Source organism: Streptomyces sp. NPDC025273, from assembly GCF_040638585.1.
Lineage (GTDB): Bacteria > Actinomycetota > Actinomycetes > Streptomycetales > Streptomycetaceae > Streptomyces > Streptomyces cinereorectus.
In genome coordinates this window covers 228,287-285,743 of record NZ_JBEZYP010000009.1, presented here as the reverse complement: position 1 = coordinate 285,743, position 57,457 = coordinate 228,287, and the positions used below count along the sequence as shown (strand labels likewise).

At 70.7% G+C, this 57,457-nt stretch carries 53 protein-coding genes and 3 pseudogenes (2 of these 56 cut by a window edge); 37 read left to right on the top strand and 19 right to left on the bottom strand.

The features are described from left to right. The 3 genes from glpK to AB0F38_RS17850 all read right to left on the bottom strand — a co-directional run. Positions 1-415: the start of a glycerol kinase GlpK gene (gene glpK, locus AB0F38_RS17860; RefSeq protein ID WP_361893574.1), read on the bottom strand. Its footprint begins 1,121 nt before the window's first position; only the first 415 of its 1,536 coding nucleotides appear in the window; its start codon is at positions 413-415; its stop codon lies beyond the left edge, outside the window. Between the two features lie 41 nt (positions 416-456). Next, positions 457-1,248, bottom strand: a complete 792-nt coding sequence (locus AB0F38_RS17855; protein ID WP_361893571.1) for an MIP/aquaporin family protein — start codon at positions 1,246-1,248, stop codon at positions 457-459. Between the two features lie 275 nt (positions 1,249-1,523). Then, on the bottom strand, positions 1,524-2,288 hold the full coding sequence (locus AB0F38_RS17850) for an IclR family transcriptional regulator (protein WP_361893569.1): 765 nt from the start codon (positions 2,286-2,288) through the stop codon (positions 1,524-1,526). 241 nt (positions 2,289-2,529) lie between these two features. Between AB0F38_RS17850 and metH the strand changes: the two genes are divergently transcribed. The 3 genes from metH to AB0F38_RS17835 all read left to right on the top strand — a co-directional run bounded on the left by metH (position 2,530) and on the right by AB0F38_RS17835 (position 8,841). Then, the gene (metH, locus tag AB0F38_RS17845; protein ID WP_361893566.1) at positions 2,530-6,042 is read left to right on the top strand and encodes a methionine synthase; all 3,513 of its coding nucleotides are present in this window, start codon (positions 2,530-2,532) and stop codon (positions 6,040-6,042) included. A gap of 140 nt (positions 6,043-6,182) precedes the next feature. Further along, on the top strand, positions 6,183-6,881 hold the full coding sequence (locus tag AB0F38_RS17840; RefSeq protein WP_361893563.1) for an HAD family phosphatase: 699 nt from the start codon (positions 6,183-6,185) through the stop codon (positions 6,879-6,881). A gap of 367 nt (positions 6,882-7,248) precedes the next feature. Continuing rightward, positions 7,249-8,841: an ABC transporter substrate-binding protein gene (locus tag AB0F38_RS17835; protein WP_361893560.1), complete on the top strand. Its 1,593-nt coding sequence runs from the start codon at positions 7,249-7,251 to the stop codon at positions 8,839-8,841. 77 nt (positions 8,842-8,918) lie between these two features. On the opposite strand, the gene AB0F38_RS17830 is transcribed toward AB0F38_RS17835, so the two are convergent. Next, positions 8,919-9,590 carry a response regulator transcription factor gene (locus AB0F38_RS17830; protein WP_361893557.1) on the bottom strand — a complete coding sequence of 224 codons (672 nt, stop codon included), beginning with the start codon at positions 9,588-9,590 and terminating at the stop codon, positions 8,919-8,921. A gap of 9 nt (positions 9,591-9,599) precedes the next feature. Further along, positions 9,600-10,445 carry a PD-(D/E)XK nuclease family protein gene (locus AB0F38_RS17825; protein WP_361893649.1) on the bottom strand — a complete coding sequence of 282 codons (846 nt, stop codon included), beginning with the start codon at positions 10,443-10,445 and terminating at the stop codon, positions 9,600-9,602. A gap of 170 nt (positions 10,446-10,615) precedes the next feature. On the opposite strand from AB0F38_RS17825, the gene AB0F38_RS17820 reads away from it, so the two are divergent. The 3 genes from AB0F38_RS17820 (at position 10,616) to AB0F38_RS17810 (ending at position 13,669) form a co-directional block, all read left to right on the top strand. Further along, positions 10,616-11,866 carry a site-2 protease family protein gene (locus AB0F38_RS17820; protein WP_361893647.1) on the top strand — a complete coding sequence of 417 codons (1,251 nt, stop codon included), beginning with the start codon at positions 10,616-10,618 and terminating at the stop codon, positions 11,864-11,866. A gap of 68 nt (positions 11,867-11,934) precedes the next feature. Further along, positions 11,935-12,846, top strand: coding sequence for a tRNA (adenine-N1)-methyltransferase (locus tag AB0F38_RS17815; RefSeq protein ID WP_361893554.1), 912 nt, complete (start codon positions 11,935-11,937; stop codon positions 12,844-12,846). Positions 12,847-13,090: 244 nt separating this feature from the next. Further along, the gene (locus AB0F38_RS17810; protein WP_361893551.1) at positions 13,091-13,669 is read left to right on the top strand and encodes a hypothetical protein; all 579 of its coding nucleotides are present in this window, start codon (positions 13,091-13,093) and stop codon (positions 13,667-13,669) included. A 5-nt stretch (positions 13,670-13,674) separates the two neighbouring features. Here the strand turns inward: AB0F38_RS17810 and AB0F38_RS17805 are convergent, their stop codons facing one another. Then, positions 13,675-13,986, bottom strand: a complete 312-nt coding sequence (locus tag AB0F38_RS17805; RefSeq protein WP_361893548.1) for a ferredoxin — start codon at positions 13,984-13,986, stop codon at positions 13,675-13,677. A gap of 241 nt (positions 13,987-14,227) precedes the next feature. On the opposite strand from AB0F38_RS17805, the gene arc reads away from it, so the two are divergent. The 6 genes and pseudogenes from arc (at position 14,228) to prcA (ending at position 20,062) form a co-directional block, all read left to right on the top strand. Continuing rightward, a complete protein-coding gene (gene arc, locus AB0F38_RS17800; protein ID WP_361893546.1) occupies positions 14,228-15,994 on the top strand; it encodes a proteasome ATPase in 1,767 nt (588 codons plus the stop codon). A gap of 236 nt (positions 15,995-16,230) precedes the next feature. Beyond that, the gene (gene dop / locus AB0F38_RS17795) at positions 16,231-17,742 is read left to right on the top strand and encodes a depupylase/deamidase Dop (protein WP_361893543.1); all 1,512 of its coding nucleotides are present in this window, start codon (positions 16,231-16,233) and stop codon (positions 17,740-17,742) included. Between the two features lie 120 nt (positions 17,743-17,862). After that, entirely contained in the window at positions 17,863-18,081 is a 219-nt protein-coding gene (locus AB0F38_RS17790; protein ID WP_266776883.1) for a ubiquitin-like protein Pup, read from the top strand. A 116-nt stretch (positions 18,082-18,197) separates the two neighbouring features. Beyond that, positions 18,198-18,375, top strand: a pseudogene (locus tag AB0F38_RS17785) (endonuclease domain-containing protein); the annotation flags it as partial. Beyond that, positions 18,327-19,172 (top strand): proteasome subunit beta, encoded by an 846-nt coding sequence (prcB, locus tag AB0F38_RS17780; protein WP_361893540.1) that lies wholly within the window; start codon positions 18,327-18,329, stop codon positions 19,170-19,172. The pseudogene AB0F38_RS17785 and the gene prcB, both read left to right, overlap by 49 nt. Positions 19,173-19,228: 56 nt before the next feature. Then, positions 19,229-20,062: a proteasome subunit alpha gene (gene prcA / locus AB0F38_RS17775; protein ID WP_361893537.1), complete on the top strand. Its 834-nt coding sequence runs from the start codon at positions 19,229-19,231 to the stop codon at positions 20,060-20,062. A 58-nt stretch (positions 20,063-20,120) separates the two neighbouring features. Here prcA and AB0F38_RS17770 read toward each other — a convergent pair whose 3' ends face one another. Further along, the gene (locus tag AB0F38_RS17770) at positions 20,121-21,149 is read right to left on the bottom strand and encodes a LacI family DNA-binding transcriptional regulator (protein WP_361893534.1); all 1,029 of its coding nucleotides are present in this window, start codon (positions 21,147-21,149) and stop codon (positions 20,121-20,123) included. Positions 21,150-21,278: 129 nt separating this feature from the next. On the opposite strand from AB0F38_RS17770, the gene AB0F38_RS17765 reads away from it, so the two are divergent. The 12 genes from AB0F38_RS17765 to AB0F38_RS17710 all read left to right on the top strand — a co-directional run bounded on the left by AB0F38_RS17765 (position 21,279) and on the right by AB0F38_RS17710 (position 33,328). Further along, entirely contained in the window at positions 21,279-22,538 is a 1,260-nt protein-coding gene (locus AB0F38_RS17765; protein WP_361893532.1) for an MFS transporter, read from the top strand. 9 nt (positions 22,539-22,547) lie between these two features. Further along, positions 22,548-23,909 (top strand): Pup--protein ligase, encoded by a 1,362-nt coding sequence (gene pafA / locus AB0F38_RS17760; RefSeq protein ID WP_361893529.1) that lies wholly within the window; start codon positions 22,548-22,550, stop codon positions 23,907-23,909. A 121-nt stretch (positions 23,910-24,030) separates the two neighbouring features. Further along, positions 24,031-24,966 (top strand): FKBP-type peptidyl-prolyl cis-trans isomerase, encoded by a 936-nt coding sequence (locus tag AB0F38_RS17755; RefSeq protein ID WP_361893526.1) that lies wholly within the window; start codon positions 24,031-24,033, stop codon positions 24,964-24,966. A gap of 43 nt (positions 24,967-25,009) precedes the next feature. Beyond that, positions 25,010-25,384: an FKBP-type peptidyl-prolyl cis-trans isomerase gene (locus AB0F38_RS17750; RefSeq protein ID WP_361893523.1), complete on the top strand. Its 375-nt coding sequence runs from the start codon at positions 25,010-25,012 to the stop codon at positions 25,382-25,384. Positions 25,385-25,499: 115 nt separating this feature from the next. After that, complete coding sequence (locus AB0F38_RS17745) at positions 25,500-26,453, top strand: WYL domain-containing protein (protein ID WP_361893520.1); 954 nt, start codon at positions 25,500-25,502, stop codon at positions 26,451-26,453. Positions 26,454-26,468: 15 nt separating this feature from the next. Beyond that, complete coding sequence (locus tag AB0F38_RS17740; protein ID WP_361893517.1) at positions 26,469-27,425, top strand: WYL domain-containing protein; 957 nt, start codon at positions 26,469-26,471, stop codon at positions 27,423-27,425. A 37-nt stretch (positions 27,426-27,462) separates the two neighbouring features. Beyond that, positions 27,463-27,747 carry a hypothetical protein gene (locus AB0F38_RS17735; protein ID WP_361893514.1) on the top strand — a complete coding sequence of 95 codons (285 nt, stop codon included), beginning with the start codon at positions 27,463-27,465 and terminating at the stop codon, positions 27,745-27,747. A gap of 48 nt (positions 27,748-27,795) precedes the next feature. Continuing rightward, complete coding sequence (locus AB0F38_RS17730) at positions 27,796-27,993, top strand: hypothetical protein (RefSeq protein WP_056786540.1); 198 nt, start codon at positions 27,796-27,798, stop codon at positions 27,991-27,993. A 216-nt stretch (positions 27,994-28,209) separates the two neighbouring features. Then, a complete protein-coding gene (tatA, locus tag AB0F38_RS17725) occupies positions 28,210-28,503 on the top strand; it encodes a Sec-independent protein translocase subunit TatA (protein WP_361893511.1) in 294 nt (97 codons plus the stop codon). Between the two features lie 49 nt (positions 28,504-28,552). Beyond that, positions 28,553-29,518: a twin-arginine translocase subunit TatC gene (tatC, locus tag AB0F38_RS17720; RefSeq protein WP_361893509.1), complete on the top strand. Its 966-nt coding sequence runs from the start codon at positions 28,553-28,555 to the stop codon at positions 29,516-29,518. A 41-nt stretch (positions 29,519-29,559) separates the two neighbouring features. Continuing rightward, positions 29,560-30,450 (top strand): diacylglycerol kinase, encoded by an 891-nt coding sequence (locus AB0F38_RS17715; protein ID WP_361893506.1) that lies wholly within the window; start codon positions 29,560-29,562, stop codon positions 30,448-30,450. 49 nt (positions 30,451-30,499) lie between these two features. Further along, the gene (locus AB0F38_RS17710; protein ID WP_361893503.1) at positions 30,500-33,328 is read left to right on the top strand and encodes a DEAD/DEAH box helicase; all 2,829 of its coding nucleotides are present in this window, start codon (positions 30,500-30,502) and stop codon (positions 33,326-33,328) included. A gap of 70 nt (positions 33,329-33,398) precedes the next feature. On the opposite strand, the gene AB0F38_RS17705 is transcribed toward AB0F38_RS17710, so the two are convergent. From AB0F38_RS17705 to AB0F38_RS17690, 4 genes and pseudogenes are all read right to left on the bottom strand, one after another. Next, a complete protein-coding gene (locus AB0F38_RS17705; RefSeq protein ID WP_361893500.1) occupies positions 33,399-33,872 on the bottom strand; it encodes an SPW repeat protein in 474 nt (157 codons plus the stop codon). An 89-nt stretch (positions 33,873-33,961) separates the two neighbouring features. After that, positions 33,962-34,189 (bottom strand): annotated as a pseudogene (locus tag AB0F38_RS17700) (ADP-ribosylglycohydrolase family protein); the annotation flags it as partial. Positions 34,190-34,297: 108 nt separating this feature from the next. Continuing rightward, the gene (locus AB0F38_RS17695) at positions 34,298-34,942 is read right to left on the bottom strand and encodes a fasciclin domain-containing protein (protein WP_361893497.1); all 645 of its coding nucleotides are present in this window, start codon (positions 34,940-34,942) and stop codon (positions 34,298-34,300) included. 74 nt (positions 34,943-35,016) lie between these two features. Then, a complete protein-coding gene (locus tag AB0F38_RS17690; protein WP_361893644.1) occupies positions 35,017-36,552 on the bottom strand; it encodes a molybdopterin-dependent oxidoreductase in 1,536 nt (511 codons plus the stop codon). A 250-nt stretch (positions 36,553-36,802) separates the two neighbouring features. On the opposite strand from AB0F38_RS17690, the gene AB0F38_RS17685 reads away from it, so the two are divergent. The 5 genes and pseudogenes from AB0F38_RS17685 (at position 36,803) to AB0F38_RS17665 (ending at position 41,247) form a co-directional block, all read left to right on the top strand. Next, positions 36,803-38,074 (top strand): FAD-dependent oxidoreductase, encoded by a 1,272-nt coding sequence (locus AB0F38_RS17685; protein WP_361893495.1) that lies wholly within the window; start codon positions 36,803-36,805, stop codon positions 38,072-38,074. Next, positions 38,071-38,796, top strand: coding sequence for a DUF1365 domain-containing protein (locus tag AB0F38_RS17680; RefSeq protein WP_361893492.1), 726 nt, complete (start codon positions 38,071-38,073; stop codon positions 38,794-38,796). The genes AB0F38_RS17685 and AB0F38_RS17680 overlap by 4 nt, the downstream gene beginning before the upstream one ends. After that, on the top strand, positions 38,793-40,112 hold the full coding sequence (locus tag AB0F38_RS17675; protein WP_361893489.1) for a cyclopropane-fatty-acyl-phospholipid synthase family protein: 1,320 nt from the start codon (positions 38,793-38,795) through the stop codon (positions 40,110-40,112). Before AB0F38_RS17680 ends, AB0F38_RS17675 begins: the two co-directional genes overlap by 4 nt. Further along, positions 40,109-40,345 (top strand): annotated as a pseudogene (locus AB0F38_RS17670) (SAM-dependent methyltransferase); the annotation flags it as partial. The gene AB0F38_RS17675 and the pseudogene AB0F38_RS17670, both read left to right, overlap by 4 nt. Before the next feature lie 89 nt (positions 40,346-40,434). Continuing rightward, a complete protein-coding gene (locus AB0F38_RS17665; protein WP_361893486.1) occupies positions 40,435-41,247 on the top strand; it encodes a DUF1295 domain-containing protein in 813 nt (270 codons plus the stop codon). 76 nt (positions 41,248-41,323) lie between these two features. Here the strand turns inward: AB0F38_RS17665 and AB0F38_RS17660 are convergent, their stop codons facing one another. From AB0F38_RS17660 to AB0F38_RS17645, 4 genes are all read right to left on the bottom strand, one after another. Further along, on the bottom strand, positions 41,324-42,079 hold the full coding sequence (locus AB0F38_RS17660; protein WP_361893483.1) for an anti-sigma factor: 756 nt from the start codon (positions 42,077-42,079) through the stop codon (positions 41,324-41,326). Then, positions 42,076-42,660 (bottom strand): sigma-70 family RNA polymerase sigma factor, encoded by a 585-nt coding sequence (locus AB0F38_RS17655; RefSeq protein WP_361893480.1) that lies wholly within the window; start codon positions 42,658-42,660, stop codon positions 42,076-42,078. The genes AB0F38_RS17660 and AB0F38_RS17655 overlap by 4 nt, the downstream gene beginning before the upstream one ends. A gap of 187 nt (positions 42,661-42,847) precedes the next feature. Next, positions 42,848-43,690, bottom strand: coding sequence for a siderophore-interacting protein (locus tag AB0F38_RS17650; protein ID WP_361893477.1), 843 nt, complete (start codon positions 43,688-43,690; stop codon positions 42,848-42,850). A gap of 65 nt (positions 43,691-43,755) precedes the next feature. Next, on the bottom strand, positions 43,756-44,664 hold the full coding sequence (locus AB0F38_RS17645) for a 5'-3' exonuclease (protein WP_361893641.1): 909 nt from the start codon (positions 44,662-44,664) through the stop codon (positions 43,756-43,758). A gap of 263 nt (positions 44,665-44,927) precedes the next feature. On the opposite strand from AB0F38_RS17645, the gene AB0F38_RS17640 reads away from it, so the two are divergent. The 3 genes from AB0F38_RS17640 to AB0F38_RS17630 all read left to right on the top strand — a co-directional run bounded on the left by AB0F38_RS17640 (position 44,928) and on the right by AB0F38_RS17630 (position 49,377). Continuing rightward, entirely contained in the window at positions 44,928-46,022 is a 1,095-nt protein-coding gene (locus AB0F38_RS17640; RefSeq protein ID WP_361893474.1) for a glycine betaine/L-proline ABC transporter ATP-binding protein, read from the top strand. Beyond that, entirely contained in the window at positions 46,015-48,651 is a 2,637-nt protein-coding gene (locus AB0F38_RS17635; protein WP_361893471.1) for an ABC transporter permease/substrate binding protein, read from the top strand. The genes AB0F38_RS17640 and AB0F38_RS17635 overlap by 8 nt, the downstream gene beginning before the upstream one ends. A gap of 180 nt (positions 48,652-48,831) precedes the next feature. Further along, complete coding sequence (locus AB0F38_RS17630) at positions 48,832-49,377, top strand: XRE family transcriptional regulator (RefSeq protein ID WP_361893469.1); 546 nt, start codon at positions 48,832-48,834, stop codon at positions 49,375-49,377. An 80-nt stretch (positions 49,378-49,457) separates the two neighbouring features. On the opposite strand, the gene AB0F38_RS17625 is transcribed toward AB0F38_RS17630, so the two are convergent. Next, on the bottom strand, positions 49,458-50,603 hold the full coding sequence (locus tag AB0F38_RS17625) for a TDT family transporter (RefSeq protein ID WP_361893466.1): 1,146 nt from the start codon (positions 50,601-50,603) through the stop codon (positions 49,458-49,460). 169 nt (positions 50,604-50,772) lie between these two features. Between AB0F38_RS17625 and AB0F38_RS17620 the strand changes: the two genes are divergently transcribed. Then, complete coding sequence (locus AB0F38_RS17620; protein WP_361893639.1) at positions 50,773-51,642, top strand: LysR family transcriptional regulator; 870 nt, start codon at positions 50,773-50,775, stop codon at positions 51,640-51,642. A gap of 36 nt (positions 51,643-51,678) precedes the next feature. Here the strand turns inward: AB0F38_RS17620 and AB0F38_RS17615 are convergent, their stop codons facing one another. Next, positions 51,679-52,425, bottom strand: coding sequence for a gamma-glutamyl-gamma-aminobutyrate hydrolase family protein (locus AB0F38_RS17615; protein ID WP_361893463.1), 747 nt, complete (start codon positions 52,423-52,425; stop codon positions 51,679-51,681). Between the two features lie 112 nt (positions 52,426-52,537). After that, entirely contained in the window at positions 52,538-53,275 is a 738-nt protein-coding gene (locus tag AB0F38_RS17610) for an FCD domain-containing protein (RefSeq protein WP_361893460.1), read from the bottom strand. Between the two features lie 88 nt (positions 53,276-53,363). On the opposite strand from AB0F38_RS17610, the gene AB0F38_RS17605 reads away from it, so the two are divergent. From AB0F38_RS17605 to AB0F38_RS17590, 4 genes are read left to right on the top strand one after another with little or no spacing between them, the layout of a single operon-like run. Continuing rightward, the gene (locus AB0F38_RS17605) at positions 53,364-54,725 is read left to right on the top strand and encodes a glutamine synthetase family protein (protein ID WP_361893457.1); all 1,362 of its coding nucleotides are present in this window, start codon (positions 53,364-53,366) and stop codon (positions 54,723-54,725) included. Positions 54,726-54,768: 43 nt separating this feature from the next. Continuing rightward, entirely contained in the window at positions 54,769-56,133 is a 1,365-nt protein-coding gene (locus tag AB0F38_RS17600; RefSeq protein WP_361893454.1) for an aldehyde dehydrogenase family protein, read from the top strand. 6 nt (positions 56,134-56,139) lie between these two features. After that, entirely contained in the window at positions 56,140-56,928 is a 789-nt protein-coding gene (locus tag AB0F38_RS17595; protein WP_361893450.1) for a 3-oxoacyl-ACP reductase, read from the top strand. A 48-nt stretch (positions 56,929-56,976) separates the two neighbouring features. Continuing rightward, complete coding sequence (locus AB0F38_RS17590; protein ID WP_361893447.1) at positions 56,977-57,252, top strand: DUF2510 domain-containing protein; 276 nt, start codon at positions 56,977-56,979, stop codon at positions 57,250-57,252. On the opposite strand, the gene AB0F38_RS17585 is transcribed toward AB0F38_RS17590, so the two are convergent. After that, positions 57,249-57,457 carry the 3' end of an amino acid deaminase/aldolase gene (locus tag AB0F38_RS17585; protein ID WP_361893445.1) on the bottom strand. 994 nt of this gene lie beyond the right edge of the window, so 209 of the gene's 1,203 nt are visible here — the last part of the coding sequence; its start codon lies beyond the right edge, outside the window — the gene reads right to left on this strand; the stop codon is at positions 57,249-57,251. The two genes, AB0F38_RS17590 and AB0F38_RS17585, sit on opposite strands and share 4 nt — an antisense overlap.

Below are 57,457 nucleotides of genomic sequence, written 5' to 3'. Positions count from 1 at the left end.
ACGCGAGCGGCAGACCCGTCTCGCGGCGGAAGCGGTCCTGGCCGACGTTGCGGCCGAGCTCCTTGCAGAGCGCGTCGGTACGGGTGTCCTGCCAGACGAGGGCGTTGTGGACGGGCTCACCGGTGTTCCTGTCCCACAGCAGTGTGGTCTCGCGCTGGTTGGTGATGCCGATCGCCTTGACGTCGGCCGAGGTGATGCCGGCCTTGACGATCGCCCCCGCGACGACTTCCTGGACGTTCTCCCAGATCTCGGTCGCGTCGTGCTCGACCCAGCCGGGCTTGGGGAAGATCTGCTCGTGCTCCTTCTGGTCGACGGAGACGATCCGGCCGTCCTTGTCGAAGACGATGCAGCGGCTGGAGGTGGTGCCCTGGTCGATGGCCGCGATGAACGGGCCGGTGGTGTGTGCGTCGGTCACGGTGTGCTCCCGGAGGTCTGTGTGGTCTGGAGGGTCACGGCTCAGGCGAAGGCGAGGTTGTAGAGCCCGCCGGCCAGCGCACCGCCCATGAGCGGTCCCACTACCGGTACCCAGGCGTAGCTCCAGTCGGAACCACCCTTGTTCGGCAGCGGCAGCAGCGCGTGCACGATGCGCGGACCGAGGTCACGTACGGGGTTGATCGCGTAGCCGGTCGGGCCGCCGAGCGACAGGCCGATACCGACGACGACGAGGGCCGTGATCAGCACGCCGAGCGTGCCGAGTCCGTTGCCGTCGTTGTTGAGCCCCTGGGTGAGGATCGCCAGGATCAGCACGAGGGTGGCTATGACCTCCGTGACCACGTTCTGCACTGCGTGCCGGATCTCCGGACCGGTGGAGAAGATGCCGAGCACGGGGCCGGCCTCGGGGGCGGCGGCCTGGTCGACCATGCCCTCCACGGCGGGCTGGGCGTTCACGATCTCGGGATCGTTGAGGTGCGCGTGGAACTGTCCGTAGTACACGGCCCACACGAGCACGGCACCGATCATCGCGCCGAGCAGCTGCGAGGCGAAGTACACGGGTACGTCGCTCCACTCGGTGCCGCCCTGGATCGCGAGGCCGAGCGTGACCGCGGGGTTCAGGTGGGCGCCGGACACGCCGGAGGCGAGGTACGCGGCGGTCAGCACGGCGAAACCCCACCCGAAGGTGATGGCCAGCCAGCCGGCGTTCTGCGCCTTCGAGCGCTTGAGCGTGACGGCGGCACAGACACCGCCGCCGAGCAGGATGAGCACGGCGGTACCGATGGTCTCGCCGATGAAGATGTCGGAGCTGGACACCGCGACTCCTTTGTCCTTCGTCCAGGGGAAGGCGAAACACCGGGTCCCTCCGGTGGATCGCGCCCCAGGTGGGTACTCGTCACGTACGGAGTACTTCACCCGCAAGGGCTTGACCGGCCCTCGGCACTGTCACACCCTAACGTGTATTGCCGTTAAGCGTTCGACAATGCCGACCGGTGAACGGCAATGTTTCTCCCCAATGAAGGACGCGTCAAGACTTCTGTGACGTGGGACTCGGTGCGGGACTCGATCGTTACCGACGGCTCGGAGCGCGCTCAGAAGCGCCCGGCCCCCAGGTCCCTGGAGACGGCGCGGGCGCAGTCCCGCACGGCGGCGATCAGCTCGGGGCGCAGTTCCCCGCCCGGACACACCCGCTCCACGGCTCCCGTCACGGCCACCGCGCCGACCGGCATGCGGCGCCGGTCGTGGACCGGGGCGGCCACCGCCGCCACGCCCTCCCAGGTCTCCTCCACGTCGGAGGCCCAGCCCTGCGCCCGGATCAGGTCGAGCAGCGACTCGAACTCCTGCTCGCCGGTGACGGTGCGCGGGGTGAAGGGCCGCCGCTCCACCTCGACGACCTCGCTGTGCGCGACCGGGTCGTAGGCGGAGAGCACCTTGCCCAGGGCGGTGGAGTGCAGCGGCTGCATCGCGCCGACCTCCAGCACCTGGCGGCTGTCGTCGGGCCGGAAGACGTGGTGGACGATCAGGACGCCGTGCTGGTGCAGCACGCCCAGGTGGACGCTCTCGCCGCTGGAGCGTGCCAGGTCGTCGGTCCACACCAGGGCGCGGGCCCGGAGCTCGTGCACGTCGAGATAGCTGTTGCCCAGGCGCAGCAGCTCGGCACCGAGCTGGTAGCGGCCGGACGCCGGGTCCTGCTCGACGAAGCCCTCGTGCTGGAGCGTGCGCAGGATGCCGTGTGCGGTGCCCTTGGCCAGTCCCAGCGAGGACGAGATGTCGGAGAGCCCGAGCCGGCGCTCGCCGCCCGCCAGCAGACGCAGCATCGCCGCTGCCCGCTCGAGCGACTGGATGTTCTTGGCCATCGCGCCGTACTCCTCCACCTCGGTTCGACAATGCTGAACACTATCGGTCGATGCCGACCTCTGTCCGGTGCCGCGACGATTCCGCGCCACCCGCGGCCGGGCCCCGTTCCCCGCACAGCATGCAGTCCGCCCCGTGGGACGCGACGACCGGCCCGTGCCCCGCCCCGCTACGCTGGCCGCGTGCCCTCCCTCCGCGGAAGGGCGCGAAGCCGACAGCCGTCGCATTCCAGGGAGAACATCCATGGCCTCGTTGCCGACCCCCTCCGCTGACAGCCGGACCCGAGCCGCAGCCCTCCGGGAGGCTCTCGCCACCCGAGTGGTCGTGGCGGACGGTGCCATGGGCACCATGCTCCAGGCACAGGACCCCACGCTCGAGGACTTCGAGAACCTCGAAGGCTGCAACGAGATCCTGAACGTGACCCGGCCCGACATCGTCCGTTCGGTGCACGAGGAGTACTTCGCGGTCGGCGTGGACTGCGTCGAGACGAACACGTTCGGCGCCAACCACTCCGCCGCCAACGAGTACGAGATCGCCGACCGGATCTTCGAACTGTCCGAGTCGGGTGCCCGTATCGCCCGCGAGGTCGCCGACGAGTTCGGTGCCGCGGACGGCCGGCAGCGCTGGGTGCTGGGCTCGGTGGGACCCGGGACCAAGCTGCCGTCGCTCGGACACATCGCGTTCGACGTGTTGCGGGACGGCTACCAGCGAAACGTCGAGGGTCTGCTCGCCGGCGGTGCCGACGCCCTGATCGTGGAGACCACTCAGGACCTGCTCCAGACCAAGTCGAGCCTGATCGGCGCGCGCCGGGCCATGGACGCCCTGGGCGTCGACGTGCCGCTGATCTGTTCCCTGGCCTTCGAGACGACCGGAGTGATGCTGCTCGGCTCCGAGATCGGCGCCGCGCTGACCGCCCTGGAGCCGCTGGGCATCGATCTGATCGGCCTGAACTGCTCGACGGGCCCGGACGAGATGAGCGAGCACCTCCGCTATCTGGCCCGTCACTCGCGTACGCCGCTGATGTGCATGCCGAACGCGGGCCTGCCCGTCCTCACCAAGGACGGCGCCCACTTCCCGCTCGGCCCCGACGGTCTCGCGGACTCCCAGGAGACGTTCGTCCGCGACTACGGTCTGTCGCTCGTCGGCGGCTGCTGCGGCACGACCCCCGAGCACCTGAGGGCCGTGGTCGAGCGCACCCGCGGACTCGCACCGACGCAGCGCGACCCCCGCCCCGAGCCGGGTGCCGCCTCGCTCTACCAGACGGTTCCCTTCCGGCAGGACACCGCTTACCTGGCGATCGGTGAACGCACCAACGCCAACGGCTCGAAGAAGTTCCGCGAGGCGATGCTCGAAGCCCGCTGGGACGACTGCGTGGAGATGGCGCGCGACCAGATCCGCGAAGGCGCGCACATGCTCGACCTCTGTGTCGACTACGTGGGCCGTGACGGGGTCGCGGACATGGAGGAGCTGGCCGGCCGCTTCGCGACCGCCTCGACCCTGCCGATCGTCCTGGACTCCACGGAGCTGCCCGTCATCCGGGCCGGTCTGGAGAAGCTCGGCGGCCGCGCGGTCATCAACTCCGTCAACTACGAGGACGGCGACGGACCCGAGTCCCGCTTCGCCAAGGTCACCGCGCTCGCCAAGGAGCACGGCGCGGCCCTGATCGCGCTGACCATCGACGAGGAGGGCCAGGCCCGCACCGTCGAGCACAAGGTCGCCATCGCCGAGCGCCTCATCGAGGACCTGACGGGCAACTGGGGCATCTACGAGGCGGACATCCTCATCGACTGCCTGACCTTCACCATCTGTACGGGTCAGGAGGAGTCCCGCAAGGACGGCATCGCCACGATCGAAGCGATCCGGGAGCTGAAGAAGCGGCACCCCGACGTACAGACCACGCTCGGCCTGTCCAACATCTCCTTCGGCCTGAACCCGGCCGCCCGAGTGGTGCTGAACTCGGTGTTCCTGGACGAGTGCGTCAAGGCCGGCCTGGACTCCGCGATCGTGCACGCCTCCAAGATCCTGCCCATCGCGCGGCTGGAGGAGGAGCAGGTCAAGGTCGCCCTCGACCTGATCCACGACCGGCGGACGGAGGGTTACGACCCGCTCCAGAAGCTGATGGCGCTCTTCGAGGGCGTCAACATGAAGTCGATGAAGGAGGGACGCGCCGAGGAACTGATGGCCCTTCCGCTGGACGAGCGCCTGCAGCGCCGCATCATCGACGGCGAGAAGAACGGCCTGGAGACCGACCTCGACGAGGCGCTGCAGACCCGGCCGGCCCTGGACATCGTCAACGACACCCTTCTCGCGGGCATGAAGGTCGTCGGTGAGCTCTTCGGCTCCGGCCAGATGCAGCTGCCGTTCGTGCTGCAGTCCGCCGAGGTCATGAAGATCGCGGTGGCGCACCTCGAACCGCACATGGAGAAGTCGGACGCCGAAGGCAAGGGCACCATCGTGCTCGCCACCGTCCGCGGCGATGTCCACGACATCGGCAAGAACCTCGTCGACATCATCCTGTCGAACAACGGCTACAACGTCGTCAACCTGGGCATCAAGCAGCCCGTCTCCGCGATCCTGGAGGCCGCGGAGGAGCACCGGGCCGATGTCATCGGCATGTCCGGGCTGCTGGTGAAGTCGACCGTGATCATGAAGGAGAACCTTCAGGAGCTCAACCAGCGCAAGCTGGCGGCCGACTACCCGGTCATCCTCGGCGGCGCCGCGCTGACCCGCGCCTACGTCGAGCAGGACCTGCACGAGATCTACGAGGGCGAGGTCCGCTACGCCCGGGACGCGTTCGAGGGCCTGCGCCTCATGGACGCCCTGATCGGCGTCAAGCGTGGTGTCCCCGGAGCGGTGCTGCCCGAGCTCAAGCAGCGCCGTGTGCCCAAGCGCGACTCGCCGGTGCCGGAGACCGATGAGCCGGAGGAGGGCGTGCGCTCCGACGTCTCGGTCACCAACCCGGTCCCCGAGCCGCCGTTCTGGGGCACCCGCGTGGTCAAGGGCATCCAGCTCAAGGAGTACGCCTCCTGGCTGGACGAGGGCGCCCTCTTCAAGGGCCAGTGGGGCCTCAAGCAGGCCCGTGCGGGCGACGGGCCGACGTACGAGGAGCTCGTGGAGACCGAGGGCCGCCCGCACCTGCGCGGCTGGCTCGACAAGCTCCACACGGAGAACCTGCTGGAGGCCGCCGTCGTCTACGGCTACTTCCCGTGCGTGTCGAAGGGCGACGACCTGATCCTGCTGCACGAGGACGGCTCGGAGCGCACCCGTTTCACCTTCCCGCGCCAGCGCCGCGGCCGACGCCTCTGCCTGGCGGACTTCTTCCGGCCCGAGGAGTCGGGCGAGACGGACGTGATCGGCCTCCAGGTCGTCACGGTCGGCTCGAGGATCGGCCAGGCCACCGCCGAACTGTTCGACGCGAACTCCTACCGCGACTACCTGGAGCTGCACGGGCTGTCGGTGCAGCTGGCCGAGGCGCTCGCCGAGTACTGGCACGCGCGCGTCCGCAGCGAGCTGGGTTTCGCCGGGGAGGACCCGGCCGACGTCGAGGACATGTTCGCGCTGAAGTACCGGGGGGCGCGCTTCTCCCTGGGCTACGGGGCCTGCCCCGACCTGGAGGACCGGGCGAAGATCGCCGCGCTGCTGGAGCCGGAGCGCATCGGCGTGAAGCTCTCCGAGGAGTTCCAGCTGCACCCGGAGCAGTCCACGGACGCGATCGTCATCCATCACCCCGAGGCGAAGTACTTCAACGCACGGTAGTACTCCGTTCCACGCGGGGTACGGCGCCGTTCCGCGCGCCTTGTCCGGACGAGTCGTAGACTGGTCGGTCCAGTGCAGGCCGGTCGCCGTTCCCACCGGGAACGCGGTCGGCCTTCTCGTCCCTCATGGAGGTGTGCCGGATGACCAGTACGTTCCCCGTGTCCCTGACCCGCACGGCCGAAGGCTCCGCCCTGCAGGCCGTTCTTCTCGACATGGACGGCACCCTGGTCGACACGGAGGGTTTCTGGTGGGACGTGGAGGTCGAGGTCTTCGCCGACCTCGGACACCGGCTGGACGAGGGCTGGCGCGACGTGGTCGTCGGCGGGCCGATGACCCGCAGCGCCGGCTACCTCATCGAAGCCACCGGCGCCGACATCGCCATCGAGGAGCTCACGGTCCTGCTCAACGACCGCTTCGAGAAGCGCATCGGCCGCGGTGTGCCACTGATGCCCGGTGCCGCACGGCTGCTCGCCGAGCTCGCCGCGCACGAGGTGCCCACCGCCCTGGTCTCCGCCTCGCACCGGCGGATCATCGACCGGGTGCTGGACTCGGTGGGCCACCACCACTTCGCGCTCACGGTCGCCGGTGACGAGGTGGCCCGCACCAAGCCCCACCCCGAGCCCTACCTCGCCGCGGCCGCCGGATTCGGCGCGGACCCGTGGCGCTGCGCGGTCGTCGAGGACACCGCGACGGGCGTCGCCGCGGCGGAGGCCGCGGGCTGCCGGGTGGTTGTCGTGCCGTCCGTGGCGCCGATCGCTCCCGCGCCGGGACGGGTGGTCGTACCGTCACTCGAACGGGTTGATCTGGCCTTCCTGCGCGCCGTGGTCACCGACGAGTGATGGGCCACACACCGAGCGTCGCCGCAGGAAGGAACGGCGAAGCTCCGGTGGGCCCGGCGTGCGGTTCCCTCTCCCCGCCCCAGCGCGAAGACCAGGTTCATGTCAACGAGAAGGGTGCGGCGGGGGAGTGACCTTCATCACCCGGTGTGACGTCCGCGAGTGCCCGCTCCCCACTCGGCTGCCCGTTTCGGGCGCCCAAAAGTCCGGGTTCATGGACCGCTGTACCAATCATTCCCGAGCGTGACATAGACGCGCCGTCATGGGCGATCACCGAGTGGATACGGGGTCCGCGTGCACCGGTCAAGTGCCCCCGCAGTGCCTACTAATCTCGGATTTCTCGCATGCCGGAATGAGGGAGAACGTCCAGATGAACCGCAAGACGCTGGTGCTGCCGGCCGTAGTGGGCCTGCTCGCGCCCGTGCTCGCCGCCTGTGGCGGGTCGGACGGCGGGAGCGATGCCATCGTTGTCGGGACGACGGACCAGTTCGCCTCCTCCGCCGAAGCCCCCGCGCCGCTCGACCCGGCCATCGGCTACGAGGCCGGGGTCTGGAACGTGCTGCGCCAGACCGTGCAGACCCTGACCCACATCCCGCGCGGCGGTGGTGAGCCGGTGCCCGAGGCGGCCGAGAGCTGCGCCTTCACCGACACGGAGAACGAGAGCTACCGCTGCACGCTCCGCGACGGCCTCACCTTCGCGGACGGCACGCCCGTCACTCCGGACGACGTGAAGTACTCCATCCAGCGCGTGCTCGACATCAAGGACGAGAGCGGCCCCGTCGGTCTGCTCGCCAACATCGACACGATCGAGACCAAGGGTGAGGACCAGGTCGTCTTCCACCTGCGCACCTCCGACGCGACCTTCCCGTACAAGCTGGCCACCCCTGCCGCCGGCATCGTCCAGAAGGACAAGTACCCGGCCAAGGCCCCCCGCGAAGGCTTCCAGGTCGACGGGTCCGGCCCGTACACCATGAAGCCGGAGGTCAAGGACAGCCAGCTCGTGAAGATCGTCTTCACCAAGAACCCCACGTACAAGGGTGATCTGAAGATCCTCAACGAGACGGTCGAGCTGGACCTCTACCCCGACGCCGTGGCCATGGGCAAGGCGCTCGAGGACGAAAAGATCGACATGATGACGCGCACCATGTCGCCCGAGCAGGCCCAGCAGATGCTCGTGGAGCCGGTGGACGGCATCAAGCTCACGGAGATGCCCGGTCTCGCCATCAGCTACCTCGCCTTCAACACCGACGACCCGGCGGTCAAGGACAAGGCCGTACGCCAGGCCATGGCCCAGATCATCGACCGGGGCGCCATCGCGAGCAAGGTGTACGGCACGACGGCCGAGCCGCTCTACTCGCTGATCCCGACCGGTATCACCAACCACACCAACTCCTTCTTCAACAAGTACGGCGAGCCCGACGTGGACGCGGCCAGGAAGACCCTGGAGAAGGCCGGCATCTCCACGCCCGTGAAGTTCACGCTGAACTACACGACGGACCACTACGGCCCCGCCACCGCCGCCGAGTACAAGGCGCTGGGGAAGCAGCTCAACGACTCCGAGCTCTTCGAGGTCGACGTCAAGGGCACCCCGTGGGCCAAGTACCGCCCCGCGCAGAGCAACGGTGACTACGCGGTCTACGGCATGGGCTGGTTCCCCGACTTCCCGGACCCGGACACGTACACGGCGCCGTTCCTCGACAAGAACAACTTCCTCAACTCGCCCTACGAGTCCGCCCTCATCCAGGACACCCTCATCCCGGAGTCCCGGCGGGTGGCGGACCGCAGCGCCGCGGCCAAGACCTTCGCGAAGATCCAGGACATCGTCGCCACCGACGTCCCCGTCCTCCCGGTCTGGCAGGGCAAGCAGTACGTCGCCTCACGCGAGGGCCTGACCGGTGTGGAGTGGGCCGTCACCTCCTCGGCCGACCTGCAGCTCTGGGAGCTCAAGAACAGCACCGCCTGATCCCGCGCAGACGAAAGCCGACGCGGTCCGGAGCCACTGGCTCCGGACCGCGTCGGCTCTCCGCCCGGCGCCCCCGCTCACTGTGCGCCGGGGCGCACCAGCCCGCTCTCGTACGCGTAGACCGCCGCCTGCACCCGGTCGCGCAGGCTGAGCTTCGTCAGCACATGGCCCACATGCGTCTTGACCGTCGTCTCGCTCACGAACAGGTCCGCTGCGATCTCCGCGTTCGACAGGCCGCGCGCCACCAGCTTCAGCACCTCCACCTCGCGGTCGGTGAGCGTGTGCAGAGCGTCCGGGACCGGCTCCTCGCCCGAGGGCAGATGGTCCGCGTACTTGTCGAGCAGCCGGCGTGTGATGCTCGGCGCCAGCGTCGCCTCGCCTGCCGCCACCACCCGGATGGCCTGCACCAGCTCATGGGCCGGCGCGTCCTTCAGCAGGAAGCCGCTGGCACCCGCGCGCAGCGCCTCCACCACGTACTCGTCGAGATCGAAGGTCGTCAGCACCAGGACCTTCGCCGGTCCGTCCCGCCCCGGACCCGTGATCTGACGGGTGGCCTCGACGCCGTCCATCCGCGGCATCCGGATGTCCATCAGCACGACATCGGGCTGCAGGGCCCGCACCTGGTCGATGGCCTGCAGGCCGTCACCCGCCTCACCGACCACCGCAAGGTCGCCCTCGGCCTCCAGGATCATCCGGAAGCCGGTGCGCAGCAGCGGTTGATCATCGACCAGCAGGACGCGGATTGCCACGGAATCTCCTTAGGGGCTTTCGAGGGCCGCCGGCTGGCCGGCCTCGGCCCGGACCGGCTCCATTCTGCCCTGCACACCCTCCACCGACTCCGCCGGGCGGACCGACAGCGGATAGACCGGGGGAGTCCCGCCGAACTCGGGGCAGACCGCCCGGTGGTCGCACCAGCCGCACAGCTTCGTGGGACGGGGCCGCCACTCACCCGTCTCCGTCGCCAGCCGGATCGCGTCCCACAGGGCGAGCAGCTTGCGCTCCACCCGCTCCAGGTCGGCCGGCACCGGGTCGTACGTCAGCACGTCACCGCTGCCCAGGTACACCAGCTGGAGCCGCCGCGGCACCACGTTCCTCAGGCGCCGGACCACCAGCGCGTAGAACATCATCTGGAACAGCGCGCCCTCCGAGTACTCCGGCCGCGGCGCCTTGCCCGTCTTGTAGTCGACGATCCGGACCTCGCCCGTGGGGGCCACGTCGATCCGGTCGATCACACCGCGCAGCCGCAGCCCCGAGTCCAGCTCCGTCTCGACGAACAGCTCACGCTCGGCGGGCTCCAGGCGCGTCGGGTCCTCCAGCGAGAACCACCGCTCCACGAGCTGCTCCGCCTCCCCCAGCCACCCGGCGAGCCGGTCGCCCCCGGCGTCCCCGGAGAACAGCTCGGCCAGCTCCGGCCTGGACTCGAGCAGCCGGTCCCACTGGCCGGGCACGAGTGACCTGGCCCGCGGAGCCGTGCGCTCCGCCGCCGGGGCGTCGAACAGCCGCTCAAGCACCGCATGCACCAGTGTGCCCCGGGTAGCCGCCTCACTGGGCTTCTCCGGCAGCTTGTCGATGACCCGGAAGCGGTACAGCAGAGGGCACTGCATGAAATCGCTCGCGCGCGACGGCGACAGGGACGAAGGTGGCCGGTGCGGGCGCGGTACGGAGGTCATGTCGCAGACCCTACGGCCCGCCACTGACACCCAGCGGCATACCATCGACCACAGAGCTCGCACACTGCATGATCGTGGCAGACGCCATCGACCGAAGGGACCACGTGGACGAGAGCGGCGACAGCGGGCGCCCGCAGCCCGGCGGCGGGGGAACCGACCCCGGCACCGAACCCGGCAAGGGCGGACCGCGACGGCCCGCGGATCCCGGCGGCGGCCTCCTGATGGGCCGCCCCTTCGGCGTGCCTGTGTACGTGGCGCCCAGCTGGTTCGTCGTCGCCGCGCTGATCACCTGGGTCTTCGGCGGCCAGCTCGACCGCGTCCTGCCCGGCCTCGGCGGAGCCCGCTACCTCGTCGCGCTCTTCTTCGCGATCGCGTTCTACGCGTCCGTGCTCGTCCACGAACTCGCCCACACCGTCGCAGCCCTGCACTACAAGCTGCCGGTCCGCCGCATCCAGCTCCAGTTCTTCGGCGGCGTCTCCGAGATCGAGAAGGAATCCGAGACCCCGGGCCGGGAGTTCGTCCTCGCCTTCGTGGGCCCGCTGCTCTCGCTCGTCCTCGGCGGCCTCTTCTACATCCCCCTCCAGTTCGTCGAGGCGGGGACCATCCCCGGCGTGCTCCTCGCCGGACTGATGATCTCCAACCTCATCGTCGCCGCCTTCAACCTGCTGCCCGGCCTGCCGCTCGACGGCGGACGCATGCTCCGCGCCGTGGTCTGGAAGATCACGGGCAAGCCGATGAGCGGCACCATCGCCGCCGCGTGGGTCGGCCGTGGCCTGGCCGTCGCCGTCCTCGTAGGCCTTCCGCTGCTCACCCACACCGGCGCCCTCGGCAACGCCACCAGCGAGATCAGCGGCTTCGAGACCGTGACCGACGCCCTGCTCGCCGCGATCCTCGCCGGGATCATCTGGACCGGCGCGGGCAACAGCCTGCGCATGGCCCGGCTGCGCGAACACCTCCCTGACCTGCGGGCCCGCACCCTCACCCGGCGGGCCGTCCCCGTCGAGTCCGCCACCCCGCTCTCCGAGGCGCTCCGCCGTGCCAACGAGGCGGGCGCCCGGGCGCTCGTCGTCGTCGACGGACTGGGCAACCCCAAGGGCGTCGTCCGCGAGGCGGCCATCGTCGGAGTCCCCGAGCACCGCCGGCCCTGGGTGGCCGTCAGCGGCCTCGCGCAGGACCTCACCGACGGCATGAAGGTCCCCGCCGAGCTCGCGGGCGAAGCACTCCTGGACCGGCTCAAGGCCACACCGGCCACCGAGTACCTGGTGGTCGAGGACACCGGAGAGATCTACGGCGTCCTGTCCACCGTCGACGTCGAACGCGCCTTCGTCGCCGCCATGGCCCGGCCCTCGTCCTGACCCGCCGCCCGGCCCGCGCCCGGGGGACCCCGCAAGGGAGGCCGCCGAAATACCGGTAGGCTGGTCACATGTCCGAACCGACCGGTGCCGCCCGCCGTCGCGGCCCATTCAAAGTCGGGGACCAGGTCCAGCTCACCGACCCCAAGGGACGCCACTACACCTTCACGCTCGAGGCCGGAAAGAACTTCCACACCCACAAGGGTTCTTTCCCGCACGACGAGCTGATCGGTGCTCCCGAGGGCAGTGTTGTCCGTACCACGGGAAACGTCGCCTACCTCGCGCTGCGCCCCCTGCTCCCCGACTACGTCCTGTCCATGCCCCGCGGCGCCGCCGTGGTCTACCCCAAGGACGCGGGGCAGATCCTCGCCTTCGGCGACATCTTCCCCGGCGCCCGCGTCGTGGAAGCCGGCGTCGGCTCCGGAGCGCTCAGCACCTTCCTGCTGCGCGCCATCGGTGAGCAGGGCATGCTGCACTCCTACGAGCGCCGCGAGGACTTCGCCGAAATCGCCCAGCAGAACGTCGAGCGCTACTTCGGCTCCCCGCACCCCGCCTGGCAGCTCACCGTCGGCGACCTCCAGGACAACCTGTCGGACACCGACGTCGACCGTGTCGTCCTGGACATGCTCGCCCCGTGGGAATGCCTGGAGGCCGTCTCCAAGGCCCTCGTTCCCGGCGGCATCCTCTGCGCGTACGTCGCGACGACCACCCAGCTCTCGCGTACCGTCGAATCCATCCGCGAGATCGGCTGCTTCGCCGAACCGCAGCCGTGGGAGTCGATGATCCGCAACTGGCACGTCGAAGGCCTGGCCGTCCGTCCCGACCACCGGATGATCGGGCACACGGGATTCCTCGTCACCGCCCGACGGCTCGCGGACGGCGTCGAGGCGCCGCTGCGCCGCCGCCGCCCCTCCAAGGGCGCGTACGGCGAGGACTACAGCGGTCCCGGCAGCCGGAGCGGATCCGCCGCCACCGGCGACTGACACCCGGTCCGGGCCCCGGCCCGACGGCCACCGATCCCCACCACAACACACAGGCGCCGCCGCCGAGTTCCCCGGACCGACCCGGGGCCTCGGCGGCGGCGCCTGCCGTCGCCCGCGGCCGGGCAGGATCGACCCCGCCGTTCCCCTCCGGTGTGAGGTGTGGCACGATGCTGGCCACCCCGCCCGCCGACATCCGCTCGGCACCGCCTGTCCAGGCACCCATGAAGCACAGGAGACATACCGCGTGCAGACCTCCGCGCTCCCGGACCTCGCGCACACCGACACCAAGCCGGTGCACTGGCTCGCCACGGCCGCGGCCATGGCAGCCGTCGTCGCGGCCGCGGGACTGCTCCAGCCCGACGGGGCCACCGCGACGGCCTCGGCGTCCGAGCACCGCACCGGCGCCGCACCGGCCGCCGCACCCGATCCGGCCGGTGTCGTCTTTCCCTTCGACTGTAGCGGCGCCGGGCAGACCGTGGCCGACAAGGCTCCCGGGGACCTCGACGGCGACGGCAGGCCCGAGACCGTCGTGGTCGTCCGCTGCGCCGCCGGCTCCGGCACACCGCCCAGCGGCGTCTACGTCCTGACACAGGCGAGCGGGGGCCCACCCCGGGTCGTCGCCACCCTGGTGGACCCCGCTCAGAAGCTGACGGTCACCGACTTCGCCGTCCGTGACGGCCGGATCTCGGCGACCCTGCTGGGCTACTCCTCGGCCGCTGTGCCGCGGTGCTGTCCCGACGAGGAGGAGAGCGCCGTCTGGCGGTGGAAGGGCAACGCCTTCGTCAGGTCGGCGCCGGCGGGGGAAGCCGCGACGGGCGCCTGAGGCGGTTACGCCGCGTCGGGTCCGAAGACTTCCACGTTGTCCGCGACGCGACGTACGTGAATGCAGTCGCCGGGGCATTCCTTGGCCGAATCCACCACGTCCTGGAGGAGCGGCAGCGGCACCGGGGTGGTGGCGCCCTTGTCCTGGAGGAGCTCGTCCTGCGAGCTCTTCACGTACGCCAGACCGTCGATGTCCAGCTCGAACACCTCGGGTGCGTACTGGACGCAGATGCCGTCGCCCGTACAGAGGTCCTGGTCGATCCAGACCTCCAAGTCCTGCGTGTCACCGTTGCCCGGAGCGTCCTGCCGCACGGTCATGTGCCCTGCCGTTTCCTGCGTATCTGAACCCATTGAAGCCAGCCCTGACGGGTGTTGGACGCTTCGACGATACAACCGGCGGCTTCCCGATGCCGAAGGGTGGGTATTCCCTTGGCGTGAGGGAGGGCGCAAGGGTGAAGATCGGACACACCCCCGGGACTTTGTGATCTAGGGGTTTCAATCATCACCCACGCAGGTAGGGTCAGGAAGCGTCCAGCTCCCCTTGGAGGAGGTGAGGACCGTGGCAGCCCACGACGACGACATCAACCACGGCATCCGGCCCGTGCGGGGGTCAGAAGACCCAGCCGGCCAGGTTGCCTATCTCGAGCAGGAAATCGCCGTCCTGCGACGTAAGCTCGCCGACTCTCCGCGTCATTCGAGGATTCTCGAAGAGCGGATCGTCGAGCTGCAGACCAACCTGGCAGGCGTGTCCGCGCAGAACGAGCGGCTCGCCAGTACGCTCCGCGAGGCCCGCGACCAGATCGTGGCCCTCAAGGAGGAGGTCGACCGGCTTGCCCAGCCACCGGCCGGCTTCGGTGTCTTTCTGCAGGCCAACGAGGACGGCACCTGCGACATCTTCACCGGGGGCCGCAAGCTCCGGGTGAACGTCAGTCCCAGTGTCGAGCTCGAGGGCCTCCGGCGAGGCCAGGAAGTGATGCTCAACGAAGCGCTCAACGTGGTCGAGGCCATGGAATTCGAGCGGGCCGGGGACATCGTCACCCTCAAGGAGATCCTCGAGGACGGCGAGCGCGCCCTGGTCATCGGGCACACCGACGAGGAACGGGTGGTACGGCTCGCCGAGCCGTTGTTGGACATCACCATCCGGCCCGGTGACGCCCTCCTGCTCGAACCCAGGTCCGGCTACGTCTACGAAGTGGTACCGAAGAGCGAGGTCGAGGAGCTCGTCCTCGAAGAGGTCCCGGACATCGACTACAACAAGATCGGCGGTCTGGGCGACCAGATCGAGCTGATCCGCGACGCGGTCGAGCTTCCCTATCTCCACCCGGACCTCTTCAAGGAGCACGAACTGCGCCCGCCGAAGGGCATCCTGCTCTACGGTCCGCCCGGCTGCGGCAAGACACTCATCGCCAAGGCCGTGGCCAACTCGCTGGCCAAGAAGGTCGCCGAGGTCACCGGACAGCCCGCGGGGAAGAGCTACTTCCTCAACATCAAGGGCCCCGAGCTCCTCAACAAGTACGTCGGCGAGACCGAGCGGCACATCCGCCTCGTCTTCCAGCGTGCCCGGGAGAAGGCGAGCGAGGGAACCCCCGTCATCGTCTTCTTCGACGAGATGGAATCCCTCTTCCGCACCCGTGGTTCCGGTGTCAGCTCGGACGTGGAGAACACCATCGTCCCCCAGCTGCTCGCCGAGATCGACGGTGTGGAGGGCCTGGAGAACGTCATCGTCATCGGCGCTTCCAACCGCGAGGACATGATCGACCCCGCGATCCTGCGGCCCGGCCGTCTCGATGTGAAGATCAAGATCGAGCGCCCGGACGCGGAGGCCGCGAAGGACATCTTCGCCAAGTACCTCACGCCTTCGCTGCCGCTGCACGCGGACGACCTGGCCGAGCACAGCGGCTCGAAGGAAGCCGCCGCCCACGCCATGATCCAGTCCGTCGTGGAGCGGATGTACACGGAATCCGAGGAGAACCGCTTCCTCGAGGTCACCTACGCCAACGGCGACAAGGAAGTCCTGTACTTCAAGGACTTCAACTCCGGAGCGATGATTCAGAACATCGTGGACCGGGCGAAGAAAATGGCCATCAAGGCATTTCTCGAGCAGCGCCAGAAGGGCCTGCGCGTCTCCCATCTCCTCCAGGCCTGCGTGGACGAGTTCAAGGAGAACGAGGACCTGCCCAACACCACCAACCCGGACGACTGGGCCAGGATTTCCGGAAAGAAGGGCGAGCGGATCGTGTTCATCCGCACTCTCGTCACCGGAAAGCAGGGCGCGGACTCCGGTCGTTCCATCGACACGGTGGCGAATACCGGACAGTACCTGTAAGACGCAGACCGGCTGCGGATCCCCGGCAGGGTATCCGCAGCCGGCCGTTTTCCCGGCAGGTCCGGCCACACCCGAACAATGACGCAATTGATCTCCCCACCGGCGCAGAGGCGCTCTAGGCTCTGTCGTACCGCCGAGTCGCGCAGTGCGGGGACGGGCACCGCACGCGTACCGGACCAGCAGCGGTACTTAGGCGGCGCTCCCGGACGGGAGTACCGCCGGGCAAGGAGGGCCGCATGACCGTACGGCGAGTGATGGGCATCGAGACGGAGTACGGGATCTCCGTCCCCGGTCAACCCAACGCCAATGCCATGCTCACCTCGTCCCAGATCGTCAACGCCTACGCGGCGGCGATGCACCGGGCGCGCCGCGCCCGCTGGGACTTCGAGGAGGAGAATCCGCTGCGTGACGCGCGAGGCTTCGACCTCGCCCGCGAGACCGCCGACTCCAGCCAGCTCACCGACGAGGACATCGGCCTCGCCAATGTCATCCTCACCAACGGTGCGCGGCTGTACGTCGACCACGCGCACCCCGAATACAGCTCACCGGAGATCACGAACCCGCTCGACGCGGTGCTCTGGGACAAGGCCGGCGAACGTGTGATGGCGGAGGCCGCGGAGCGGGCCGCCATGATCCCCGGCGCCCAGCCGATCCACCTCTACAAGAACAACACCGACAACAAGGGCGCGTCCTACGGCACGCACGAGAACTACCTGATGAAGCGGGAAACGCCCTTCTCCGACATCGTGCGCCATCTGACCCCGTTCTTCGTCTCCCGCCAGGTCGTCACCGGCGCCGGCCGGGTCGGTATCGGCCAGGACGGCCGTGAGCACGGTTTCCAGATCAGTCAGCGCGCGGACTACTTCGAGGTCGAGGTGGGCCTGGAGACCACGCTCAAGCGCCCCATCATCAACACCCGCGACGAACCGCACTCCGACGCCGAGAAGTACCGCAGGCTGCACGTGATCATCGGCGACGCGAACCTCTCCGAGATCTCGACCTATCTGAAGCTGGGCACGACCTCGCTGGTCCTCGCCATGATCGAGGACGGCTTCATCAACGTCGACCTCGCGGTCGACCAGCCGGTGCGCACCCTGCACCAGGTCTCGCACGACCCGACCCTGGGGCAGCTCGTCACGCTCCGCAGCGGGCGGACACTCACCGCGGTACAACTGCAGATGGAGTACTTCGAGCTGGGCCGCAAATACGTCGAGGAGCGGTACGGGTCGGACGCCGACGAGCAGACCAGGGACGTCCTGGCCCGCTGGGAGGACACCCTGAACCGCTTGGAGAACGATCCGATGAGCCTCGCGGGCGAGCTCGACTGGGTCGCCAAGAAGGAGCTCATGGAGGGCTACCGGCGCAGGGACGGCCTGGACTGGGACGCCCCGCGCCTGCACCTGGTGGACCTCCAGTACGCCGACGTCCGGGCCGGCAAGGGCCTGTACAACCGCCTGGCGGCCCGCGGGAAGATGAAGCGCCTGCTCGACGAGAACGACGTCGAGCGGGCCCGTACGAAGCCGCCCGAGGACACCAGGGCCTATTTCCGGGGCCGCTGCCTGGAGCAGTACGCGGACGACGTCGCGGCGGCCTCCTGGGACTCGGTCATCTTCGATCTGCCCGACCGTGACTCGCTGCAACGGGTTCCCACGATGGAGCCGCTGCGCGGGACCCGTGAGCACGTCAAGGACCTCCTGGACCGCTGCCGTACCGCGGAAGAGCTGGTCCGGACGCTGTCCGGGGGCTGAAAAGGCCCTCGGCAGGGAATCAATCAGGAGACCTCCGGACGTTGAGACAAGTACCGGGCCAATGTCGGACCCCGTAGGTAGGGTCTGATCACGTGCTTCGAACCGAGCGGGGTGAGCTACATGGCGACCAAGGACACCGGCGGCGGACAGCAGAAGGCAACACGCTCCACCGAGGGGACCGAGGAGCAGGCGCAGGAGGCGCAGGGCTCCGAGGACCTCAAGGAGCGACAGGAGAAGCTGAGCGACGACGTCGACGACGTCCTGGACGAGATCGACGACGTGCTCGAGGCCAATGCCGAGGACTTCGTTCGTTCCTTCGTCCAGAAGGGCGGCGAGTAACAGCCGGATCCCCGATCCGGACCGCTCGCCGGCAGCCCTTGTGCCGTCGGCGGAGACTCCCGCGGGATGTTCGCGCACACGCCGGGCATCCCGCGGCAGTGCTTCTCACCCAGGACCATGTTGATCACCGTCACCAGGCGGGTAGGGTCCGTGGCGTACTGCTTCAACTGCAATTCGGCCATCGGCAAGTTGGGGGATGATCCTGACACCTTGCGCAGGGCCATCGCATACCTGGAGGGAAACGCGTGGAAGCCAACACTCGTAGCACCGGGCGTCTACCAGCTGCCTTCCTGACGCCGGGTTCGTCCTCGTTCATGGACTTCCTGTCCGACCAGTCACCCTCGATGCTCCCCGGCAACCGCAGCCTGCCGCCGCTGCAGGGCGCCATCGAGGCGCCGCACGGGACGACCATCGTCGCGGCCTCGTTCCCCGGCGGGGTGGTGCTCGCCGGTGACCGGCGGGCGACCATGGGGAACATGATCGCGCAGCGCGACATCGAGAAGGTGTTCCCGGCCGACGAGTACTCGGCGGTGGGGATCGCCGGTACGGCCGGTCTCGCCGTGGAGATGGTCAAGCTGTTCCAGCTGGAGCTGGAGCACTTCGAGAAGGTCGAGGGTGCCACGCTCTCCCTGGAGGGCAAGGCCAACCGTCTCTCCACGATGATCCGCAGCAATCTGGCGATGGCCATGCAGGGTCTGGCGGTCGTGCCGCTGTTCGCGGGGTACGACGTCGACCGCGGGAAGGGCCGGATCTTCTCGTACGACGTCACCGGCGGGCGTTCCGAGGAACACGGTTACGCGGCCACCGGCTCCGGTTCCATCTTCGCCCGTGGATCGATGAAGAAGCTGTTCCGCGAGGACCTGACGGAGGAGCAGACGCTCACCCTGGTCGTGCAGGCGCTGTACGACGCGGCCGACGACGACTCGGCGACCGGTGGCCCGGACGTGGCCCGCCGGATCTACCCGATCGTCACCGTCATCACCGACGAGGGCTTCCGGAAGCTGGACGACACGGAATCCTCCGAGATCGCACGCTCGATCCTGGAGCGCCGCCTCGAGCAGCCCGACGGCCCGCGCGCCGCGCTGCTCTGACCGGACCCGATGCTTCCCCGATGCACTCGTCACTGACAGAAAGGGACGGATAGCCGGTGTCGACGCCGTTCTATGTCTCACCTCAGCAGGCCATGGCCGACCGGGCGGAATACGCCCGGAAGGGCATCGCCCGTGGTCGCAGCCTGGTTGTGCTGCAGTTCGCCGACGGCATTGTGTTCGTCGGTGAGAACCCGTCCCGCGCGCTGCACAAGTTCAGCGAGATCTACGACCGGATCGGCTTCGCAGCCGCCGGCAAGTACAACGAGTACGAGAACCTCCGCATCGGCGGTGTGCGCTACGCCGATCTGCGCGGGTACACCTACGACCGTGACGATGTGACGGCCCGTGGACTGGCCAACGTCTACGCGCAGACGCTCGGCACCATCTTCTCCAGCGCGGCCGAGAAGCCGTACGAGGTGGAGCTGGTGGTCGCCGAGGTCGGCGCGGGACCGGAGGGTGACCAGATCTACCGGCTGCCGCACGACGGCTCGATCGTGGACGAGCACGGCTCGGTCGCGGTCGGCGGGAACGCGGAACAGATCAGCAACTTCCTGGATCAGCGCCACCGCGACGGGATGTCGCTCGCGGAGGCCCTGAAGCTGGCCGTGCAGGCGCTCTCCAGGGAGGCCAACGGCAACGAGCGGGAGATTCCCGCCGAGCGGCTCGAGGTCGCGGTCCTGGACCGCACGAGGCCGCAGCAGCGCAAGTTCAAGCGGATCGTCGGGCGGCAGCTGGCCCGGCTGCTGGACGCGGACGGTGCGGGGGCGACGCCCACGGACGCCCCGTCCGACACGGAGGAAGCCGACACCCCGGCGACCGGAACACCGGCAACCGGAACACCGGGCACCGACACCCCGGCCTCGGGTGCCGACGGGACCACGCAGGAGTAGCCCGTCCCGGATGGGTTCGATCCGGAGCCCCCGGCCGCCCACGCGGCCGGGGGCACCGTCACGAGGCGGGCGGGGGCGCGGTGGACCCGCGTACCACCAGGTGGACGGGAAGGCCGGCCTGCTCCGCCGGGCGGCCGTCCAGGACGGCCAGCAGGGCCGTCATGCCCCGTTCGCCCACCTGCTCGGCCGGCAGCCGCACCGTGGTGAGCTCGGGTTCCACCGCCGTGGCGAGGGCCAGGTCGTCGAAGCCGGTCACCGAGATGTCGCCGGGCACCCGCAGCCCCCGCCTGCGGACGGCCTTGCAGGCGCCGGCGGCCAGGATGTCGTCGTCGCAGACGATCGCCGTCGGCGGCGGACCGGGGGAGGCCAGGACGGCTTCGGCGGCCTCGCGCCCCGCCCGCACGTCGAGCGGGGCCGCCACCCGGTGGACGGTGGTACCGGGAACGCTCCGCACGGCTTCGGCGAGGGCCCGGGCGCGCACCGCGAAGGTCCAGGTGTCCACGGCGGAGGCCAGATGGACGAAGCGGCGGTGGCCCAGGCCCAGCAGATGCTCCGCCACCTGGCGCATGCCGTCCGCGATCTCCAGGTTCACCCGGGCAGCCGGGCCGGGGTCCTGCGGATCGCTGTCCAGCATCACCAGCGGCAGGTCCGCACTCCGCAGCGCCCCCAGCGCGTCCGCCGCCATGGACGAGGCGATCACCCCGTCGAGCGCCGCGCGGGCGGAGGCGAACGGGTCCCTGGCCGGACCCGTCCCGTCGGGCGACGGGTAGAGCACCACGCCGAAGTCGTGCTCCGCCGCGACGGCGGCGGCGCCGGTGTAGACCCGGGCGAAGAACTCGTTGGTGAGCGCGGGCACGACGAGGAGGGCGGTACGGGTGCGGCCCAGCCGCAGGCTGCGGGCGGCCAGATTCGGCCGGTAGCCGAGCTCCCGGGCGCTGCCGCGTACCCGCTCCGCGGTCGCCGCGGAGACCCTTCCGCGCCATTTTCCGCCGAGCACGAGCGAGACGGTGGCCTGGGAGACACCTGCGGCCCGAGCCACGTCGCGGCTGGTGGGCCGGGGTGGGGCCGGCTGCTGCGCGCTGCTCACTCGTGCCTCCGTGCTGGGCGTGCCAGATGCCGTGGGATGGACTCGCGGACTGCGCACATGGTACGTATGAAGGCTGAAGTTATACGTAAAACTTCGGGGGTGCGACGCCACCGGACGAGAGGGGCGGACATGGCCGCGGGATATCTGGACATCCTCCGGACGCGGCATGCCGCCCGGCTGCTGGCGGGAACGCTGGTGGGGCGCCTGCCGAACGGCACGGCCCACATCGCGATCGTCCTGTTCACCCGGGCCGAAGGCGGCAGCTACACGCTGGCCGGCGCCCTGGCCGCCGCGTACGGCCTGGCCACGGCCGTGGGGCAGCCCCTGCTGGGCAGGGCCGTGGACCTGTACGGACAGCCGCGCATCCAGCTCCCCGCCGCCGTGCTCTCCGCGCTCGGCATGGCGGCGCTCGCCGTGGTGGGCCTCGACGCACTCCTGCCCGCCTACGCGGCGGTGATCGTGGCGGGCGTCTTCACGCCACCGCTGGAGGGGGGCCTGAGGGCCCTGTGGCCGACGGTCCTCGGCCGCGAGGACCGGGTGCACCGGGCGTACGCCATGGACGCCGTGGCCCAGGAGGTCATGTTCACGTTGGGGCCGCTGCTCGTGACGGTCCTGGTCTCCCTCTGGTCGCCGGCCGTCGCGCTCCTGGTGATCAACGCCATAGGCGTCCTCGGCGCGCTCTGGGTGGTGCTCTCCGAGCCCTCCCGCACCTGGCGCTCCGCCCCTCGCGAGGCGCACTGGCTGGGCGCGCTGCGCTCGCCGGGACTGCTGGCCCTCCTGGGGGCGTTCTTCTTCGTCGGGCTCGCGCTCGGCTCGATCACGGTCGCGGGCGTCGCCTACGCCGACGACCACGGCCGGGAGTCCGTGTACGGCTGGCTGATGGCGGCGCTCGGGCTCGGCGCGCTGATCGGTGGCGCGGCCTACGGGGCGCGGCAGTGGGCCGGGGCGCCCGAGAAGCGGCTGCGGGTCATCGTCGCGCTGCTCGCTCTGGGCTACCTGCCGTTGACGCTGACCCCCGGCGTGCCCGCGATGACCGCGCTGGCCGCCCTGGCGGGGGTGTTCCTGGCCCCGGCGATCGCCTGCTCCTTCATCGTCGTGGACCGGCACGCCCCGCGGGGCACCGTGACCGAGGCGTTCTCCTGGCTCGTGACGACGTTCGGGGTGGGCGCGGCGGCCGGAACGGCGGTGGCCGGCCCGGCCGTCGAGCTCGGCGGAACGGCGTGGAGTTTCGCCGTCGCGGGGGCCGGGGGAGTGGCCGCACTGCTGGTTCTGCTGGCGACCGGAAGGGTCCTCGCAGTTCCCGTGCGCGGGCCCGAGGTCGTGGCCGGATCGGAAAATGATCGAAACGGTGCTGCCGAACCCGGTTTCAGCTCAGGCCATAAGGCGTAATGTTCAGTCATGGACCGCCGCATTTTCGGGCTGGAGAACGAGTACGGCGTCACGTGCACGTTCAGGGGACAGCGCCGACTGTCACCTGATGAAGTGGCGCGCTACCTCTTCCGCCGTGTTGTGTCATGGGGCCGCAGCAGCAATGTCTTTCTGCGGAACGGCGCCCGCCTGTACCTCGATGTGGGATCGCATCCGGAATACGCGACACCCGAATGCGACAACGTGACCGAACTGGTCACGCACGACAAGGCAGGCGAACGCATTCTCGAAGGCCTGCTCGTCGACGCCGAACGCCGCCTGCACGAGGAGGGAATCGCGGGCGACGTCTACCTCTTCAAGAACAACACCGACTCGGCGGGGAACTCCTACGGGTGCCACGAGAACTACCTCGTGGCCCGGCACGGAGAATTCTCCCGGCTCGCGGACATCCTCATTCCGTTCCTCGTCACCCGGCAGTTGATCTGCGGTGCCGGCAAGGTGCTGCAGACCCCGCGCGGAGCGGTCTACTGCGTGAGCCAGCGTGCCGAGCACATCTGGGAGGGCGTCAGCTCCGCGACGACGCGTTCCCGTCCCATCATCAACACCAGGGACGAGCCGCACGCCGACGCGGAGCGCTACCGCCGCCTCCACGTCATCGTCGGCGACTCCAACATGTCCGAGACGACCATGCTGCTCAAGGTCGGCGCGACCGACCTGGTGCTCCGCATGATCGAGGCGGGCACGGTGATGCGCGACCTGACCCTGGAGAACCCGATCCGGGCCATCCGCGAGGTCAGCCACGACATCACCGGGCAGCGCAAGGTGCGACTCGCCAGCGGCCGTGAGGCCTCGGCCGTCGAGGTCCAGCGCGAGTACTACGAGAAGGCCGTCGACTTCGTCGAGCGCCGGGGCATCCGCACCGGAACGGTCGACCAGGTGCTCGAACTGTGGGGACGCACCCTGGACGCCATCGAGGCCGAGGACCTCGACCGGATCGACACCGAGATCGACTGGGTCATGAAGTACAAGCTCATCGAGCGGTACCGGGCCAAGCACAACATGACCATGTCGAACCCGAGGGTCGCCCAGATAGACCTCGCCTACCACGACATCCACCGGCGGCGCGGGCTCTACTACCTGCTGGAGCGCAAGGGGCAGGCCGCCCGCATCTGCAACGACCTGAAGATCTTCGAGGGCAAGTCCGTGCCCCCGCAGACGACCAGGGCGCGACTGCGCGGTGACTTCATCCGCAGGGCCCAGGAGCAGCGCCGGGACTTCACCGTCGACTGGGTCCACCTCAAGCTCAACGACCAGGCGCAGCGCACCGTGCTGTGCAAGGACCCGTTCCGCTCCGTCGACGAGCGGGTGGAGAAGCTCATCGCGGGCATGTGACCGGACAGGACATGTCCCGCCGCGGATGCGACCGGGCCCCGTACGTTCCTCGTACGGGGCCCTTCGCTCGGCCTAGAGTGTCGGGGACCCATTCACGTGCCGTCTGAGATCTGAGGAACCAGTGCGCCGACTTGCCGGCCTTCTCGTCGTCCCCCTTCTGCTGCTGTCCACCGCGGCATGCGGCGACGACAAGGCCTCCGACTCCGCCTCGTCCAAGAACGGCGTTCCCGCGATCACCGCGGGGGCCGAGTTCGGCGAGAAGCCCACCCTGGCCAAGGGTGAGGGCGACCCACCCAAGGAGCTGAAGACCGAAGTCATCAGTGAGGGTGACGGTGCGAAGCTCAAGAACGGCGACGCGATCCAGGTCAACTACCTCGGCCAGTCGTGGGACTCCACGAAGCCGTTCGACAACAGCTTCGACCGCAAGCAGCCCTTCGATCTGACGCTCGGTGCGGGCATGGTCATCCAGGGCTGGGACAAGGGCCTCGTCGGCCAGAAGGTCGGCAGCCGCGTCCAGCTGGTCATCCCGCCGGACCTCGGTTACGGCGAGCAGGGTCAGGGCGACATCAAGCCCAACGCCACCCTCGTCTTCGTCGTCGACGTGGTGAAGGCGACGCAGGTCCCGAAGTCCGCCGAGGGCGCCGAGGTCGCCCAGGACAACATCGACCTGCCGAAGGTCGGGACGAACACCGACGGCAAGGCGCCGAAGGTCACGTTCCCCAAGGCCGACCCGCCCAAGAAGCTCGTCTCCAGCTACGTCCTGGAATCCGACGGGGACGTCATCAAGGAGACCGACAGCGTCGTCGTGAACTACGAGGCCTTCCTGTGGAAGGGCGGCAAGAAGTTCGACAGCACCTACGACACGGGCAAGACCGCGACCTTCCCGCTGGCCCAGATCACGGTCAAGGGCCTGAAGAACGGTCTCGCCGGCAAGAAGGTCGGCAGCCGCGTGCTGCTCGTCATCCCGCCGGACCAGGCTTTCGGTGACGAGGCGCAGCAGAGCATCCCCGCCAAGTCGACGCTCGTGTGGGCCGTGGACATCCTGACGAAGATGTAAGACTGTCCAGGTTGCCCCGTTCATCATTTAGAGGAGCAGTTCAGTGAGCATCGAGAAGCCCGAGATCGACTTCCCGGGTGGCGAGCCGCCGGTCGACCTGGAGATCAAGGACATCTGGGAAGGCGACGGAGCGGTCGCCGAGAAGGGCCAGACCGTGTCCGTCCACTACGTCGGTGTGGCGTACTCCACCGGCGAGGAGTTCGACGCCTCGTGGAACCGCGGCACCCCGCTGCAGTTCCAGCTCGGTGCCGGTCAGGTCATCGCGGGCTGGGACCAGGGTGTCCAGGGCATGAAGGTCGGCGGACGCCGTCAGCTGACCATCCCCGCGCGCCTCGCCTACGGCGACCGCGGCGCGGGCGGCGGCGTCATCGCCCCGGGTGAGACGCTGATCTTCGTCTGTGACCTGGTCGCCGTCTGATCCGCCCGGTGTCAGGAGCGAGGGCCCGTGCCGCGAGGTACGGGCCCTCGCTTTGGTCCGGACACCCCGGAGCGGTACGGTCGACGGTCGTGGAGCACGTAGAGAAAGGGCGTCGATGGCGATTGCCAAGGCCGAACGGCTGATGAACCTGGCACTGTGTCTGCTGGGTACCCGGCGCCCGCTCAGCAAACGTGAACTCCGCGGGTCCATCGAGGCCTATCTCGAAGCGGGTTCCGACGAATCCTTCAACCGGATGTTCGAGCGCGACAAGGACGACCTGCGCGAACTCGGCCTGGTCATCGAAACCGTGGAGAACCTGGACGGGGACACCGGCTACCTCGCGCGCCGCGACAGCAACCGGCTGCCCCCCATCACGCTGGACGCCGAGGAGGCCGCGGCGCTAGGGCTGGCCGCGAAGGTCTGGCAGCAGGCCCGGCTGGCCGGGGCCGCCAGTGGCGCACTGCAGAAGCTGCGGGCGGCGGGCATGCCGGAGGCCGAGGACGCCTACGAGGTGCACAGCGCCCTCGAACCCCGGATCCCCGTCCACGAAGCAGCCTTCGAGCCGCTGATGCTCGCCTGCCGGGACCGCCGCCCCGTCACCTTCGACTACCGCAAGGCCAACGCCGCCCGCCCCGAGCAGCGCCAGGTGGAGCCCTGGACGCTCGAGTGCTGGCGCGGCCACTGGTATCTGGCCGGCTGGGACCGGGACCGGGGGGCCGAGCGGGTCTTCCGGCTGTCCCGGATCTCCGGGCGCGTCCGCTCCCGCGCCGGAGCGTTCACGGCCCAGGTGCCCGATGTGGTCACCGTCCGCGAGACCGTGGAGAGCTGGGCGGGGGAGACCGCGACCAGGACCGCCCGGATCAGGCTGCGGGCCGGGTCCGGCTACCCGCTGCGCTCCCGCGCGACAGCCGTACGGGACCTCGGCGACGGCTGGGACGAGTTGGAGATTCCGTACGGACACGGACTGGACGCCTGGCTCGTCGAGTTCGGACCGGACGTCGTCGTGACGGAACCCGCCGATCTGCGGGCCGATGTGATGGACCGGCTGCGCGCCGTGGCCAAGGACTGAAGGGAACCGCCACTCGTGGCCACGAACGCGATCGACCAGACCCGGCGGATGCTCTCCCTGGTGACCTATCTCCGTGAGCGCCCCGGCGCCCACGTCCAGGACGTCGCCCGCGCCTTCGGCATCACCGAGGACGAGCTGATCTCCGACCTCGACGTGCTTCCCATGTGCGGGACCAGCTTCCGCGGTGGTGACCTGCTCGACATCGACACCGACGGTGACCGGATCTGGTGGCACAACCCGGACGACGTCGCGGAGCCGCTGCGGCTGGCCGCTGACGAGGCCACCGCGCTTCTCGTGGCGGCCCGTGCGGTGGCCACGCTGCCCGGACTGCGCGAGAGCGACCGGCAGGCGCTGGTGCGCGCCACGGCGAAGCTGGAGACCGCGGCCGGTGAGGTGGGGGCCGCGAGTTCACGGCTCTCGGTCACCTTCGAGTCCGAGGGCGGGGTCTTCGCCGATGTCGACCGGGCGATCTCCGAGCGGCGCAGGCTCTGGCTGCGCTACTACTCGCCCGCGCGCGACGAGCTCACCGAGCGCGAGGTGGACCCGATCCGGCTGTTCGCCGTCGGCCACACGTACATGGAGGGCTGGTGCCGGCTCACCGAGGCGCGGCGTACGTTCCGGCTCGACCGGGTCGCCGAGATCCGGCTCCTCGACGCCCCGTCGGCACCGCCGGAGCTCGAACTGCGCGACCTGTCCGAGGGACTGGTGCAGCCGGCGGCCGAGGACCCGGAGGTCGTGGTCGAGGTGGGACCCGGGGGCAGATGGGTCGCCGAGTACTACCCGCACGACAGTGCCGAGGAACTGCCCGACGGGGGCATGCGGATCACCCTCCGTACCCCCGACCCGGCCTCGCTGCGCCGGCTCGCTCTGCGGCTGGGCGGGGAAGGCCGCATCACGGCTCCGCAGGACCTCGCGCACAGCGCCCGGCTGGCGGCGCGTGAGGCGCTGGCCGCCTACGACGATGCGCTCTGAGAGGGGGCCCGCGGTGCGCCGGGGAGACAGAAGTCACATGACGGTGATATCGGGTGAACGCGGCATTCGGGGTGGGTCGGCACCCGTCCCGGTGCCCGCGGCCGTGCGGTTCAGGGCCGCGTGCCCGGACTGCCGGGGGCGGTTCGAGCTCGCGGCGGGCGCCCTGCGCCTCGCCGTAGGCGCCAGCCGGCGCACGACCTTCTACACCTTCACCTGCCCCGAGTGCGGCGCCGCGGTCCGCAAGCCGGCCGGGGAACGCATCGTCGAGCTCCTCACCGGCGGCGGAGTGCGGACGCTACGCCTCCACGCCGCCCTGCGGTAGCGCACGCAGACCGCCCCACAGCAACGACAAGACATCGAGGCACCGTCCATGTTCTGGCCCATGCTCGCCATCGCCCTGGGATTCCTCGGCCTGGCCGTGCTCGGCGTCCTGGCCGTCAAGGTCTTCGTCGAGGCGCAACGGCTCGGCAGGCAGGTCGCCGCGACCACACAGCGGATCAATCGAGCGGCAGAGGATCTCGAACGAGCGGCCACCGGCCTCGCGGAGACCGGGGAGGCCCTGCGGTAGAAGGGGAGCGCCCTCCTGATCCAGGGGTTCGGAGGGTACGCTGCTGAGGTCGGCCCAGGCAGGGAGGTGCGGGCCGCAAGCGGGAGTACGCACGGGCATTGCCTCGCGTTTACCCCTGCGGGTTACGATCGCTGCCAGCGCGAAGGTCGGACGTATGTCCGGCCGAACGGGTAGCGAGCCCACCCTCCAGCCGCCTCAGTGAGAAGGAAGTCGCACATGATCGGCAATCTGAAGCCCCTCGAGATCGTTCTGATCATCGCTGTCATCCTGCTGCTCTTCGGTGCCAAGAAGCTTCCTGACATGGCGCGTTCGCTCGGCAAGTCGGCCCGCATCCTCAAGAGCGAGGCCAAGGCCATGAAGAAGGACGACGCGGAGCCCGCGACGCCCACCACGGAGACCGTCGCGGACACCGCTCCGCCGGCGACCCCCGCCCGTACCATCCAGGCCGCTCCCGGGGACGTCACCAGCTCCCGCCCCGTCAGCGAGGCCAAGCCCACCACCCAGAGCTGACAGCTGACCCGCTCCACCGACAGCTGCCGCACGAGACGAGGGAAGTGGGTTGCTCAAGTCTGCCCGCAAGCAGGAGAAGGACGACGAGGGGCGGATGCCCCTCCTCGATCACCTGCGTGAGCTGCGCAACCGACTGCTGAAGTCGGTACTTGCCATCGTGGTCGCCGTGATCGCGGCAGCGTTCTTCCAGAAGGAAATCTTCGAGTTCCTGATGAAGCCGATCCTGGACTCGGTCGGCTGCAAGAACGGCGCCGTGACCATGGTCAACGGCAGGCCGTGCGCGGAGATGACCACCAACGGTCTGCTGTCGCCCTTCACCATCGCGCTGAAGGTGTCCCTGATGGCGGGTGTGCTGATGGCCACTCCTGTCTGGCTGTACCAGCTGTGGGCGTTCGTCGCCCCGGGCCTGCACAAGCAGGAGAAGCGCTACTCGATGGCCTTCGTGGCCGCGGGGGTTCCGCTCTTCCTCGCCGGTGCCTACCTGGCCTACACGATCCTGCCGCAGACCGCCGAGATCATGCTCGGCTTCACGCCCGACAACGTGAAGAACCTGCTGCCCCTCGACGACTTCCTGGACCTGATCACCCGCATGGTGATCGTCTTCGGACTGGCCTTCGAGCTGCCGCTGCTGCTCATCCTGCTCAACATGACCGGTGCTCTGTCCGGTGCCCGCATGCTGCGCTGGTGGCGCGGGATGCTCGTCGGCCTCACCGCGTTCGCGGCCGTCGCGACGCCGGGCGGCGAGCCCATCTCGATGCTCCTGCTGGCGGGCCCGCTCGCGGTGCTGTACTTCCTCGCCGTCGGTTTCTCCCTGCTCAACGACAAGCGCAGGAAGCGCCGCAACCCCGATGCCGAGCTCGACGACGACGAGGCGTCGAAGCTGGACCTCACGCCCGAGCACGTCGGCGCGGTCGAGGGTGTCACCGCTTCCCGGGCAGCCCTGCCCGAGCAGGCGAGCGGCGAGTCCGACGGCGCCCGGTCCCACCGGCTCAACGGTTACGACGACATCACCTGACCTTGTAGGGTCTCCCCAGACTTCGTCCAGGGGGACCCCCAGTGACCAGCGAGATCACTCTTTTCGTCAATCCCATCGCAGGCCGCGGCCGGGGCGCGCGAGCCGCGCAGCCGGCCGCTTCCGCGTTGCGGGACGCAGGCTTCTCCGTGCGCACGGTGCTCGGCGAGGACGCCGCCGACGCCCTCCGCCGGGCCCGCGAGGCCGTCGCCGGCGGGACCGGCGCACTGATAGCCGTGGGCGGGGACGGCCTGATGTCCCTCGCCCTGCAGGCCGTCGCCGGAACGGGTACACCACTGGGTGCCGTGGCCGTCGGCACCGGCAACGACTTCGCCCGCGCGCTCGGCCTGCCGATCCGCGATCCGGCCGCGGCGGGACGGCTGGCCGCCGAGGTGCTCAAGGCGGGGACGGCGCGCGGCATCGACCTCGGCCGGGCCGGCGGGCGCTGGTTCGGCTCCGTGCTCGCCTCCGGGTTCGACTCACGGGTCAACGACCGGGGGAACCGGATGCGCTGGGCCGGCGGACGGTTCAGGTACGACCTGGCGATCCTCGCCGAGCTGGCGGCCTTCCGCCCCATCCCGTACCGCGTCCGGCTGGGCGACGGTCCGGTGCGCGAGATCGAGGCGACGCTGATCGCCGTGGGCAACGGCTCCACCTACGGCGGCGGCATGCGGATCTGCGCCGACGCCGTCATGGACGACGGGCTCTTCGACGTGACCGTGGTCGGCGACTGCAGCCGGACCACGCTGCTCAAGGTCTTCCCCCAGGTGTACAGGGGGACTCATCTCGGCCACCCCGCGGTCAGCGTGCACCGGGTCCCGTCCGTCGAGCTGGCCGCGGCGGGTGTCACCGCGTACGCGGACGGTGAACCGCTGGGCGCGCTGCCGCTCACGGCGACCTGTGTACCCGACGCCGTGCGGGTCCTCGCACCGTGAAACAAAGATCGGGCTGACTGTCGTACCCGGCGGGTAGGCTCGTATCAAGATGACAGAGGACCTCTCACCAGCTGAGCGATACCAGGCTTCTCGGGTCCGTGCGGCCGAGCAGGCCACGGCCCTCGGGCCCTTCCGCGAGATGTACGAGTTCGGACTGGACCCGTTCCAGATCGAGGCATGCAAGGCCCTGGAAGCGGGCAAGGGGGTGCTGGTCGCGGCCCCCACCGGGTCGGGCAAGACGATCGTCGGCGAGTTCGCGGTGCACCTGGCGCTCCGCCAGGGACGCAAGTGCTTCTACACCACGCCCATCAAGGCCCTGTCCAACCAGAAGTTCACCGACCTCGTCAGACGGTACGGTGCGGACAAGGTCGGACTCCTGACGGGGGACAACAGCGTCAACGCGGACGCACCCGTGGTCGTCATGACCACGGAGGTGCTGCGCAACATGCTGTACGCGGGCTCCCAGGCGCTCACCGGCCTCGGCTACGTGGTGATGGACGAGGTGCACTACCTCTCCGACCGCTTCCGCGGCGCCGTGTGGGAGGAAGTGATCATCCACCTGCCGGAGTCGGTGACCCTGGTGTCGCTGTCGGCGACCGTGTCCAACGCCGAGGAGTTCGGCGACTGGCTCGACACCGTCCGGGGCGACACCCAGGTGATCGTCTCCGAGCACCGGCCCGTGCCGCTGTGGCAGCACGTCATGGCCGGGCGCCGGATGTACGACCTCTTCGAGGAGGAGACGGACCACGGCGGCAGGGGCACCGGCAGGCGCGAGGTCAGCCCCGACCTCGTCCGGCTCGCCCGGATGGAGAACCAGCGGGGGTACAACCCGCGCGAGCGCCGGCGCGGCAAGATGGTGCGTGAGGCCGACCGCGAGCGCGAGCGCCGTCAGCGCAGCCGCATCTGGACCCCGTCCAGGCCCGAGGTCATCGACCGGCTCGACGCCGAGGGGCTGCTGCCCGCGATCACCTTCATCTTCAGCCGCGCCGGCTGCCAGGCGGCCGTGCAGCAGTGCCTGCAGGCGGGGCTGCGGCTGAACGACGAGGACGGGCGCCGGCTGGTGCGGGAGATCGTCGAGGAGCGGACCGCGTCCATCCCGGGCGAGGACCTGCACGTCCTCGGCTACTACGAATGGCTCGAAGGCCTGGAGCGGGGCATCGCCGCGCACCACGCCGGAATGCTGCCGACCTTCAAGGAGGTCGTCGAGGAGCTGTTCGTACGGGGCCTGGTCAAGGCGGTGTTCGCGACGGAGACGCTGGCGCTCGGCATCAACATGCCCGCGCGCTCCGTCGTGCTGGAGAAGCTCGTCAAGTGGAACGGCGAGCAGCACGCAGACATCACGCCCGGCGAATACACCCAGCTCACCGGGCGGGCAGGGCGCCGGGGCATCGACGTCGAGGGCCACGCGGTGGTCCTGTGGCAGCGGGGCATGGACCCCGGGGCGCTCGCCGGACTCGCGGGCACCCGTACCTACCCGCTGCGCTCCAGCTTCCGGCCCTCGTACAACATGGCCGTGAATCTCGTGCAGCAGTTCGGGTGGCACCGTTCGCGTGAGCTGCTGGAGACCTCCTTCGCGCAGTTCCAGGCGGACCGGTCGGTCGTCGGCATCTCCCGGCAGGTCCAGCGCAACGAGGAGGGCCTTGAGGGGTACCGCGAGGGGATGACCTGCCATCTCGGGGACTTCGAGGAGTACGCGCGGTTGCGCCGCGACCTCAAGGACCGGGAGACGGAGCTGGCCAAGCAGGGCGCCGCCCAGCGGCGGGCTGCCGCCTCGGCGTCCCTGGAGAAGCTCAAGCCCGGTGACGTCATCCATGTGCCGACCGGGAAGTTCGCCGGACTCGCGCTCGTCCTCGACCCGGGGCTGCCGGCGGGACGCACCGACGGGCACCGCGGGCTGGAATACCACGACGGGCCGCGCCCGCTGGTGCTGACCGCCGAGCGGCAGGTCAAGCGACTGGCCCAGATCGACTTCCCGGTGCCCGTCGAGGCGCTGGAGCGGATGCGGGTGCCGAAGTCGTTCAACCCGCGCTCCCCGCAGTCGCGCCGCGATCTGGCCTCCGCGCTGCGGAGCAAGGCCGGGCACATCGATCCGGGGCGGCACCGCAAGCAGCGGGCCGCGGCGGCCGACGACCGGGAGATCGCCCGGCTGCGCACGGAACTGCGCGCGCACCCCTGCCACGGGTGCGACGAGCGCGAGGACCACGCCCGGTGGGCCGAGCGGTACCACCGGCTGCGGCGCGACACCCGGCAGCTGGAACAGCGGATCGAGGGGCGGACGAACACCATCGCCCGGACCTTCGACCGGATCGTCGCGCTCCTGACCGAGCTCGACTATCTGCGCGGCAACGAGGTCACGGACAACGGCCGGCGGCTGGCACGGCTCTACGGAGAGCTCGACCTGCTGGCCAGCGAGTGCCTGCGGGAGGGCGTCTGGGAGGGACTGAACCCGGCCGAACTGGCCGCGTGTGTCTCGGCGCTGGTCTTCGAGGCGCGTCAGGCGGACGACGCGGTGGCTCCCAAGTTGCCGTCGGGCCCGGCGAAGGCGGCGATGGGTGAGATGGTCCGCATCTGGGGCAGGCTAGACGCCCTGGAAGAGGACTTCAGGATCAGTCAGACGGAAGGGGTCGGCCAGCGTGAACCCGACCTCGGATTCGCCTGGGCGGTCTACATGTGGGCCTCGGGGCGGACACTGGACGAGGTGCTCCGCGAGGCGGAGATGCCGGCCGGTGACTTCGTACGGTGGTGCAAGCAGGTCATCGACGTGCTCGGCCAGATCGCGGCCGCCGCGCCCCGGGACGGGAGTTCGGTGGCGAAGAACGCGCACAAGGCCGTCGACGCGGTGCTGCGGGGTGTGGTGGCCTACAGCTCCGTGGGGTGAACGCAGGGCTGAACGCAGAAGTGGCCGCAGGCGAGGTTCCCGCCTGTGGCCGCTCCTGTGCGTCCTCCCCTCAGGTCGAGGTCGCCTTCTTGTTCTTCATCGAGAGTCCCGCGCAGACTGCCCCCAGCACGATCGCCAGCGCTCCGACGATGATGTTGTTGAGGATGACGCCGGTATCGGGGCTCTGACCGACGACCCAGGTCGAGACGATGAGCCAGGCGCCCAGGGCGCAGATGGCCATGCTCATTCCGGTCATCCGCTCAGGCATGGCCGTGAAGCACAGGGCCAGCACGGCGATCGCGAGACCGATGACGAGGTTGTGGGTCACCAGGGAGGGCTGGCTCGCGGTGAAGTGGAGCACCCACGGCGAGACCGCGCAGTACAGACCGAGCAGGAACACCGGGGCGTCCGCCATGGCCGTGGTGCGGCCGCCACTCATCACGCGGTCGTGGCGTGCCCGCATTTCCTCGGCGTCCGGGTGCCCGGAGAGGTCCCTGCCGGTGTGGCCGGACACGTCCCTTCCGGTGTGCGAGATGTTACTCATGAGGATGGTCTCCTTCGCACTTCGGTGGAGCGACCGCAGTCGGGAACGCGGTCATTGGCTCTCCAGATCAGTGTGCTCTTATATGCCCCTTATGTGTAGTTTTCTGGGTGGTGGACTTCTGCGATTCCGTCGAGCCGGCAGGCCGGCGACACCAGGTCGGCTGCCCGCAGCACACGCTCTCCGTATCCCGGCAGCGGCACGCGCGGGCCGCGCGTCCGGCGTTCCGGGACGGTGCCGAGCCCGTGGACCGCTCCTGCCGGTCCGCCCGTGACGGCCGCCACCGTGTCGGTGTCACCGCCCGCGTCCACCGCCGCGGCTCCGGCCGTCCGGCCCCTCGGGCCGCATTTCGGGGTTCGCCTGCTCCAGGGGTGCGGTCCTCGGGACCCGTGCTGCCCATGCGCCCGGCGCATGGGCAGCACGGCGCGTCAGGCGGCCGGCATCAGGACCGTGTCGATGATGTAGACCGTGGCGTTCGCGGTCGGGACGTTGCCGCAGACGACCTTCGAGGAGTCGTTCACGGTGTACGTCATGTCCGACCCGGAGGTCGTCAGAGCGGTCTTGGCCAGGGTCTCGAAGGAGCCCTTGTCCAGCTGTGACGGCGCCAGCTTCTCGCCCACGACGTGCGAGGTGAGCACCTTGGTGAGCGCGGCCTTGTCGGCGAGCAGCTTGTCCAGGTCGGCCTTCGGGATCTTGGCGAAGGCGTCGTTGGTCGGGGCGAACACCGTGATGTTCTCGGCGCTGTTCAGGGTGTCGACGAGGCCGGCCTGCTTGACGGCCGTGACCAGCGTGGACAGCGCGGGGTTGTTCGACGCCGCCGTGGCCACCGGGTCCTGTGCCATGCCCTCGAAGGAGCCCGCGCCGTCCTTCGGGACCGTCGCGCAGCCCGGGCCGAACGGCTCGTCCATGGACGCGGTCTCCTTGGCCGGAGCGCTCGACGCGGCCTTGTCCGCACCGGAGTCGGAGCCCGACGCGGAGGTGCCGGAGTCGCTGGAGCAGGCGGTCAGGGCCAGCGGAAGCAGGGCCGCGGCGGACACGGTGACGGCGACGCGGCGCAGGTGACGGGTGTTCATGGTGTTCTCCTGAATGGATTTCGTTGATTCAACAGGGGTGGGGGAAAGAGAGGCTCGGCGTGCGGGCGGCATGGTCAGGTCACGTCGACCACCACCGAGTGCCACCCGGTCGCACCGTCGGGCACGGTGCCGACCCGCTTGTCGGTCTGTGTGGCGCCGGTACGGTCCGTCGCACGGACTTCGAGGGTGTGGTGCCCGCGGGTGGCGGGCCATTCCCACACCCACTGGCGCCAGGTGTCACGGCCGGCCTCGGCAGCCAGCCGTGCGGTGTGCCACGCGCCGCCGTCGACCCGGACCTCGACCCGGGCGATGCCCCGGTGCTGGGCCCAGGCGACGCCGGCGACCGGCACCGTCCCCGCGCGCGGGGAAGCGAAGGGGCGGGGCGTGTCGATGCGTGACTGGGTCTTGACCGGAGCCTCGCGCGACCAGTCGCGCTCGACCCAGTAGGCGTCGTACGCGTCGAACGTCGTGAGCTCGATGTCCTGGATCCACTTGCACGCCGAGACGTAGCCGTAGAGGCCGGGGACGACCATCCGGACGGGGAAGCCGTGGTCGAACGGCAGCGGTTCGCCGTTCATGCCGACCGCGAGCAGTGCGTCGCGGCCGTCCATGACCTCCTCCACCGGAGTACCGATCGTCATCCCGTCCACGGACCGCGCCACGATCTGATCCGCCGGACCGCCCTTCGACGGCGGTTTCACCCCGGCCTCGCCCAGCAGATCGGCCAGGCGCACGCCGATCCACCGGGCGGTGCCCACATAAGGACCGCCCACCTGGTTGGACACGCAGGTCAGCGTGATGTCCCGCTCGACCAGCCCGCGCCGCAGGAGGTCCTGGAAGCCGAGGGTGACGGGTCGCGCCACCCCCTTGCCGTGGATCCGCAGCCGCCACCGGTCGGCGTCGACGCGCGGGACCACCAGCGCGGTGTCCACCCGGTAGAAGTCCTTGGTCGGGGTGACGAAGGAGCTCAGACCCCGGATCCCCAGATCCGCGCCGTCCGGTATCGCGGGTGCGGGCGAGGCCGGCGCCGGGAGCACGAGCTCACCGCGTGAGGCGGAGACCCCGGCCAGCCGGGACGCCTGGAGCCGTCGGCCCAGGAGACCCGCACCGGCCGAGGCCGCCGCGGCGGCGGTCGCCGCGATCACGAAACCGCGGCGGTCGAAGGTGCCCTGTACCCCGCCGTCCGTCTCCCCAGCCGCGGGAGGCGGCACGCATGCCGGGGCCAGCCGTCCGGCCAGGAGATACAGCACTCCCGCGGCCACCAGCGCACCCATGACCGAAGGCAGCGCGTCGCCCGGCCGGCCCTCCGGCCGCCCGGCCGCGGCGACTGCCCCGACCACGCCGAAGACCAGCACGGCCGCAGCGCCGCCCCACCGGTGCCGCAGAGCGAGGACTCCCACCGCCATGGCGAACAGCGCCAGGAGGACGAGGATCCCGAGCTGCAGCACCAGCTTGTCGTCGGTGCCGAAATTCCGTACGGCGAAGTCCTTGACGGACGCGGGAGTGCGGTCGATGACCGCGCCGCCCACTGCCGTGACCGGGCCCGCCTCGGGACGTACGGCAGCCGCGACGAGTTCGGCCACGCACAGGGCCGTGAACCCGGCGATCAGACCGCCGAGCGCGGCGTACGCGGCACGCGCCCATCGGGATCGCCGGGACCCGGAGGCCCCGTGCTCCTGCGAAACGTATCGGTCTGTTCTCACACCGGGAGTTCGGCGCCCGACGCCCGGCGGATTGGTCGTTCACCCGATCGGAGGAAGTTCACCGATCGGCCAATCCGCGGGCCGACCTGCACCGAATGACCTCTGAGCGGCGCTCCGGCAGAGCCCGGACGGCCGTAGAACACCAGGAGGAGCTCGAATGACAACGCAGCGGCGGCGCACAGCCGTGGTGGGCAGTGGGGTGGCGGGGCTGACCGCCGCGCACGTCCTGGGCAGGGCACGGGACGTGACGCTCCATGAGGCCGACGAGCGTGTCGGCGGCCACGCCCACACCCATGACCTGACCTCGTCGGACGGCCGCACGCACCGTGTCGACTCGGGGTTCATCGTGCACAACCGGCGCACGTACCCCCATCTCCTCCGGCTCTTCGACGAACTGGGCGTGTCCACCCAGGAGTCGGAGATGAGCATGTCCGTGCGCTGCGAGGGCTGCGGCCTGGAGTACGCCGGTGCCCGGGGCGCCGCGGGGCTGTTCGCCCGGCCGGGCGCCGCGCTGAACGGCCCGTACCTGAGGATGCTCGCCGAAGTGCCGCGATTCCACCGGGCGGCGCGGGCGCTCCTGGCCCAGGACGCCGGCACAGCGGTCATGACCCTCGGGGAGTTCGCGGCGCGCGGGCGCTTCTCTCCGTACTTCACGGCCCATTTCCTGAAGCCGATGGTCTCCGCCGTCTGGTCCTGCGACCCGGTGACCGCGATGCGCTACCCGGCCCGCTACCTCTTCCGCTTCCTGGACCACCACGGGATGCTCTCGATCGGCGGGTCCCCGGTGTGGCGGACCGTCACCGGCGGATCGCGCGCCTATGTCGACCGCATCGTCGAAGAGGTGCACTCCGTGCGCACGTCCACCCCCGTACGGGCCGTACGGCGGCACAGCGACGGCGTGGAGATCGTCACCGAGGACGGCACCACGCAGGAGTACGACGAGGTCGTCGTCGCCACCCATCCCGACCAGGCGCTCCGGCTGCTCGCCGATCCCACCGAGGAGGAACGGCGTACCCTCGGGGCGTTCCGCTACTCCCGCAACCCCACGCTGCTGCACACCGACACCACGCTGCTGCCGCGCAGCCGGGGCGCCGCGGCCTCCTGGAACTACCTGATGCCGTCCTGCGCGGCCGACGCCGACCGGGTCACCGTCAGCTACGACATGAACCGGCTCCAGCGCCTGGACGCCCCCGAGCGGTTCGTCGTGACGCTGAACGGCGCCGACCAGGTCGACCCGGACCTCGTCCGGGCCCGGACAGTCTACGAACACCCCGTCTTCACCCCGGAATCGGTCGCCGCCCAGGCACGGCTGCCCGCCCTCTCCGGGCCGGTCACCGCCTACGCCGGGGCGTACCACGGCTGGGGCTTCCACGAGGACGGCTGCCGTTCCGGCGCCGAGGCCGCCGCCGCGCTGGGAGTGACCTGGTGACCGGTGCCCTCTACCCGTGCACCATCACCCACATACGGACCGCGCCCCGCAGGTACGCCCTGCGGCACCGCACCTACCTGTGGCTGATCGACCCGGACCGTCCGCCGCGGCTGCCCTCCGTCCTGCGCCCGCTGGCCCGCTTCGACGCCCGCGACCACTTCGGCGGCACGGCCCCCACCATCCGGGCCGGCCTCGAACGGTTCCTGCGGGCCCGCGGTGTCGAACTCGCCGACGGCGCCGTCACGATGCTCACCCAGGCCCGGGTGTTCGGCCACGTGTTCAACCCGCTGACCGTCTACTGGTGCCACCGCCCCGACGGCACCCCGCTCTGCGTGGTCGCCGAGGTGCACAACACCTACGGGGAACGCCACGGCTACCTGCTGCGCCCGGACGCCGCCGACCGGGCGGTGACCGGCAAGGACTTCTACGTGTCGCCGTTCTTCCCGGTGGACGGCGACTACCGGATGCGGCTGCCCGAACCGGGCCCGCGACTGGACCTGACGGTCCATCTGGAGCGTGCGGGGGAACGCCCGTTCACCGCGACCGTACGCGGCACCCGGCGTCCGGGCACACCCTCCCAGCTGCTCCGGCTGGTCCTGCGCCACCCCTTCTCCACCGCGGTCGTCTCGGCCGCGATCCGGCTGCACGGCATCCGGCTGGTCCTGCGCCGGCTGCCCGTACAGCCACGCCCCCGTCACCGTACCCAGGAAGGCATGCAGTGAAGGTGCCCACCTCTCCCACTCCTCCCGTCGTCCCCTTCGCCCCGGCCCCCCGCAGCGCCGTCCCCGCACGGGCCGCCACGGCCCGTCCCGCCGGTGCGGACCCGGAGCGCTGGCCCGATGTCGTCGCCCTGCCCCGGGGCTCCGGAGCCCGGACCGCCGTGGCCGAACGGCTGGTACGCCACGCGCTCGGCCGCCTCCCGCTGCGCGTCAGGCTCGCGGGCCGCGACAGCATCGGCCTGGGCGGGCCGCTGATGGACATCCGTGAACCCGACGCGTTCTTCCGCCGGATCGGCGCGGGCGGACTCATCGGCTTCGGCGAGTCGTACATGGCGGGCGAATGGGAGTCCCCCGACCTCGTCGGCGTCCTGACCGTACTCGCCGGGCACGCGGCCGGCCTCGTCCCCGCACCGCTGCAGAAGCTGCGCCGGCTGTGGGCACCGCGGCAGCCCGACGCGCAGACCAACACCCCCGAGGGCTCACGCCACAACATCAGCCACCACTACGACCTGTCGAACGACCTCTTCGCCCTCTTCCTCGACGAGACGCTGACGTACTCCGCCGCCGTATTCCGCGGCTTCCCGGCCGAGCGCGACCTCCTGCCCGCCGCCCAGCACCGCAAGATCGACCGGCTGCTGGACCAGGCCGGGGTCGGCCCCGGCACCGAGCTGCTGGAGATCGGTACCGGCTGGGGCGAACTCGCCCTCCGGGCCGCCGCGCGGGGCGCCCGCGTCACCACCCTCACACTCTCCAGGGAACAGCAGGAGCTGGCCCGCGGCCGGATCCGCGATGCCGGCCACGAGGACCGGGTCGACGTGCGGCTCCGCGACTACCGCGACGTCACCGGGGAGTACGACGCGATCGTCAGCGTCGAGATGATCGAGGCGGTGGGTGAGGAGTTCTGGCCGGTCTACTTCCGGACCCTGGAGCGGTGTCTCGCACCGGGCGGCCGGATCGCGCTCCAGGCCATCACGATGCCGGACGACCGGATGCTCGCCAGCCGCAGCACCTACACCTGGATCCAGAAGTACATCTTCCCCGGCGGCCTGCTGCCCTCCACCCAGGCGATGGAACGCGTCACCACCGGGCACACGGGCCTGCGGATACAGCGGCGCGACAGCTTCGGCACGCACTACGCCGAAACCCTGAGGCTGTGGCGGGAACGCTTCGAGGAGCGGGCCGCCGAGGTCGACGTGCTCGGCTTCGACGCGACCTTCCGCCGTATGTGGACCTTCTACCTCGCCTATTCCGAGGCCGGTTTCCGCTCCGGCTATCTCGATGTGCAGCAGATTCTCCTGACCCGTGAGGACACCGCGTGAACACCCCCACCGACACCCAGGGACGCGCGGCGCAGCGGATCGCGCCCGTCATCGAGCAGTTCCTCGGAGGCCCGCCGCCGGTCAGGATCAGGATGTGGGACGGCAGCGAGACCGGTCCCGAGGACGCTCCCACGGTGCACGTCCGCTCCGGCCGGGCGCTGCGCCGGCTCCTCTGGCAGCCCGGCGAGCTCGGCCTCGCCGAGGCCTACATCTCCGGGGACATCGACCTCGACGACAACACGGGGCCGGACACGATGCCCGCGCAGCGCGGGGACGCCGGGGCCGCACCGGCGGACGCCCGCCGGAGTGCGGGGGCCGGACGATGAACGGCTTCCCCTGGGGGGCGTTCGGGACGAACCTTGCCGCGGGGGCGGGCGCCGCCCTCACCGTCATGCTCGTGACGTTCCTGATCGCCCTGCGCAAGCGCGTGCACCGGATCGTCGACGTGGCCTGGGGCCTCGGCTTCGCGGCCGTCGCCCTCGTCTCGTACGCGCTGTCGCACGGCCACGGGGACGGTGCGACGCGCCTTCTGGTCACCGTGCTGACCGTCGTCTGGGGCCTGCGGCTCGCCGTGCACATCGGCCGGCGCGGCCGCGGTCACGGGGAGGACCCGCGCTACGAGGCCATGCTCGCCAAGGCGCCGGGCAACCCCGGCCTGTACGCCCTGCGGAAGGTGTACCTCCTCCAGGGGGCACTGGTCTGGCTGATCTCCCTGCCGGTGCAGGCAGCCTCCTACCTGACGGGACCGCCGGACGGGTGGGCCTGGGCGGGGATCCTGCTCTGGACGGTGGGAATCGGCTTCGAGGCGGTGGGCGACGCGCAGTTGGCCCGCTTCAAGCGCGATCCCGCGAACAAGGGCCGGATCATGGACCGGGGGCTGTGGTCATGGACCCGCCATCCGAACTACTTCGGCGACTTCTGCGTCTGGTGGGGCCTCTTCCTCCTCGTCTGCAACGAACCCGCGGTGGCGGCCGCGACGCTGGTGTCGCCCGTCGTGATGAGCCTCCTGCTGACCAGGGGCAGCGGAAAGGCACTGCTGGAGCGGCACATGGAGGGGCGGCCCGGGTACGCGGAGTACCGGGCCCGTACCAGCGGCTTCTTCCCCCTGCCGCCGGGCACGGTCCGGCACGGCTGACCACGGGTGCGCACCGCATGGCTGTGCCCCCGGTCCCTTGCTCAGGGGCCGGGGGCACAGCCGTGCGGCTACGGGCTCAGGCGTCAGGGAAGTCCATCAGAGCCACCGGCTGCGTGGTCGGCTGCTTCGACCCGCCCGCGGGCTCGATCGTGATGCCCATGCCGGAGGCGCCGTCCACGGGCCCGTCGAGCAGCACCGTGTCGTCCGTCGCCGAGGGGTCCATCAGGCCCGCCGAGCGCATGCTCCCGTCGTCGTTGAACCACAACTGGTAGACCTTGCCGCCGGGCGGCCGGGCCATGTCGGAGGCCAGGAACACCGCCCGGTTCGCGCTCTGCGAGACGACGACCGTGCCCCGGGCGCCGCCCTTCAGCGCCCCTGAGCTGGTCCTCGCGTCCGGAGCCGCCATCACCCGGGCCAGCTGCTCGCTCTGCTGCCGGGCCTGGAGCGCCTCCTGCCTGGCGTCCTGCGCGACCTGGTTCTGCCACACGGCCACCCCGCCGAAGGCGGCAGCGGCGGCCACGCACGCGGCGAGGGCGTACGAGGACCAGCGGCCGGCCCGCACCGGGGAGGTGCCGGAACGCGCTCTCCGGCCGTGGGGCGGCGCCTCCTGCCGTACGGTCGTGATCTCGCGCAGCACCCGGCCGCGCATCGCGGGGGGTGCCGCGGCGGACACCGCGAGCCCGAGCCGGGCGGCGGTCGCGGACAGTTCCCGTACCTCCTGGGCGCAGGCCTCGCAGGCCCCCAGATGACGTTCGAAAGCGATGCGCTCGTCCTCCGGCAGCGCGTGCAGGGCGTAGGCCCCGGTGAGTGTGTGCAGCTCGGCCGTGCTCATGCGTTCACCCCCAGGCAGTCGCGCAGCCGGATCAGCCCGTCGCGCAGCCGTGTCTTGATGGTTCCCAGTGGTACGGACAGCAGTTCGCCGACCTCGCGGTAGGTCAGCCCGCGGTAGTACGCCAGGGTCACCGACTGCCGCTGGAGCTCGGAGAGCGTCCGCAGACAGCGTCTGACCTGTTCTCTCTCGAGCCGGGTCTCGACCTGCTCCGACACCTCGTCGAAGTCCGGCGTGCGGTCGAGCAGCGCGGCCCTGTGCTCCCGCGCCGCCGAGGCCTCGGCCGACCGGACCCGGTCCACCGCCCGGTGGTGGGCCAGCGTCAGCACCCAGTTCATGGCGCTGCCGCGGGACGGCTGGAAGCGCGGGGCGGTGCGCCACACCTCGACCAAGACCTCCTGCGCCACCTCCTCGGACTGTGCGGGGTCGCGCAGAACGCTCCGCACCAGGCCGAGGACAGGCCCGCTGACCTGGTCGTACACCTGGGTGAAGGCGTCCTGGTCGCCGCGGGCGACCTGGACGAGCAGCTCCTGCAGGTCGGGCCCCGGAGCGGGGACCCCACTGATGTGTACGGCTTCTTTCACGCGGACGTTCCTCCCGGGGCACGCATCGGCTTCTCGAGGTGATTCGGAGCCGGTGGTGCTGCGGATTGGTCGGTGGGCCGACATATTCGCACGCACTCCGTACGGCCGGCGCGGGTGCGAGAACGGCACGGAGCCCGGTCACCGTCCAGGACGGCGACCGGGCTCCGGCAGGTGCGGGGGAGCGGCTCTACGCGGCGTTCTCCTGCTCGCGTTCCACCTGCTCGTTCCACTGGCGTTTGACCGCGCGCCAGGCGTCGTCGTTCTGGCCGAGGCGCCAGTAGCCGGAGATCGACAGCTGCCGGAGCGGGATCCCGCGCTCCAGCCGCAGGTGGCGGCGGATCTCCTTCACGAAGCCCGCCTCGCCGTGGACGAAGGCCTGCACCTCGCCCCCGGGGAAGTCCAGGCCCCTCACCGCGGCCGTGAGCGCCTCGCCGACCGGGCGGTCGCCGCGGTGCAGCCAGGTCACGGCCACCCCGTCCGGCGTCACGATCTTCTGCTCCTCGGAGACGTCCGGCACCTCGACGAAGGCGTGCACCACGGCACCCGCCGGCATCCGCTCCAGCGTGGCGGCGATCGCCGGCAGCGCGCTCTCGTCCCCGGCCAGCAGATGCCAGTCGGCGGAGGGCTGCGGCCCGTAGCCCCCGCCGGGGCCGAGGAAGGTCACCTGGTCCCCGGCGCGCGCCCGGCTCGCCCAGGGCCCCGCCAGTCCCTCGTCCCCGTGCACCACGAAGTCGATGGCCAGCTCGCGGGCGACGGGGTCCCAGGAGCGCACCGTGTAGGTCCGGGTGGTGGGCCACAGCTCACGCGGGTACTCCTCGCGGATCCTGGCCATGTCGAAGGGGTGTGCGTAGTCCGCGCCCTCGGGGGCGAAGCACAGCTTGACGTAGTGGTCGGTGAATCCGGCGAGGGCGAAGTCCGCCAGGCCGTCGCCGCCGAGGACCACACGCACCATGTGCGGGGTGATCTGCTCGGTGCGTACAACCTGCGCTCCCTGCGCCGTGGGTGCCTGGCGTGCCGGCCGCTCTGCCACGAGGTTCTCCCTGCTCCGGACCTCTACGAGGCTCAACGTACTTAGGTTTACCTAAGTTAGCATCTTCACGCCTGGAGCGTGAGGAGCAGGCGTTGCAGGGCGCCTCCCAGGCCCCACCGGGCGGCCAGGGCCTCGAGTGCCGCGGGGTCCCGGGGCTCGCGGGGGAGCGCCGGGTCGAAGACGGGCAGCGGTACGTCACCGGCGACACGGACCACCTTCGGCGCGACCGCCACGTAGTCCCGCGCCTCGTCCAGCCGCTTGCGCTGCGACGGGGTCAGCCGGGCGGCGGGATCGTCCACCGCGGCCATGATCCCGGCCAGGTCACCGAAGGCGTCCAGCAGCTTCGCCGCCGTCTTCTCGCCGATGCCGGGCACCCCCGGCAGGCCGTCGCTCGGGTCCCCGCGCAGCAGGGCCAGATCGACGTAGCCGGCTCCGTCGACGCCGTACTTCTCCCGCAGCCAGGCCTCGTCGGTCACCTGGAGCGTCCCCACGCCCTTCAGCGGGTAGAGCACCCGGACCCCGCGGGCGTCGTCGACCAGCTGGTACAGATCGCGGTCACCGGTGACGATGTCCACCGGCCCGGCGGCCCCTCCTGCCAGCGTGCCGATCACGTCGTCCGCCTCGTACGGGGCGACACCCACCCGGGCGATGCCGAGGGCGTCCAGCACGTCCTCGATGATCGGGACCTGCGGGGAGAGCGTGTCGGGGGTCTCCTCCTCGTCGGGGACGCCGTCGGGGGTCTCGGCCGCCACCCGGTGCGCCTTGTACGTCGGGATCAGCTCGACCCGCCACTGCGGGCGCCAGTCCGCGTCCATGCAGGCGACCAGGTCGTCGGGGCGGTGGTCCTGGACGAGCCGGGCGATGAAGTCGAGCAGCCCGCGCACGGCGTTGACCGGGGTGCCGTCCGGTGCGCGCACCGAGTCCGGCACGCCGAAATAGGCGCGGAAGTAGAGGGAAGCGGTGTCGAGGAGCATCAGGCGTCGCGTCACCCCCCGATGATGCCGCACCGCACCGACACGGCCCGCCGTGGCCGCCGGCGGTTCCCAGGGCGACGGATACCGGAAAGTGAACTGGGTCACACATGTGTTTGGGTCGCGTAACCGAGGGCAGGCGCGCCATCGGAGCGGACCACGTCCATTTTCGACCGATGCGCGTGCTCTGCGGACCGAATCCGCACCGCTCCACGGTCTGCCGGCGGGATGGGCAGACCGTTTTCGGTTCAACGCGTGAGGTGTATGTGTCAAGGCTGCAAGCGGAGCACCTGTACAAGGTGTTCGGCAGACGACCCGATCAAGCCGTGCAGAAGCTCGAGAGCGGTACCCACCGCGACGAGTTGCGCGCCGACGGAACGACCGCAGCGGTGATCGACGCCTCGTTCACCGTGGAACCTGGCCAGATCTTCGTCGTCATGGGACTTTCCGGATCCGGGAAGTCCACCCTGCTGCGGATGCTCAACGGGCTCCTGGAGCCCACCGCCGGGCGCGTGCTCTTCGACGGGCAGGACCTGACCGCACTGAGCCCTCGTGACCTGCGCACCGTCCGCTCCAGGAAGATCAGCATGGTCTTCCAGCACTTCGCCCTCTTCCCCCACAGGAGCGTGCTCGAGAACGCCGCGTACGGCCTGGAGGTGCAGGGCGTACCCCGTGCCGAGCGCGAGAAGCGCGCCGCCGACGCCCTGGAGCTGACCGGCCTCGCCGGCTGGGAGAAGTCCTGGCCCGACGAGCTGTCCGGCGGCATGCAGCAGCGCGTCGGCCTGGCCCGCGCGCTCGCCACCGACGCCGACCTGCTGCTGATGGACGAGTCCTTCAGCGCCCTCGACCCGCTGATCCGCCGGGACATGCAGGACCAGCTCCTCGAGCTGCAGAAGCGGCTGAAGAAGACCATCGTCTTCATCACCCACGACCTCAACGAGGCCATGCGCCTCGGGGACCGTATCGCCGTGATGCGGGACGGCGAGATCGTCCAGCAGGGCACCGCCGAGGACATCCTGGTCCGGCCGGCCAACGACTACGTGGCCTCCTTCATCCAGGACGTCGACCGCTCCCGGGTGCTCACCGCCGGTTCGATCATGGAGGAGCCGGAAGCGGGCCGCTCCGACGCGGACCTGATGGCCGAGGCACCCGCGACGGTGTCCGCCGGGACGCCGATCGCCGAGCTCTTCACCCCCTGTTCCACCAGCGGGGTCGCCGTGGCCGTCACCGACGCGGACGGCGGCGTCATCGGCGTCGTCCCGCGCGACCGGCTGCTCGCCGCCCTCGGCGAGGAACCGCAGGTCGAGGCCGCGGTCGTCCCGGTCCAGCGCGACAGCGAGAAGGTGAACGCCGGTGCCTAGGTTCTCCTTCGGCGAATGGGTCGAGAACGCGGTCGACTGGCTCCAGTCGCACCTCACCTGGATCTTCGACGCCGTCAAGGCCGTCCTCGGTGGCATGTACGACGGCGTCTACGCCGTCCTCGGCGGCGGTGAACCGCTGCTGATGGCCGCGATCTTCGCCGTCATCGCGTTCTGGCTGCGCGGCGTCGTCCCGGCCGCGCTCACCTTCGTCGGCTTCGCGCTCATCGACTCCCTCGCCCTCTGGGACGAGGCCATGGCCACGCTCTCGCTGGTCGTCGTGGCGGCCGTGATCACCATCGTGATCGCCGTGCCCACCGGCATCTGGGCCGCGCGCAACACCAAGGTGAGCGCAGCGCTGCGGCCGGTGCTCGACGTCATGCAGACGATGCCGGCCTTCGTCTACCTGATCCCCGGCGTCATGTTCTTCGGCGTCGGCGTCACCCCCGGCGTGATCGCCACGATCGTCTTCGCGATGCCGCCGGGCGTCCGGATGACCGAGCTCGGCATCCGTCAGGTCGACAGCGAACTGGTCGAGGCCGCCGCGGCGTTCGGCACCACGCCCAAGGACACCCTGACCCGGGTGCAGCTGCCGCTCGCACTGCCGACGATCATGGCCGGAATCAACCAGGTCATCATGCTGGCCCTGTCGATGGTCGTCATCGGCGGCATGGCCGGCGCCGGCGGCCTCGGCGAGAAGGTGTACGCGGCGATCACCCAGTTGCAGGTCGGCCTCGCCGCCGAGAGCGGGATCGCCGTCGTCATCCTCGCCATGTACCTGGACCGGATGACGGGCGCGCTCAACGAGCGGGTCTCCCCGCTCGGCCGCCGCGCCGCGGCCAAGGTCGCCGCCGGTGCGCGGCGCCTGAAGTTCACGCACTACAAGCCGGGAACCGCCGTCGCGATGACCGGTGTCGTCGTGCTCGCGCTCGTCGCGGGCGGCCTCAACCTCGCGGGCCCCGGCTCGGACGACGCCAGGACCGGCCAGGCCGCGGACGGGAACGTCGGCCAGGGCCAGAAGATCAACCTGGGCTACATCCCGTGGGACGAGGGCATCGCCTCCACCTACCTCTGGAAGGAGATCCTGGAGCAGCGCGGCTACACCACCGGCATCACCCAGCTCGACGCCGGCCCGCTCTACTCCGGCGTCGCCCGCGGTGACATCGACTTCCAGACGGACTCCTGGCTGCCGACGACGCACAAGGACTACTGGGACAAGTACAGCGACCAGCTGGACGACCTCGGTTCCTGGTACGGGCCGACGTCCCTGGAGCTGACCGTGCCGTCGTACGTCGAGGGCGTCGACTCGCTGGCGGACCTCAAGGGCCAGGGCAAGAAGTTCAACGGCAAGATCATCGGCATCGAGTCGAGTGCCGGGATGATGGGCACGCTCAACGAGAAGGTGCTCGAGGAGTACGGCCTGGAGGGCGAGTACGAGGTCGTCTCCTCCAGCACCTCCTCGATGCTCGCCGAGCTGAACGCCTCCATCAAGAAGAAGGAGCCGGTCGTGGTGACCCTGTGGTCGCCGCACTGGGCCTACGGCAAGCACGACCTGAAGAAGCTCGAGGACCCGAAGGGGGCCTGGGGCCAGGGCGAGCAGATCCACACCGTCGCCCACGAGGGATTCGCGAAGAAGGCCCCCGCCGTCGCCGACTGGCTGAAGAAGTTCGAGCTCACCGAGAAGCAGCTCACGAGCCTGGAGAACGAGATCCAGGAAGCCGGCCAGGGCAAGGAGCAGGACGGCGTACGCAGCTGGCTGAAGAAGAACCCGGGGCTCGTCGACACGCTGGCCCCGCTGCCCGGCGGTGCCGGTGGCGCCCAGGAGGGCAAGGACGCGGGCAAGACCGTCGACATGGGGTACTTCCCCTGGGACGAGGCCATCGCCTCCACCTACCTCTGGCAGAACATGCTGGAGGACCGGGGCTACAAGACCACCGTCAAGCAGCTCGACCCCGGCCCGCTCTACACCGCTCTGGCGCAGGGACAGCTGGACGTCCAGTTCGACTCCTGGCTGCCGACGACGCACAAGGACTACTGGGACCGCTACAAGGACGACCTCACCGATCTCGGTTCCTGGTACGGGCCGACCTCGCTGGAGCTGACCGTGCCGTCGTACGTCGAGGGCGTCGACTCGCTGGCGGACCTCAAGGGCCAGGGCAAGAAGTTCAACGGCAAGATCATCGGCATCGAGTCGAGTGCCGGGATGATGGGCACGCTCAACGAGAAGGTGCTCGAGGAGTACGGCCTGGAGGGCGAGTACGAGGTCGTCTCCTCCAGCACCTCCTCGATGCTCGCCGAGCTGAACCGGTCGATCAAGAAGAAGGAGCCGGTCGTGGTGACCCTGTGGTCGCCGCACTGGGCCTACGGCAAGCACGATCTGAAGAAGCTCGAGGACCCGAAGGGGGCCTGGGGCGAGGGCGAGGAGGTCCACACCGTCGCCAAGAAGGACTTCGCCGAGGACTTCCCCGAGCTCACCGGCTGGCTGAAGGACTTCAAGATGAGCGAGGAGCAGCTGGCCTCGCTCGAGGTGGAGATCCAGAAGGGCGGTGCGGGCGAGGAGAAGGAGTCCGCCCGCCGCTGGATGGACGCCAACCCGGACGCGGTGGACGAGCTGGCGCCCGTCGGCAGCTGATCCAGCCGCGATCACCCCGAGGGGGACGGCCCCGGTAGCGAACCGGCGCCGTCCCCCTCAGGCTTGTTCCAAAGGAGTCCTCGGAGGGTTTTCCGTCCACTCACTTCCGCTCCATCCCGCGAACGACATGCGTAGGGTGCTGGCAACCGGGAGGATGGCGATCCGGGGAGGGAGCCGGACATGGACGACAAGGAAGCCCTTCGGGTGGGTGCCGCGGTTCGCCGACGGCGCAGGACTCTGGGGCTCACACTGGCCGCGGTGGCCGGGCGCAGCGGCCTGTCCGTACCGTTTCTCAGCCAGATCGAGAACGAGCGGGCCAGACCCAGCCCCCGGTCCCTGGACCGGGTGGCCGAAGCACTGGAGACCACGACCGAGCGGCTGCGGGCCGCAGCGGACTCGGCACGCGCCGTGGACCTCGTGCGGGCGGGCGACGAGGACGGCGTCCGCCGCCTGGTGCGCGGCCGTCATCAGCTCAGCGCCGTCGAGTTCGTCGGCGAGCAGGACCTCGGGCGCGAGTTCCAGCACCGCAACGACGAGGTGATGTACGTGGTGGAGGGCGCCGTCGAGGTCGAGGCCGAGGGCCGGGCCCACCGGCTGGGCCGGGGCGACACCCTCTTCCTGTCCGGCGGGGTCCGGCACCGGTGGCGGGCGACGGTCCCGGCCACCCGGCTGCTGGTCGTCGCGGTCGCCGAACACATCGACGCGACGTACGACTCGCGGCGCTGAGAGGGCCGCCGGCGCGTCGTCCCCCTGGTCCCCTCGCTCACCGAGGCCGTCGCCGTCACCGGCCCCGGGCCGCCGCCACCTCACGTGGTACGGGCCGTCACCGGCCGGGGCGCTGCGAGCAGCGCCCCGCCGACCAGCCCGCGCAGCGTCCGCGCGCCCGCCACCGCCCAGGCCATCACCAGCAGTACGTAGAGCGCCACGGCCAGCCAGGTGAACGCGGTCAGTCCGGTGTGCCGGGCGAGTCCGGCCGCGCCGGTGACACACGTACCGACCGGGAAGGTGAATGCCCACCACGTCATCGTGAACCCCATGCCGCGGCGCGCCGCGCGCACCACCATCGCGGCCGACAGTGCCAGCCACAGCAGCGCGAAGCCCATCACCGGCACCCCGTACAGCACGGCGAACGCGCCGAACGCCGAGGCGTACGGGGCCGCGACCGCGCCCGGTGCCACGTCGGCCAGCTGGTTGACGGCGGTCGTGGACTGGCCCAGCGGGCCGAGCACCAGGAACAGCGTCGGGGTCAGGGCGAGCGGCGGCGGGCCCCGGTGCACGAGGGTGCCGAAGACCAGGGGGACGACCACCAGCGTGGCCAGCAGGGACAGCCCGAACATCGCGTAGCAGGCCAGCAGCAGCGCCTCGCGCCACTGGCCGGGCGGCAGCTCCGGCACCAGGAGCGGACCCACCGCTGCGGAGACCATCGGGGCCACCAGGGGCAGCAGCCAGACCGGCGACGCGGTGCCGGGTGCCGGGCGGTGGCGTACGACCAGCAGGTACGGGATCGCGACCGCGGCGGCGAGGCCCGAGAGCGTGCCCAGGACGAACAGCACCGCGTCCACGGCCACGGCCGCCTGATGCCCGACGAGGTCCCGGCCGACCACGAGGGTGCCCGCGCCCACCGCGAGCAGGGCCATGGACAGGCAGCCGTAGAAGGGGGCGACGGCGGGATCCAGGAGGTGGGCCCTGGCCTGGTCGGGGTGCAGGAGCCAGTGCCCGGCCCGGCCCAGGAGGACGACGGCCAGCAGCACCGCGGACAGGGCCCACACCACGACGCAGGCCGCCCGCAGGCCGGGCACCTGGACGGGGAGCGAGACGCCCGCGGTCGCGACGACGGCGGTGCCCATGACCGTCGCGTACCAGTTGGGGCCGAGGTGCCGCAGGGAGGGGAGCCGGGGGAGCGCCGGAGGGAGGGCGGGTGCCCTTGTCCTCGTCGGCGGAAAGATGGCCATGCCACGATTCTCGGCAGGCGGGCCGGGGCCCACCAGGGAGTCCCGGTCTATGAGGTCATAAGCTGAATCTATGTCCAGCTCCGCTTCCGGCCCCGCCTCCGGTACGCCCCCCGGCCGCGCACCGGGACAGGTCTCCCCGCTGCCCCACCGGGTCCCCGACCTGGGCGCGATGGTGTTGCTGCTGGCCGTCGCCCGGCACGGGAGCCTGGGCAGGGCGGCGCGGGAGGTCGGGATCACCCAGCCCGCGGCCTCCAGCCGTATCCGGTCGATGGAACGGCAGCTCGGCGTCGCCCTCCTGGACCGTTCCCCGCGCGGCTCCCGGCTGACCGACGCGGGTGCCCTCGTCACCGACTGGGCGCGCCGGGTCGTCGAGGCGGCCGAGGCGTTCGACGCGGGGGCCCAGGCGCTGCGGGACCGGCGTGACTCCCGGCTCCGGGTCGCCGCGAGCATGACCATCGCGGAGTACCTGCTGCCCGGCTGGCTCATCGCGCTGCGGGCCGAACGGCCCGGCACCGCCGTGTCGCTGCTCGCGGGCAACTCGGCGGTGGTCGCCCAGCGGCTGCTCTCCGGTGAGGCCGATCTGGGCTTCGTCGAGGGCCTGTCCCTGCCGGAAGGGCTCGACGGCACGGTCATCGCGCACGACCGGCTCGTCGTCGTGGTCGCCCCGTCCCACCCGTGGACCCGCCGCCGCAGCCGGCTGACGCCACCGGAACTCGCCGCGACGCCCCTGATCCTGCGCGAGCACGGCTCGGGCACCCGTCAGGTCCTGGACGCCGCGCTCGCCGTGCACGGAGGACTCGCGCGGCCCCTGCTCGAACTGTCCTCCACCACCGCGGTGAAGGGGGCGGCGGAGAGCGGGGCCGGCCCCTGCGTGCTGAGCGAGCTGGCTCTGGGCGAGGAGCTGTCGGCCCGGCGTCTGGTCACCGTCCCCGTCCCGGGCGTGCACCTGCGGCGGCAGTTGCGCGCGGTCTGGCCCTCCGGCCACCGCCCCACCGGCCCGGCCCGCGATCTGCTCGCGCTGACGGCCGCCCGGACATGATCCGCCCGCGCCGGCGGCCGGCCCGGCACGGGGCGTTCACACGCCGGACGGACTCCGCCGCGCCGGAGCCGCCGCACCCGACGAACCGCGCCGCGCCAGGGTCGCGTCGACGAGCGCCCGCATGATGCGGAGGTCGTCGCCCATCTCCGGATGCCACTGCACTCCCAGCACCCACTGCGCGCCCGGCAGCTCGATCGCCTCCACCGTGCCGTCCGCCGCGTGCGCGGAGGCCACGAGGCCCGGCGCGAGCCCCTCCACGGCCTGGTGGTGGTACGTGGGTACGGAAGCCTCCTCGGGGACGAGCGAGGCGTACAGCGTCCCGGGCACCGGGGTCACCGGATGCTCGCCGAGGACGCCCGCCTTGCCGAACGGGCCGGTGTGCCCGTCCAGATGCTGGGTCAGCGTGCCGCCCAGCGCCACGTTGAGCAGCTGCATTCCGCGGCAGATGCCGAGCACCGGGGTGCCCGCCTCCAGCGCGGCGCGGAACAGCGCCAGCTCCCAGGCGTCACGCTCGTGCGCCGGCGGTCCGGTCCTGAAGTCGCGCTCCGCGCCGTACAGCCCGGGATCGACATCGGCGCCGCCCGCGATCACGAGACCGTCAAGCCGGGCCACGACGGCCGCGGCCCGCTCCGGGGCGTCCGGGGGCAGCAGGGCCGTCAGGCCCCCGGACCGCTGCACCAGCCGTGGATACGCCGAGGGGAGCACCGCCGCGGGGAGCTCCCAGACACCCCAGCGAGCCGCCGGCTCCAGATAGGTGGTGACGCCGATGAGCGGTTCGTGCATGGTGCGGTCCTTCCGGCGGGCGGTCTGCGGACCGGCCCGGTGCAATGGTGTTGCGTCATACCTTTGTGCGTACGGGGCCGCCGCGCAAGAGAGATGATCCGGAAGGGCGGGATCAAGCCAGGAATCCCCGCAGCAGCGCGGCCGTCCCCGCGCAGTGCTCGCGCATCACCGCGCGCGCCGCCTCCTCGTCGCCCTCGAGCACCGCGTCCACGAGCGCCGTGTGCTGGTGCTGCGAATGCTCCAGGTTCCGCACGAGCAGGGGTATGCAGTCCAGCAGGTCGTTCACGGTCGCCCGGACGGCGGCGTACTGCGCGGTGAGCGAGGGGGAGCCGGAGAGCTCGGCCAGCGTCAGGTGGAACAGGGTGTCGAGCCTGCGGTAGTCGGGCAGAGGTGCTTCGTGTGTCGCCATCAGAGCCGTGCGCAGCCGGTCCACGCCCTCGTCGTCGAGGCCGTGCGCGGCGCACAGTCCTGCCGCACCCGCCTCCAGCACCTCGCGGAAGCGCAGGGTGTCCTCGACGTCGGCCCCCGCCACCCGGCGGCGCAGCTCGTCGCCGTCGGCCGAACCGGTGCGGGGGAGCACGAACGTACCGCCGTACCGGCCGCGTCTCGCCTCGATCAGGCCCTGGTCCTGAAGCACCTTCAGCACCTCCCGCAGCGTGACGCGGCTGATGCCGAGAAGCTCGGCCAGCCCGCGCTCGGCCGGCAGCCGGCCGCCGGCGGGCACCAGGCCGAGCCGGACCACCTGGAGGATCTGCTCCAGGGCCTCCTCGAAGCCGTTGCCCGCCCGGACCGGACGCAGCACGGGCAGCAGCCGGTCGAAGGCCCCGGAGTCCTCGGTCTCTTCCGCCACGTCCCGATTCCCTTCCCCCCAATGGTTTTCTCCCATACCTTAGACCGACCGGCCGTGCCTTCCCGCAGGCCGAGCGAGGAGTATCCCCGTGGCAGACCGAACACCCCCGCTCGGGACCGAGGAGCTGCGCTCACTCGTCGCGAGCGGCGAGATCGACACCGTGGTGCTCGCCTTCCCCGACATGCAGGGCCGGCTGCAGGGGAAGCGCTTCGCGGCGGCCTTCTTCCTCGACGAGGTGCTGGAGCACGGCACGGAGGGCTGCAACTACCTGCTCGCCGTCGACACGGACATGAACACCGTCGACGGATTCGCGATGTCCTCCTGGTCCAACGGCTACGGCGACTTCGCCATGCGCCCCGACCTCGCCACCCTGCGCCGGGTCCCCTGGCACGAGGGCACCGCCATGGTCCTGGCCGACCTCGTCTGGGAGGACGGCTCACCCGTCGTCGCCGCACCCCGCCAGATCCTCCGGCGGCAGCTGGAACGGCTCGCCCGGCACGGCCTCACCGCCCATGTGGGCACCGAGCTCGAATTCATCGTCTTCAAGGACACCTACGAGCAGGCCTGGGACCGCAACTACCGCGACCTCACCCCGGTCAACCGGTACAACACCGACTACTCCGTCCTCGGCACCGGCCGCGTCGAGCCCCTGCTGCGCCGCATCCGCAACGAGATGGCGGGCGCGGGCCTCGCCGTCGAGTCCGCCAAGGGCGAGTGCAATCCCGGCCAGCACGAGATCGTCTTCCGCTACGACGAGGCCCTCGTCACCTGTGACCAGCACGCCGTCTACAAGACCGGCTCCAAGGAGATCGCCGCCCAGGAGGGCGTCGCGCTCACCTTCATGGCCAAGTTCAACGAGCGCGAGGGCAACTCCTGCCACATCCACCTCTCGCTCCAGGACGCCGACGGACGGAGCGTCATGGCGGGCGAGGACGGCACCATGTCCCCCGTCATGCGGCAGTTCCTCGCCGGGCAGCTCGCCGTCCTGCGCGACTTCTCGCTGCTCTACGCGCCGAACATCAACTCCTACAAGCGCTTCCAGCCCGGCTCCTTCGCCCCGACCGCCGTCGCGTGGGGCCACGACAACCGCACCTGCGCCCTGCGGGTCGTCGGACACGGCCGCTCGATGCGCTTCGAGAACCGGCTGCCCGGCGGGGACGTCAACCCCTACCTCGCCGTCGCCGGACTCGTCGCCGCCGGACTCCACGGCATCGAGCACGGACTGCAACTGCCCGAAGCGTGCGAGGGCAACGCCTACACCGCCGGATACGACAGGGTCCCCACGTCCCTCCGCGACGCCGCCGTCCTCTGGGAGGACAGCGACGCCGCCCGGGACGCCTTCGGCGACGAGGTCGTCGCGCACTACCGCAACATGGCACGCGTCGAACTGGAGGCCTTCGACGCCGCGGTGACCGACTGGGAGCTCCGCCGCTCCTTCGAACGCCTGTGAGGCACCCCGTGACCCCCGACCCCGACCCCGAGGCCCGGACCCTGTGATCACCGAACACCGCGTGCTGAACCCGGCGACCGAGGAACTCGTCGCCACCGTCCCCGCGACCACCGTCGCCGAGGTCGGTACCGCCGTCACCCTGGCCGCGGCCGCCCAGCGCACCTGGGCCGCCCTGGCGCCCGCCGACCGGGCCCGGCTGCTGCGTCGCTTCGCCGTCCTCGTGGACGAACACGCCGAGCGGCTGGCCCGGCTGGAGGTCACGGAGGCGGGCCACACCCTGGGCAACGCCCGCTGGGAGGCCGGCAACGTCCGGGACCTGCTCGACTACGCCGCCGGGGGAGTGGAACGGCTCACCGGCCGTCAGATCCCCGTACCAGGAGGGATCGACGTCACCTTCCTCGAACCCCTCGGTGTCGTGGGGGTGATCGCCCCCTGGAACTTCCCGATGCCGATCGCCGCCTGGGGTGTCGCACCCGCCCTCGCCGCCGGGAACGCCGTACTCCTCAAACCGGCCGAGACCACCCCGCTCACCGCCCTGCACCTGGCCCGGCTCGCCCTCGACGCGGGCCTGCCCGAGCACCTCTTCCAGGTGCTGCCCGGCGCGGGCGAGGTGACCGGCAACGCCCTCGTCGAACATCCCGGAGTCGCCAAGATCGTCTTCACCGGATCCACCCGGGTCGGCAAGCGGATCATGGCCGGGTGCGCCGCCCGGGTGAAGCGGCTGACCCTCGAACTCGGTGGCAAGAGCCCCACACTCGTCTTCGCCGACGCCGACATCGAGGCGGCCGCGGCCGCCGCCCCCATGTCCTTCCTCGACAACGCGGGCCAGGACTGCTGCGCCCGCACCCGGATCCTCGTCCAGCGGTCCGTCTACGAGCGCTTCCTCGGCCTCCTCGCCCCCGCAGTCGCCTCGGTCGTCGTGGGCGACCCCGGCGACGAGAGGACCCAGATGGGTCCGCTGATCTCCCGGGCCCAGCTGGAGCGGGTGCGCTCGTACGTCCCCGACGGCGCCGCCGGCATCCGGGGCGGCGCTCCCGACGGTCCCGGCTTCTGGTTCCCGCCCACCGTGCTCACCGACGTCCGCCCGGACGCGCCCGTCGCCACCGAGGAGGTCTTCGGACCGGTCGCGGTCGTGCTGCCCTTCGAGGACGAGGACGAGGCCGTCCGGCTGGCGAACGCCACCGAGTACGGCCTGGCCGGCTCCGTCTGGACCCGGGACGTGGGCCGCGCCCTGCGGGTCTCCCGGGCGGTCCGGGCCGGGAACCTCTCCGTCAACTCCCACTCCGCCGTGCGCTACTGGACCCCGTTCGGCGGTGTCAAGCAGTCCGGACTCGGCCGTGAACTGGGGCCCGACGCCCTCGCGGCATTCACCGAAACCAAGAACGTCTTCATCGCCACGGAGGCCTGAACACGCATGACCACCGACCCCGGGAACATCTGCCGCCGCCTGACCGGCCGCACCGCCGTCATCACCGGAGCGGGCAGCGGCATCGGCCTCGCCACCGCGCGCAGGCTGGCGTCCGAGGGCGCCCACGTCGTCTGCGGCGACATCGACGAGACCGCGGGCCGCGCGGCCGCGGAGGAGGTGGGCGGCACCTTCGTACACGTCGACGTCACCGACCCCGAACAGGTGGAGGCGCTGTTCAAGACCGCGTACGACACCTACGGCTCCGTCGACATCGCCTTCAACAACGCCGGCATCTCGCCGCCCGACGACGACTCCATCCTCACCACCGGGCTGGAGGCGTGGAAGCGCGTCCAGGACGTCAACCTCACCTCCGTCTACCTCTGCTGCAAGGCCGCCCTTCCCTACATGCGGCGCCAGGGACGCGGTTCGATCATCAACACCGCCTCCTTCGTGGCCCGGATGGGCGCGGCGACCTCCCAGGTCTCCTACACCGCGTCCAAGGGCGGGGTGCTCGCCATGTCCCGCGAGCTCGGGGTGCAGTTCGCCCGGGAGGGCATCCGGGTCAACGCCCTGTGCCCGGGACCGGTCGACACCCCGCTGCTGCGGGAGCTCTTCGCCAAGGACCCGGAGCGCGCCGCCCGCCGGCTCGTGCACATCCCCCTCGGCCGGTTCGCCGAGGCGACCGAGATCGCGGCGGCGGTCGCCTTCCTCGCGAGCGACGACTCCTCGTTCGTCAACGCCACGGACTTCCTCGTCGACGGCGGGATCTCGGGGGCGTACGTGACCCCGCTGTAGGACGTCTTCCCACGGTGGAGGGCAAGGGCGACGCGCCACCGTCCGGCTGTGGTACCCGGACGCGAACACGCCCGTACCGAGCGCTGGTGGGACGGCGCGGCATGGACCGGACACACCCGGTCGCCCGCCGTCCCGCGCCCCATGGCGCTCCGGCCGTCCCGCGCCCCGGGTGCCCGGACCCCGGACTCCCGCCCCGGGGGCGCCCGCACCACCGGGGCGGTCGCGGCGCGCCACCCGGCCGTCCGCTCACCCGCGAGGTCACCGCCTCCCCGCGGCCGGCGGCGTCGCGGCTCCCGGGCCGGCGCGATCCCGCACCAGGACTAGAGGAAGGTACGACCCTCGCCGCGGTAGGTCGGCACGGTCGCCGTGATCCGGTCGCCCTCGATCAGCCGCAGCTCGTCGAAGCGCTCGCACAGCTCACCGGCCTTGGCGTGCCGGAACCACACCTTGTCCCCGATCAGCAGATCGTCCGCGGGCGGGCCGAGCAGCGGCGTCTGCACCTCGCCCGGACCCTCCTGCGGGTCGTAGC

Bases quoted from the DNA above. Each gene is read 5' to 3' on its own strand.
- AB0F38_RS17850 (WP_361893569.1), bottom strand. From the start codon at position 2,288: ATGGCCAAGAACATCCAGTCGCTCGAGCGGGCAGCGGCGATGCTGCGT.
- metH (WP_361893566.1), top strand. From the start codon at position 2,530: ATGGCCTCGTTGCCGACCCCCTCCGCTGACAGCCGGACCCGAGCCGCA.
- AB0F38_RS17840 (WP_361893563.1), top strand. From the start codon at position 6,183: ATGACCAGTACGTTCCCCGTGTCCCTGACCCGCACGGCCGAAGGCTCC.
- AB0F38_RS17835 (WP_361893560.1), top strand. From the start codon at position 7,249: ATGAACCGCAAGACGCTGGTGCTGCCGGCCGTAGTGGGCCTGCTCGCG.
- AB0F38_RS17825 (WP_361893649.1), bottom strand. From the start codon at position 10,445: ATGCAGTGCCCTCTGCTGTACCGCTTCCGGGTCATCGACAAGCTGCCG.
- AB0F38_RS17815 (WP_361893554.1), top strand. From the start codon at position 11,935: ATGTCCGAACCGACCGGTGCCGCCCGCCGTCGCGGCCCATTCAAAGTC.
- AB0F38_RS17805 (WP_361893548.1), bottom strand. From the start codon at position 13,986: ATGACCGTGCGGCAGGACGCTCCGGGCAACGGTGACACGCAGGACTTG.
- dop (WP_361893543.1), top strand. From the start codon at position 16,231: ATGACCGTACGGCGAGTGATGGGCATCGAGACGGAGTACGGGATCTCC.
- AB0F38_RS17790 (WP_266776883.1), top strand. From the start codon at position 17,863: ATGGCGACCAAGGACACCGGCGGCGGACAGCAGAAGGCAACACGCTCC.
- AB0F38_RS17765 (WP_361893532.1), top strand. From the start codon at position 21,279: ATGGCCGCGGGATATCTGGACATCCTCCGGACGCGGCATGCCGCCCGG.
- pafA (WP_361893529.1), top strand. From the start codon at position 22,548: ATGGACCGCCGCATTTTCGGGCTGGAGAACGAGTACGGCGTCACGTGC.
- AB0F38_RS17745 (WP_361893520.1), top strand. From the start codon at position 25,500: ATGGCGATTGCCAAGGCCGAACGGCTGATGAACCTGGCACTGTGTCTG.
- AB0F38_RS17735 (WP_361893514.1), top strand. From the start codon at position 27,463: ATGACGGTGATATCGGGTGAACGCGGCATTCGGGGTGGGTCGGCACCC.
- AB0F38_RS17730 (WP_056786540.1), top strand. From the start codon at position 27,796: ATGTTCTGGCCCATGCTCGCCATCGCCCTGGGATTCCTCGGCCTGGCC.
- tatA (WP_361893511.1), top strand. From the start codon at position 28,210: ATGATCGGCAATCTGAAGCCCCTCGAGATCGTTCTGATCATCGCTGTC.
- AB0F38_RS17710 (WP_361893503.1), top strand. From the start codon at position 30,500: ATGACAGAGGACCTCTCACCAGCTGAGCGATACCAGGCTTCTCGGGTC.
- AB0F38_RS17705 (WP_361893500.1), bottom strand. From the start codon at position 33,872: ATGAGTAACATCTCGCACACCGGAAGGGACGTGTCCGGCCACACCGGC.
- AB0F38_RS17695 (WP_361893497.1), bottom strand. From the start codon at position 34,942: ATGAACACCCGTCACCTGCGCCGCGTCGCCGTCACCGTGTCCGCCGCG.
- AB0F38_RS17685 (WP_361893495.1), top strand. From the start codon at position 36,803: ATGACAACGCAGCGGCGGCGCACAGCCGTGGTGGGCAGTGGGGTGGCG.
- AB0F38_RS17665 (WP_361893486.1), top strand. From the start codon at position 40,435: ATGAACGGCTTCCCCTGGGGGGCGTTCGGGACGAACCTTGCCGCGGGG.
- AB0F38_RS17660 (WP_361893483.1), bottom strand. From the start codon at position 42,079: ATGAGCACGGCCGAGCTGCACACACTCACCGGGGCCTACGCCCTGCAC.
- AB0F38_RS17645 (WP_361893641.1), bottom strand. From the start codon at position 44,664: ATGCTCCTCGACACCGCTTCCCTCTACTTCCGCGCCTATTTCGGCGTG.
- AB0F38_RS17630 (WP_361893469.1), top strand. From the start codon at position 48,832: ATGGACGACAAGGAAGCCCTTCGGGTGGGTGCCGCGGTTCGCCGACGG.
- AB0F38_RS17625 (WP_361893466.1), bottom strand. From the start codon at position 50,603: ATGGCCATCTTTCCGCCGACGAGGACAAGGGCACCCGCCCTCCCTCCG.
- AB0F38_RS17620 (WP_361893639.1), top strand. From the start codon at position 50,773: ATGGTGTTGCTGCTGGCCGTCGCCCGGCACGGGAGCCTGGGCAGGGCG.
- AB0F38_RS17615 (WP_361893463.1), bottom strand. From the start codon at position 52,425: ATGCACGAACCGCTCATCGGCGTCACCACCTATCTGGAGCCGGCGGCT.
- AB0F38_RS17595 (WP_361893450.1), top strand. From the start codon at position 56,140: ATGACCACCGACCCCGGGAACATCTGCCGCCGCCTGACCGGCCGCACC.